Source organism: Aeromonas sp. 97A, assembly GCF_051919185.1.
GTDB lineage: Bacteria > Pseudomonadota > Gammaproteobacteria > Enterobacterales > Aeromonadaceae > Aeromonas > Aeromonas veronii.
This window is the reverse complement of record NZ_JBQBFF010000001.1, coordinates 3,307,501-3,363,556: the sequence shown is the minus strand read 5'-3', so window position 1 is coordinate 3,363,556 and position 56,056 is coordinate 3,307,501. Positions and strand designations below refer to the sequence as shown.

At 59.0% G+C, this 56,056-nt stretch carries 53 protein-coding genes, 3 tRNA genes and 2 pseudogenes (2 of these 58 running past the window's edge); 44 read left to right on the top strand and 14 right to left on the bottom strand.

Annotated elements, in window-relative coordinates:
* Positions 1-265: the end of a CoA-disulfide reductase gene (locus ACTG27_RS15240; RefSeq protein WP_439979911.1), read on the top strand. It extends 1,064 nt beyond the left edge of the window; only the last 265 of its 1,329 coding nucleotides appear in the window; the start codon falls outside the window, past its left edge; the stop codon is at positions 263-265.
* Positions 266-399: 134 nt separating this feature from the next.
* On the opposite strand, the gene ACTG27_RS15235 is transcribed toward ACTG27_RS15240, so the two are convergent.
* Complete coding sequence (locus ACTG27_RS15235; protein WP_019446583.1) at positions 400-1,155, bottom strand: outer membrane protein assembly factor BamD; 756 nt, start codon at positions 1,153-1,155, stop codon at positions 400-402.
* A 117-nt stretch (positions 1,156-1,272) separates the two neighbouring features.
* Between ACTG27_RS15235 and rluD the strand changes: the two genes are divergently transcribed.
* From rluD to clpB, 3 genes are all read left to right on the top strand, one after another.
* A complete protein-coding gene (gene rluD, locus ACTG27_RS15230) occupies positions 1,273-2,253 on the top strand; it encodes a 23S rRNA pseudouridine(1911/1915/1917) synthase RluD (RefSeq protein WP_005339771.1) in 981 nt (326 codons plus the stop codon).
* 112 nt (positions 2,254-2,365) lie between these two features.
* Positions 2,366-3,103 (top strand): peptidoglycan editing factor PgeF, encoded by a 738-nt coding sequence (gene pgeF, locus ACTG27_RS15225; RefSeq protein ID WP_213388073.1) that lies wholly within the window; start codon positions 2,366-2,368, stop codon positions 3,101-3,103.
* A 202-nt stretch (positions 3,104-3,305) separates the two neighbouring features.
* Entirely contained in the window at positions 3,306-5,879 is a 2,574-nt protein-coding gene (gene clpB / locus ACTG27_RS15220) for an ATP-dependent chaperone ClpB (protein ID WP_439979910.1), read from the top strand.
* A gap of 280 nt (positions 5,880-6,159) precedes the next feature.
* Here clpB and asnA read toward each other — a convergent pair whose 3' ends face one another.
* The gene (gene asnA / locus ACTG27_RS15215; protein ID WP_058056217.1) at positions 6,160-7,152 is read right to left on the bottom strand and encodes an aspartate--ammonia ligase; all 993 of its coding nucleotides are present in this window, start codon (positions 7,150-7,152) and stop codon (positions 6,160-6,162) included.
* A 154-nt stretch (positions 7,153-7,306) separates the two neighbouring features.
* Here asnA and asnC point away from each other — a divergent pair, with 154 nt between their 5' ends.
* A complete protein-coding gene (gene asnC, locus ACTG27_RS15210; protein WP_005339783.1) occupies positions 7,307-7,768 on the top strand; it encodes a transcriptional regulator AsnC in 462 nt (153 codons plus the stop codon).
* 63 nt (positions 7,769-7,831) lie between these two features.
* On the opposite strand, the gene ACTG27_RS15205 is transcribed toward asnC, so the two are convergent.
* Positions 7,832-8,596: a substrate-binding periplasmic protein gene (locus tag ACTG27_RS15205; RefSeq protein WP_115521577.1), complete on the bottom strand. Its 765-nt coding sequence runs from the start codon at positions 8,594-8,596 to the stop codon at positions 7,832-7,834.
* Between the two features lie 87 nt (positions 8,597-8,683).
* Here ACTG27_RS15205 and ACTG27_RS15200 point away from each other — a divergent pair, with 87 nt between their 5' ends.
* On the top strand, positions 8,684-9,220 hold the full coding sequence (locus ACTG27_RS15200; protein ID WP_005357578.1) for a DUF2301 domain-containing membrane protein: 537 nt from the start codon (positions 8,684-8,686) through the stop codon (positions 9,218-9,220).
* On the opposite strand, the gene ACTG27_RS15195 is transcribed toward ACTG27_RS15200, so the two are convergent.
* The gene (locus tag ACTG27_RS15195; protein WP_005356342.1) at positions 9,217-9,621 is read right to left on the bottom strand and encodes a CBS domain-containing protein; all 405 of its coding nucleotides are present in this window, start codon (positions 9,619-9,621) and stop codon (positions 9,217-9,219) included. The two genes, ACTG27_RS15200 and ACTG27_RS15195, sit on opposite strands and share 4 nt — an antisense overlap.
* Before the next feature lie 162 nt (positions 9,622-9,783).
* On the opposite strand from ACTG27_RS15195, the gene ACTG27_RS15190 reads away from it, so the two are divergent.
* Positions 9,784-10,488, top strand: a complete 705-nt coding sequence (locus tag ACTG27_RS15190) for an SDR family oxidoreductase (protein ID WP_088870349.1) — start codon at positions 9,784-9,786, stop codon at positions 10,486-10,488.
* Here the strand turns inward: ACTG27_RS15190 and ACTG27_RS15185 are convergent.
* On the bottom strand, positions 10,414-10,989 hold the full coding sequence (locus tag ACTG27_RS15185; RefSeq protein ID WP_106844279.1) for a 2-amino-4-hydroxy-6-hydroxymethyldihydropteridine diphosphokinase: 576 nt from the start codon (positions 10,987-10,989) through the stop codon (positions 10,414-10,416). The genes ACTG27_RS15190 and ACTG27_RS15185 overlap by 75 nt on opposite strands.
* 124 nt (positions 10,990-11,113) lie before the next feature.
* Between ACTG27_RS15185 and cydH the strand changes: the two genes are divergently transcribed.
* The 4 genes from cydH (at position 11,114) to ACTG27_RS15165 (ending at position 14,511) form a co-directional block, all read left to right on the top strand.
* On the top strand, positions 11,114-11,206 hold the full coding sequence (gene cydH / locus ACTG27_RS15180; protein ID WP_005339800.1) for a cytochrome bd-I oxidase subunit CydH: 93 nt from the start codon (positions 11,114-11,116) through the stop codon (positions 11,204-11,206).
* Positions 11,207-11,309: 103 nt separating this feature from the next.
* Positions 11,310-12,710 carry a sensor histidine kinase gene (locus ACTG27_RS15175; protein WP_047440386.1) on the top strand — a complete coding sequence of 467 codons (1,401 nt, stop codon included), beginning with the start codon at positions 11,310-11,312 and terminating at the stop codon, positions 12,708-12,710.
* Entirely contained in the window at positions 12,707-13,234 is a 528-nt protein-coding gene (locus ACTG27_RS15170) for a hypothetical protein (RefSeq protein WP_439979909.1), read from the top strand. Before ACTG27_RS15175 ends, ACTG27_RS15170 begins: the two co-directional genes overlap by 4 nt.
* Positions 13,231-14,511 (top strand): sigma 54-interacting transcriptional regulator, encoded by a 1,281-nt coding sequence (locus tag ACTG27_RS15165; RefSeq protein WP_129504896.1) that lies wholly within the window; start codon positions 13,231-13,233, stop codon positions 14,509-14,511. The genes ACTG27_RS15170 and ACTG27_RS15165 overlap by 4 nt, the downstream gene beginning before the upstream one ends.
* Position 14,512: 1 nt before the next feature.
* Here ACTG27_RS15165 and ACTG27_RS15160 read toward each other — a convergent pair whose 3' ends face one another.
* A complete protein-coding gene (locus ACTG27_RS15160; RefSeq protein ID WP_005339809.1) occupies positions 14,513-14,995 on the bottom strand; it encodes a DUF1097 domain-containing protein in 483 nt (160 codons plus the stop codon).
* Between the two features lie 368 nt (positions 14,996-15,363).
* Between ACTG27_RS15160 and msrP the strand changes: the two genes are divergently transcribed.
* Complete coding sequence (gene msrP, locus ACTG27_RS15155; protein ID WP_376868889.1) at positions 15,364-16,365, top strand: protein-methionine-sulfoxide reductase catalytic subunit MsrP; 1,002 nt, start codon at positions 15,364-15,366, stop codon at positions 16,363-16,365.
* Complete coding sequence (msrQ, locus tag ACTG27_RS15150; RefSeq protein ID WP_213388079.1) at positions 16,356-16,982, top strand: protein-methionine-sulfoxide reductase heme-binding subunit MsrQ; 627 nt, start codon at positions 16,356-16,358, stop codon at positions 16,980-16,982. The genes msrP and msrQ overlap by 10 nt, the downstream gene beginning before the upstream one ends.
* On the opposite strand, the gene ACTG27_RS15145 is transcribed toward msrQ, so the two are convergent.
* Positions 16,979-17,227 carry a PepSY domain-containing protein gene (locus ACTG27_RS15145; protein WP_013724184.1) on the bottom strand — a complete coding sequence of 83 codons (249 nt, stop codon included), beginning with the start codon at positions 17,225-17,227 and terminating at the stop codon, positions 16,979-16,981. The genes msrQ and ACTG27_RS15145 overlap by 4 nt on opposite strands.
* 63 nt (positions 17,228-17,290) lie before the next feature.
* Here ACTG27_RS15145 and ACTG27_RS15140 point away from each other — a divergent pair, with 63 nt between their 5' ends.
* From ACTG27_RS15140 to ACTG27_RS15125, 4 genes and pseudogenes are all read left to right on the top strand, one after another.
* Complete coding sequence (locus ACTG27_RS15140; RefSeq protein ID WP_005339825.1) at positions 17,291-17,629, top strand: PepSY domain-containing protein; 339 nt, start codon at positions 17,291-17,293, stop codon at positions 17,627-17,629.
* 21 nt (positions 17,630-17,650) lie between these two features.
* Positions 17,651-18,306 (top strand): annotated as a pseudogene (locus ACTG27_RS15135) (response regulator transcription factor).
* The gene (locus ACTG27_RS15130) at positions 18,303-19,652 is read left to right on the top strand and encodes a sensor histidine kinase (protein WP_005339828.1); all 1,350 of its coding nucleotides are present in this window, start codon (positions 18,303-18,305) and stop codon (positions 19,650-19,652) included. The pseudogene ACTG27_RS15135 and the gene ACTG27_RS15130 overlap by 4 nt, the downstream one beginning before the upstream one ends.
* 41 nt (positions 19,653-19,693) lie before the next feature.
* Positions 19,694-20,155, top strand: a complete 462-nt coding sequence (locus tag ACTG27_RS15125; protein ID WP_005339830.1) for a hypothetical protein — start codon at positions 19,694-19,696, stop codon at positions 20,153-20,155.
* 85 nt (positions 20,156-20,240) lie between these two features.
* On the opposite strand, the gene torA is transcribed toward ACTG27_RS15125, so the two are convergent.
* Together torA and ACTG27_RS15115 are read right to left on the bottom strand one after the other, a co-directional pair.
* Entirely contained in the window at positions 20,241-22,721 is a 2,481-nt protein-coding gene (gene torA / locus ACTG27_RS15120) for a trimethylamine-N-oxide reductase TorA (protein ID WP_439979908.1), read from the bottom strand.
* Positions 22,722-22,744: 23 nt separating this feature from the next.
* Positions 22,745-23,875 carry a NapC/NirT family cytochrome c gene (locus ACTG27_RS15115; RefSeq protein ID WP_005339847.1) on the bottom strand — a complete coding sequence of 377 codons (1,131 nt, stop codon included), beginning with the start codon at positions 23,873-23,875 and terminating at the stop codon, positions 22,745-22,747.
* Between the two features lie 276 nt (positions 23,876-24,151).
* Here ACTG27_RS15115 and ACTG27_RS15110 point away from each other — a divergent pair, with 276 nt between their 5' ends.
* The 3 genes from ACTG27_RS15110 (at position 24,152) to ACTG27_RS15100 (ending at position 28,713) form a co-directional block, all read left to right on the top strand.
* Complete coding sequence (locus tag ACTG27_RS15110) at positions 24,152-26,119, top strand: ATP-binding protein (RefSeq protein WP_439979907.1); 1,968 nt, start codon at positions 24,152-24,154, stop codon at positions 26,117-26,119.
* Between the two features lie 55 nt (positions 26,120-26,174).
* Positions 26,175-26,672, top strand: coding sequence for a response regulator (locus tag ACTG27_RS15105; protein WP_013724182.1), 498 nt, complete (start codon positions 26,175-26,177; stop codon positions 26,670-26,672).
* Positions 26,673-26,739: 67 nt separating this feature from the next.
* Positions 26,740-28,713 (top strand): DNA topoisomerase III, encoded by a 1,974-nt coding sequence (locus ACTG27_RS15100; protein WP_439979906.1) that lies wholly within the window; start codon positions 26,740-26,742, stop codon positions 28,711-28,713.
* Positions 28,714-28,753: 40 nt separating this feature from the next.
* Here the strand turns inward: ACTG27_RS15100 and ACTG27_RS15095 are convergent, their stop codons facing one another.
* Both ACTG27_RS15095 and ACTG27_RS15090 read right to left on the bottom strand, forming a co-directional pair.
* Complete coding sequence (locus tag ACTG27_RS15095; protein WP_005341854.1) at positions 28,754-29,194, bottom strand: DUF417 family protein; 441 nt, start codon at positions 29,192-29,194, stop codon at positions 28,754-28,756.
* Positions 29,195-29,208: 14 nt separating this feature from the next.
* Complete coding sequence (locus ACTG27_RS15090; protein WP_439979905.1) at positions 29,209-29,742, bottom strand: carboxymuconolactone decarboxylase family protein; 534 nt, start codon at positions 29,740-29,742, stop codon at positions 29,209-29,211.
* Between the two features lie 101 nt (positions 29,743-29,843).
* Between ACTG27_RS15090 and ACTG27_RS15085 the strand changes: the two genes are divergently transcribed.
* Entirely contained in the window at positions 29,844-30,674 is an 831-nt protein-coding gene (locus ACTG27_RS15085) for a cupin domain-containing protein (RefSeq protein WP_439979904.1), read from the top strand.
* A gap of 40 nt (positions 30,675-30,714) precedes the next feature.
* Here ACTG27_RS15085 and ACTG27_RS15080 read toward each other — a convergent pair whose 3' ends face one another.
* Both ACTG27_RS15080 and ACTG27_RS15075 read right to left on the bottom strand, forming a co-directional pair.
* Positions 30,715-32,070 carry a TrkH family potassium uptake protein gene (locus tag ACTG27_RS15080; protein WP_005341850.1) on the bottom strand — a complete coding sequence of 452 codons (1,356 nt, stop codon included), beginning with the start codon at positions 32,068-32,070 and terminating at the stop codon, positions 30,715-30,717.
* A complete protein-coding gene (locus ACTG27_RS15075) occupies positions 32,067-32,720 on the bottom strand; it encodes a potassium channel family protein (RefSeq protein WP_005339863.1) in 654 nt (217 codons plus the stop codon). Before ACTG27_RS15075 ends, ACTG27_RS15080 begins: the two co-directional genes overlap by 4 nt.
* Before the next feature lie 127 nt (positions 32,721-32,847).
* Between ACTG27_RS15075 and murB the strand changes: the two are divergent.
* Positions 32,848-33,884: pseudogene (murB, locus tag ACTG27_RS15070) on the top strand (UDP-N-acetylmuramate dehydrogenase).
* Positions 33,881-34,846, top strand: coding sequence for a bifunctional biotin--[acetyl-CoA-carboxylase] ligase/biotin operon repressor BirA (gene birA / locus ACTG27_RS15065; protein ID WP_110304106.1), 966 nt, complete (start codon positions 33,881-33,883; stop codon positions 34,844-34,846). Before murB ends, birA begins: the two are co-directional and overlap by 4 nt.
* Before the next feature lie 81 nt (positions 34,847-34,927).
* Here the strand turns inward: birA and coaA are convergent, their stop codons facing one another.
* Positions 34,928-35,866 carry a type I pantothenate kinase gene (gene coaA / locus ACTG27_RS15060; protein ID WP_110304105.1) on the bottom strand — a complete coding sequence of 313 codons (939 nt, stop codon included), beginning with the start codon at positions 35,864-35,866 and terminating at the stop codon, positions 34,928-34,930.
* 263 nt (positions 35,867-36,129) lie between these two features.
* Between coaA and ACTG27_RS15055 the strand changes: the two genes are divergently transcribed.
* From ACTG27_RS15055 to tuf (ACTG27_RS14955), 21 genes are all read left to right on the top strand, one after another.
* Positions 36,130-36,214, top strand: a tRNA-Tyr gene (locus tag ACTG27_RS15055).
* A gap of 38 nt (positions 36,215-36,252) precedes the next feature.
* Positions 36,253-36,327: transfer RNA gene (locus ACTG27_RS15050), tRNA-Gly, on the top strand.
* 168 nt (positions 36,328-36,495) lie between these two features.
* On the top strand, positions 36,496-37,680 hold the full coding sequence (gene tuf, locus ACTG27_RS15045; RefSeq protein ID WP_005339879.1) for an elongation factor Tu: 1,185 nt from the start codon (positions 36,496-36,498) through the stop codon (positions 37,678-37,680).
* Between the two features lie 53 nt (positions 37,681-37,733).
* Positions 37,734-37,810, top strand: a tRNA-Trp gene (locus ACTG27_RS15040).
* A gap of 60 nt (positions 37,811-37,870) precedes the next feature.
* Positions 37,871-38,242, top strand: coding sequence for a preprotein translocase subunit SecE (secE, locus tag ACTG27_RS15035; RefSeq protein WP_005306322.1), 372 nt, complete (start codon positions 37,871-37,873; stop codon positions 38,240-38,242).
* Positions 38,243-38,251: 9 nt separating this feature from the next.
* On the top strand, positions 38,252-38,803 hold the full coding sequence (gene nusG / locus ACTG27_RS15030; RefSeq protein WP_005306318.1) for a transcription termination/antitermination protein NusG: 552 nt from the start codon (positions 38,252-38,254) through the stop codon (positions 38,801-38,803).
* Between the two features lie 134 nt (positions 38,804-38,937).
* On the top strand, positions 38,938-39,366 hold the full coding sequence (rplK, locus tag ACTG27_RS15025; protein ID WP_005339887.1) for a 50S ribosomal protein L11: 429 nt from the start codon (positions 38,938-38,940) through the stop codon (positions 39,364-39,366).
* A 4-nt stretch (positions 39,367-39,370) separates the two neighbouring features.
* Entirely contained in the window at positions 39,371-40,072 is a 702-nt protein-coding gene (gene rplA / locus ACTG27_RS15020) for a 50S ribosomal protein L1 (protein ID WP_005339888.1), read from the top strand.
* Between the two features lie 256 nt (positions 40,073-40,328).
* On the top strand, positions 40,329-40,829 hold the full coding sequence (rplJ, locus tag ACTG27_RS15015) for a 50S ribosomal protein L10 (RefSeq protein WP_005339895.1): 501 nt from the start codon (positions 40,329-40,331) through the stop codon (positions 40,827-40,829).
* Between the two features lie 51 nt (positions 40,830-40,880).
* Positions 40,881-41,246: a 50S ribosomal protein L7/L12 gene (rplL, locus tag ACTG27_RS15010; protein ID WP_005306304.1), complete on the top strand. Its 366-nt coding sequence runs from the start codon at positions 40,881-40,883 to the stop codon at positions 41,244-41,246.
* 224 nt (positions 41,247-41,470) lie between these two features.
* Positions 41,471-45,499, top strand: coding sequence for a DNA-directed RNA polymerase subunit beta (gene rpoB / locus ACTG27_RS15005; RefSeq protein WP_005339897.1), 4,029 nt, complete (start codon positions 41,471-41,473; stop codon positions 45,497-45,499).
* 91 nt (positions 45,500-45,590) lie between these two features.
* Positions 45,591-49,895, top strand: coding sequence for a DNA-directed RNA polymerase subunit beta' (rpoC, locus tag ACTG27_RS15000; RefSeq protein ID WP_005339899.1), 4,305 nt, complete (start codon positions 45,591-45,593; stop codon positions 49,893-49,895).
* Positions 49,896-50,089: 194 nt separating this feature from the next.
* Positions 50,090-50,806, top strand: a complete 717-nt coding sequence (locus tag ACTG27_RS14995) for a helix-turn-helix transcriptional regulator (RefSeq protein WP_005339902.1) — start codon at positions 50,090-50,092, stop codon at positions 50,804-50,806.
* Positions 50,807-50,830: 24 nt separating this feature from the next.
* On the top strand, positions 50,831-51,211 hold the full coding sequence (locus ACTG27_RS14990; protein WP_005339904.1) for a RidA family protein: 381 nt from the start codon (positions 50,831-50,833) through the stop codon (positions 51,209-51,211).
* An 84-nt stretch (positions 51,212-51,295) separates the two neighbouring features.
* Positions 51,296-51,688 (top strand): sulfurtransferase complex subunit TusD, encoded by a 393-nt coding sequence (tusD, locus tag ACTG27_RS14985; RefSeq protein ID WP_107683271.1) that lies wholly within the window; start codon positions 51,296-51,298, stop codon positions 51,686-51,688.
* Positions 51,689-51,696: 8 nt separating this feature from the next.
* Complete coding sequence (tusC, locus tag ACTG27_RS14980) at positions 51,697-52,056, top strand: sulfurtransferase complex subunit TusC (RefSeq protein WP_005341830.1); 360 nt, start codon at positions 51,697-51,699, stop codon at positions 52,054-52,056.
* A gap of 7 nt (positions 52,057-52,063) precedes the next feature.
* Positions 52,064-52,342, top strand: a complete 279-nt coding sequence (gene tusB / locus ACTG27_RS14975) for a sulfurtransferase complex subunit TusB (protein ID WP_005339909.1) — start codon at positions 52,064-52,066, stop codon at positions 52,340-52,342.
* Between the two features lie 182 nt (positions 52,343-52,524).
* Entirely contained in the window at positions 52,525-52,899 is a 375-nt protein-coding gene (gene rpsL, locus ACTG27_RS14970; protein ID WP_005306278.1) for a 30S ribosomal protein S12, read from the top strand.
* 93 nt (positions 52,900-52,992) lie between these two features.
* Entirely contained in the window at positions 52,993-53,463 is a 471-nt protein-coding gene (gene rpsG, locus ACTG27_RS14965; RefSeq protein ID WP_005339911.1) for a 30S ribosomal protein S7, read from the top strand.
* A gap of 75 nt (positions 53,464-53,538) precedes the next feature.
* Positions 53,539-55,644 carry an elongation factor G gene (fusA, locus tag ACTG27_RS14960; protein ID WP_021229318.1) on the top strand — a complete coding sequence of 702 codons (2,106 nt, stop codon included), beginning with the start codon at positions 53,539-53,541 and terminating at the stop codon, positions 55,642-55,644.
* Between the two features lie 54 nt (positions 55,645-55,698).
* Positions 55,699-56,056, top strand: the 5' end (the start) of a protein-coding gene (gene tuf, locus ACTG27_RS14955; protein WP_005339879.1) for an elongation factor Tu. It continues 827 nt past the right edge of the window; 358 of the gene's 1,185 nt are visible here — the first part of the coding sequence; its start codon is at positions 55,699-55,701; its stop codon lies beyond the right edge, outside the window.

The following is a 56,056-nucleotide window of genomic DNA, read 5'->3' as shown; positions in this document are numbered from 1 at the left end:
GGTGATCAAGGACAAGTGCCACACCAACTACTGCCCTGGCCAGTCCGACATCCACGTCAAACTGGTCTACGAGGCGGGCAGCAAGCGGCTGCTGGGTGGTCAGATCCTCGGTCGCAAGGGGGCGGTCCACCGCATCGACGCGCTGGCAGTGGCCATCACCATGGGAGTGACCACCGAGCAGCTCGGCATGCTGGACTTTGCCTACGCGCCGCCCTTCTCCCGCACCTGGGATGCCCTGAACGTGGCGGGTAACGTCGCGAAGTAAGCGTTGCGATGACTGCGTCGTTACGCAGATTCTGCTCTGCAGAGCCTCTGCGGGTAAAATCAGCGGCTAAATTGCAGCGATAAAAAAACCGATGCCAAGGCATCGGTTTTTTGTTACCGGTTTATCCGTATCACTCAGCCACGGCCGAGGCGGTTCTCCGGGTAGTTCTTGGCCAGCACTTCGCGGGCATGCTTGGCCAGCTGTGGCATCTTCAGGGCGTCGTAAGACTCGACCATGATCTCCAGTGCCTTCTCGGTTTCGGCTGTGTCGGGGTAGGTTTCGACGATCAGCTTGGCCCGGTTGGCGGCCGCGACCAGTGCATCACGCTTCACATAATACTCGGCCACGCTCAGGTCATATCGGGCCAGACGATTCTTCAGGCCAATCATGCGGGCGCGGGCATCGGCGGCATAGACGCTGTTGGGGTAGTTTTGCAACAGGGTCTTGAAGTCCTGGAATGCCTGACGGGCATAAGCCGGGTCTTTGTCGTCCCGATCGATACCGAACAGGCTCTGGAAGAAATTGTAATCCGCCGCCATGTTGGTCAGGCCGCGCATGTAGAAGACGTAATCGATATTTTTATGCGCCGGATTGAGGCGGATAAAACGGTCGATATTGGCGATCGCCTGAGCGGTATCATCCTGCTTGTAGTAGGCATAGATGAGGTCAAGCTGCACCTGGTTAGAGTAGGCACCGAACGGGTAGCGAGAGTCCAAAGCCTCCAGCAATTCAGTGGCTTGCACGTAATTGCCAACGTCCAGTTTGAGGCGTGCTTTCTGGTACAGGGTCTCCGGCGGTTCGTCGGGTACCTTGGGTTTGGTGCTGGAACAGCCTGTGATCAAGGTAGCGACCAAGGCGAGCGACATCAGCAGGTGAGACTTCTTTCCCATCAACAACATCCGGTCCATTTCCACGAAATTGGCAAAGTATCCGTTATGCTTGGCTAAAAGAAAAGCTAGAATACCCGGATTATTTCGAATTGATACCCCCCGCTCAAGAGACCATACATGAGCCAGCATATTGAACTGACAGGCGAATTCCAGGATCACCAATTCGGGCAGCGACTCGACCAGGCCCTGGCCGAATTGTTTCCAGACTACTCCCGCACCCGCATCAAGGAGTGGATTTTACAGGACAGAGTGACCCTGGACGGTCAGGTTGCCAACACCCCGCGCGAGAAGATTCTGGCCGGGCAGCAGGTGCATGTGAATGTCGAGCTGGAAGATGATACTCGCTGGGATGCCCAGGATATCGAGCTCAACATCGTTTATGAAGATGAACACATTCTGGTGATCGACAAACCGGCCGGACTGGTGGTTCACCCGGGCGCAGGTACGCCGGATGGCACCATCCTCAACGCCCTGTTGCACCGCTACCCCGGCATTGCCGAGGTACCTCGCGCCGGTATCGTGCACCGTCTGGATAAAGACACCACAGGTCTGATGGTGGTTGCCAAAACCGTACCCGCCCAGACCCATCTGGTGGAAGCGTTGCAGGCGCGCCAGATCACCCGTGAGTACGAAGCGATCGCCATCGGTCATATGACCGCAGGTGGTACGGTTGATGCGCCCATCGGCCGTCACCCGACCCAGCGTACCCATATGGCCGTGGTGCCCAATGGCCGTCCTTCCGTAACTCACTACCGGGTGCACGAGAAGTTCCGTGGCCACACCCGTCTGCGTCTGCGTCTGGAGACCGGCCGTACCCACCAGATCCGTGTCCACATGGCGCACATCAAACACCCGCTGGTGGGCGATCCCGCTTACGGTGGCCGTCTGCGCCCGCTGCGCAACGCGACCCCCGAGCTGACCCAGGCACTGCGTAACTTCAACCGTCAGGCGCTGCATGCCACCATGCTGCAACTGGCTCACCCCATCACGGGTGAAGTGATGCAGTGGCATTCAGCTACACCGCAAGACATGGTGGAGCTGATGGAAGTGCTGCGCGCGGATACTCTCGCCAATCCGGATGATTTAGTCTGGAACTGATGCGATAGGGCCTGCTGCGTCGGTTTCTGGCGTCATCCGGCCCGAATAGATGCCAAACGGGGTTCCCTTGCAGGAGCCCCGTTTTTATATCGGTGAATTGAAGGAGTCACAGATGAAATGGATCGAACCCGACTGGCCAGCTCCGGCCAATGTCAGAGCCCTGTCAACCACTCGGGATGGCGGGGTAAGCGAGGGGGTTTTCGCCGGGCTGAATCTGGGCGCCCATGTGGGGGATGAACCGGCGCGAGTCGAGTCTAACCGCGCCCGCTTGCAGCAGGCGGCCGCCATCCCGGGGCCCCTTAACTGGCTCAATCAGGTGCACGGCACCGTGGTTCATCCGGTCAGCAGCCATTATGAGCTGGCGCCGGATGCCGACGCAGCTTGCGCCCATGAGGCGGAGCTGGCCTGCATCGTGATGACTGCTGACTGTCTGCCGGTGCTGTTCTGCGATCGGGCAGGTACCGTGGTCGCAGCGGCCCACGCAGGCTGGCGTGGACTGAAAGAGGGCGTGCTGGAGGCGAGCATCGCCGCCATGGGCTGCGAGCCGGGCGAGGTCCTGGCCTGGATGGGCCCGGCCATTGGCCCCACTGCATTTGAAGTGGGGGGAGAGGTGCGCGAGGCCTTTATGGCTGAGCAGGCTGAAGCAGAAGCGACGTTCGTCCCTTCGTCCAACGACGGCAAATGGTTGGCGGATATCTACCAGCTGGCTCGGCTGCGCCTTGCCCGTGCCGGCGTTACCGCCGTCTATGGCGGCGAATACTGCACCTTCAGCGATAGCGAGCAGTTCTACTCTTATCGTCGCGATGGCCAGACCGGTCGCATGGCCTCCCTCATCTGGTTGGCCCGCTAAGCAATCACCCGCCAAGTAATACCCCGTCTCTCTCAAGAACAGATCCGTATGAGAGAGGCGGGGATCCTGCCCTCTCCCCGCTTTGCAGAAAAAATAACCAGCCCATGCCCTTGAAATAGCCCGTACGGGCCTCATCTTTCATCTCAGAAAGTTATGTTGTTTGCCGCGCAAGCGGCGTCTGCCTGTTTGAAGGGGGAGTGCAATGCGCCTCGATCGCCTTACCAGCAAATTCCAGATTGCTATTTCCGATGCCCAGTCTTTGGCACTGGGTCGTGACCACCAATTCATCGAACCCGTTCATCTGATGACCGCACTGGTCAATCAGGATGGCGGCTCTATCCGTCCGTTGCTCACCCTGACCGGGATGGATATCAATGCCCTGCGCTCCCGCCTCGGCGAGGAGCTGGATCGCCTGCCGCGTGTCAGTGGTGTGGAAGGGGATGTGCAGCTCTCCAACGGCCTCGGCCGCCTGCTCAACGTCTGCGACAAACTGGCCCAGCAGCGCAAGGATCAGTTCATCTCCTCCGAACTGTTCGTGCTGGCGGCCCTCGACGAGAAGGGCACGCTGGGCGAGCTGCTGCGTGCTCAGGGGCTGACCAAGGAGAAACTGGAAGCGGCCATCGACAAGGTGCGTGGCGGCAAGAAGGTGGAAGATGCCAACGCCGAGGAGAACCGTCAGGCGCTGGAGAAGTACACCATCGATCTGACCGAGCGGGCCGAAATCGGCAAGCTCGACCCGGTGATCGGCCGTGATGACGAGATCCGCCGTACCATTCAGGTGCTGCAACGCCGCACCAAGAACAACCCCGTGTTGATCGGTGCTCCCGGTGTCGGTAAAACCGCCATCGTCGAGGGGCTGGCCCAGCGCATCATCAACGGCGAAGTGCCGGAAGGGCTCAAGAACAAGCGGGTGCTGTCGCTGGACATGGGGGCGCTGGTGGCCGGGGCCAAGTATCGCGGCGAGTTTGAAGAGCGGCTCAAGGCCGTACTGACCGATCTCGCCAAGGAGGAGGGCAACGTCATCCTCTTTATCGACGAGCTGCACACCATGGTCGGCGCCGGCAAGGGCGAAGGGGCCATGGACGCGGGCAACATGCTGAAACCTGCGCTGGCCCGTGGCGACCTGCACTGCGTCGGCGCCACCACCCTGGATGAGTACCGTCAGTACATCGAAAAAGATGCCGCGCTGGAGCGTCGCTTCCAGAAGGTGCTGGTGGAAGAGCCGACAGTCGAAGACACCATTGCCATCCTGCGCGGTCTGAAGGAGCGTTACGAGCTGCACCACCATGTGCAGATCACCGATCCTGCCATCGTGGCGGCGGCCCAGCTGTCCCACCGCTACATCGCGGATCGCCAGCTGCCGGACAAGGCCATCGACCTTATCGACGAGGCGGCGGCCAGCATCCGGTTGCAGATCGACTCCAAGCCGGAGGCGCTCGATCGCCTCGAGCGACGCATCATCCAGCTCAAGCTGGAGCAGCAGGCGCTGATGAAGGAGGACGACGACGCCAGCCGCAAGCGTCTGGAGCTGATCAATCAGGAGATTGGCGAAAAAGATCGGGAATACAACGAGCTGGACGAGGTATGGAAGGCCGAGAAAGCCGCCCTCGCCGGCACCCAGCATATCAAGGCTGCGCTGGAACAGGCCCGTCAGGATCTCGATGTGGCGCGCCGGGCAGGCGACCTGGGCCGGATGTCCGAGCTGCAGTACGGCCGCATCCCCGAGCTGGAGAAGCAGCTGGATCTCGCCACTCAAGCCGAGATGCAGGAGACCAGTCTGCTGCGCAACCGTGTCACCGATGTGGAGATCGCAGACGTCCTGGCCCGCTGGACCGGTATTCCGGTCGCCCGCATGCTGGAAGGGGAGCGCGACAAGCTGCTGCGGATGGAAGAGCAGCTGCACAGCCGGGTGATTGGTCAGGAAGAGGCGGTCGATGCGGTCTCCAACGCCATTCGCCGCTCCCGCGCCGGACTCTCCGACCCGAATCGCCCCATCGGCTCTTTCCTGTTCCTGGGGCCCACCGGGGTGGGCAAGACCGAGCTGTGCAAGGCGCTGGCGGAGTTCCTGTTCGATACCCAGGATGCCATGGTGCGGATCGATATGTCCGAGTTCATGGAGAAACACAGTGTTGCCCGTCTGGTGGGGGCGCCTCCCGGATACGTGGGTTATGAAGAGGGCGGTTATCTGACCGAGGCGGTACGCCGTCGTCCCTACTCGGTGATCCTGCTGGACGAGGTGGAGAAAGCGCATCCAGATGTGTTCAACATCCTGTTGCAGGTGCTGGACGATGGCCGCCTGACCGATGGTCAGGGTCGCACCGTCGATTTCCGTAACTCGGTGGTCATCATGACCTCCAACCTCGGGTCGGATCTGATTCAGGAACACCACTCCGAGAAGGATTACGACGAGATGAAGGCCATGCTGATGGATGTGCTGACCCGCAGTTTCCGGCCGGAATTTATCAACCGGATCGACGAGACAGTGGTGTTCCACCCCCTCGGCGAGGAGCACATCAAGTCCATCGCCCGCATCCAGCTCAAGAGCCTGATGGGCCGTCTGGAGGCTCAGGGCTACGAGGTGGAGGTGAGCGAAGCGCTGCTCGAGAAGCTGGTTCACGCAGGGTTCGACCCCGTCTACGGGGCACGCCCCCTCAAGCGGGCAATCCAGCAGAAGGTAGAGAACCCGCTGGCGCAGGCGCTGCTCTCCGGCCGCATCGTTCCCGGCAAGAAACTGCTGCTGGGAGCCGACAGCAACGGCCTCACCATGACCCAGTAACCAGTCTCGTATCTATGTTTGCAACGCCAGCCCTCGGGCTGGCGTTGCCATATCTGGGCGATGGAAAATAAAAAAACGGCAATCCGAAGATTGCCGGGAGGAATGTAGTGAAGCGACCTGACGTGGGTTGAGCGGGTCGCAGGGGCAAGCCCCCGATTTCGAAACAAAACCGCTAACGGCCTTGCGTCTTACAGCCTGCCGGGGATGCGCTCGCTCAACCCCGACGGCCACCTGCCTGTTGCCATGCCGGCTGCGATGGCGTCGGCATGGCCTTCATTCGTTACAGCATGCCTTGCACGGCAGCTTTCATCTCGGCCGGCCACACACCAACCTGTACCTGACCGATATGCTCTTTTTGCAGCAACAGCATGGCCAGACGGGATTGGCCGATACCGCCGCCGATGGTTTGCGGCATCCGTGCTGCCAGCAGATCCTGATGCCAGTCGTATTGCAGGCGATCCTCGTCGCCTGTGATAGCCAGCTGGCGGCGCAGCGCCTCGGCATCGACCCGGATCCCCATGGAGGAGATCTCGAAGCTGTCTTGCAGCACCGGGTTCCACACCAGAATGTCACCGTTCAGACCTGCCAGACCCAGCTCGTTGTGGCTGCTCCAGTCGTCGTAGTCCGGGGCGCGGACATCGTGACGCTCACCGTGGGAGAGGGCACCGCCGATGCCGATCAGGAACACGGCCCCCAGCTCTTTGGCGATGGCACGCTCGCGCCCCTTGGCATCGAGGTCCGGGTAACGGGCCAGCAGCTCTTCGCTGTGCAGGAACTGGATCTCGGCCGGCAGGAAGGGGGTCAGCTCATGTTCGGCGCAGACTGCGCGCTCGGTGGCCTTGATGGCGGCCCAGATGCCGCGCACGGTTTCCTGCAGATAGGCCAGATCGCGGCGCTCGCTCGGCATCACCTTCTCCCAGTCCCACTGATCCACGTAGACGGAGTGGATGGGGGTGAGCTTGTCTTCATCCGGACGCAGCGCCTTCATGTGGGTGTAGATCCCTTCGCCCGGGCCGAACCCGAAGCGACCGAGAGTCTGACGCTTCCATTTGGCCAGTGAATGAACCACTTCGTAGCTGTGCTCCGGCAGGGTTTTTACTTTGACCTGCACTGCATTCTCATGGCCAGAGAGGTTGTCCTGAGTGCCATCACCGACCCGGCTCAGAATGGGGGCTTGCACCTCCATCAGACCCAGTTGCTGGGCGAGTTGGCGGGAGAACATCTCTTTGACGAAGCTGATCTGCTGTTGGCTGCGAATGTAGTGCTGTTTCATGCTGAATTCCTGTTTCAAACCCCGTTGGATGTGGTGATTCTTCAACGGAATGCCAACTAAATTCAATATTCGATAATAGAAATAGGCTTTATGTATTTTTTTCTTCAAAATAAGGGTGTTTTTAATGATGTATCGCTAACGGGAGGGCAAAAAAATGCCGGAAAATTACCGGATCGATAATCTCGATCAGGCCATCCTCACCGCCCTGATGGAGAATGCGCGTATTCCTTATGCCGAATTGGCCAAGCAGCTGGCGGTCAGCCCGGGCACCATCCATGTGCGGGTGGAGAAGATGAAGCAGGCGGGGATCATCGAGGGGACGCGGGTGCAGGTTAACCCCAAGAAGCTGGGCTATGACGTCTGTTGCTTTATCGGGATCAATCTGAAGAGCGCCAAGGATTACCCCTCGGCGCTGGCCAAGCTGCAGGCGCTGGACGAGGTGGTGGAGGCTTACTACACCACCGGCCACTACAGCATCTTCATGAAGGTGATGACCCGCTCCATCGACGAGCTGCAAATAGTGCTGATCAACAAGATCCAGACCATCGACGAGATCCAGTCCACTGAAACCCTGATCTCGTTGCAGAATCCGATCCTGCGGGACGTGAAGCCTTGAGGTGGGTTGTATAAGGGGTAGGGTGTAGAGATCCATCTCCCGTGCGAAACCCTGACCCCCTGATCAGGGTTCGATATAGGGGATGGCGTACTTGTCGTAGAGGGCCTTGAGGCTGCCGTTGCGCTTCATGCGCAGCAGTTCGGCATCGTAGGCCGCCATCAGGGCGGGGGTCTGTGCATCCGCTCGTGCGCGGGCCCAGGTGTTGAAGTAGGGGCTGCTCTTGAGCGGTTTGGGCAGGTAATCGACCTTGCCTGTCAGCCCCTCCTCCTTGATTTGGGTGAAGGCGGTGACCAGCGGCATGGGCACGGTATCGATGCGTCCGGCCAGCAGTTTGCGCAGTTGCAGCTGGTTCATGGTGATCTCCTGAAACTGATAGGCCGGGTCAGTCATGGCCGCTGCCAGTTCAGGGGTGTAGGAGAAATCCTTGGTCACGCCGATGCGCCAGGGTTTGAGATCGGCCAGCGTCTCGTAACGGATCTTCAGCAGGTCGGTCTTGCGCACGAAGAAGTGCCAGCTGTGGCGAAGATGGGCCTGCTGGGGATAGATGAGATAACTCTCCCGCTCCGCCTTGTAGGAGTGGGTCATCACCAGGTCACAGGCGCCGGTTTCGGCATTGCGGGTGAGGCGGGCACCGGAGTCGGCCAGCTCGATCCGAAAGGGCGTCTCCAGCTTGTCGAAGATGGCGGTGACTATGTCTATATCGAGTCCGCGGGGTTTCTGATCGGCATCGAGATACTTGAGCGGGGGCTCCATGGTGCCGCAGATCACCAGCTCTTTGGCGGGCAATCCGAGTGGAAACAGCAACCAAAACAGGGGGATCACACGCAAACTACGTCTCCTGAGCCCGTTTGAAGATATTCCAAGACCTGATTCCAGTATATTGGATGGCACCTGATCCGTTAGAAGCGACTGTTTATGGCAAATCCTGAAATCGAGAGCCCGCTGGACGGGATCGACAAGTTGACCGTCTCGCTCTACCGCCTTGGCTTGAGTGCGGCAGCCTTGTTGCTGCTTTGCCGCGGTGCGGCGCTGCTGAGCGGGATGGCACTGCTCCCGTCGGCACAATGGTTGATGTCGCTGGCAGTGGCAAGCGCAATCTGCGGCTTCTCGCTGCATATCTACGACAAGCGGATTCGCCTGATTCTACAGGGATTTGGTTGGGGCGCACTGGCCCTGGCAGCGGTGGGGGCGCCGGATGCGCTGGTGCTGGGGGCGGCGTTGGCGACCCTCTCCGGGCTGGCGTTCAAGGAGCAGTTTTGTTTCGCCATTCCCGGCATCAAGCTGGTGCCCGTATTGCTGCCGGCGTTATGGCTGCTGGAGTGGTTGCGGGTGGAGTGGGCCGCCGCACTGGTGGCGCTGGTATGCGGGGCCCTGTTGACCTTGCTGGCGCTGGCCAAGTGGCGGATGCCCCTGCACTTCGATATCGGTGACAAGGGGCGTTACCAGATCTAGGTCTGCTGGCACACCTTCATCTGCTGGTTGAGGGCCTGCATCACCTGACGGCGGCTGATGATGCCGATCACCTTGCCCTGTTGCAGCACCGGGTAGATCTTGGGTTTGGCATCGGCCATCTGGCGAGCCAGATCCAGAATGCTCTCATCCGGCCCGACCGAGAGGGGCGAGCGGTTCATCAGATCCTCCACCCGGGTGCGGGTATCGCAGTGGTAGCTGCCGGTGAGCAGGCTGGGGATGCAATCTTGTTCGGAAAGAAAGCCGATAAGCCGTTTCTGCTCATCCAGCACCGGCAGGCCGCCAAGACCCGATTGATGCAGGCGATCCAGCGCCTCGGCCAGGCCGAGTCCGGCAGTGAGGGAGTGGGTCAGGCGACCCATGTGGTGGTGTACTTTCAGCATGGTGGTGACTCCGCAAGAGGGGGATGCCGCCACTATGACGCGGGTGGGTGGCCCGCGACCAATGGCTTGTGCCGCAGGGATTGATAGGCACAAGCCATCGGCGGTGATCCGCTGGCAGGCGGGCTTCGTTCATGCAAGACCATGAAAGGGAAAGGAGATCGTATGCGTGCATTGGTTACGGGCTGCGGCCGTCGACTCGGATTTTATCTCTGTGAACAGCTGGTGGCAGCGGGCTGGCAGGTAACGGGCAGTTATCGCAGCGAGCGGCCGGAGCTGGCCACGCTGGCGGCACTGGGGGTCGAGCTCGTGCAGGCGGATTTTGGTCGGGAAGAGGACGTTGGCAAGCTGATCGATGTGCTGGCGACCCATCAGGATCTGACGCTGGTGATCCACAACGCCTCGGCCTTCGAGCCGCAGGCAACTGATCCGGCGGCGCAACTGGCCCAGTTCGAGCAGTTCTACCGGGTACATATGGCGGCTCCCTTCCAGCTAAACCGGGCGCTGGCCCCCCGGCTGGCCAGCAATCCCAACGCCAGCATCATTCACATCACCGATATCTATATCCATGCCCCGGCCCCCCGTTTTGCCAGCTATGTGGCGACCAAGGCAGGGGCCCATTCGCTGGCCATGAGCTTTGCCCGCGAGCTGGCGCCTGCGGTTCGGGTCAACACCATAGAGCCGGGGCCGATCCTGTTTCTCGACGAGCATGACGAGGCATGGCGCCAGCAGGTGTTGGCGAAAACACCGCTGGCGCGGGAGGGGGGACTGGAGCCCATCTGGCAGGCGGTGCAGTTACTGATGGGGAACAGTTATATGACGGGGGCCAGCATCAAGGTAGATGGCGGACGCGCGCTGGCCACTCTCTGAAGATTTGCCAAGCACCAACGGCTCCAGCCCGACCTGCCGTGTCAGCAAGCCTTTGCCGGGTTTGAGCTTGCCCGACGGGGCGGGGAGCGTCACTTGCAGCGCCACCTTGGGGTCATGCACCTCGCCATGGCCATAGAGCTCGGCCAGCAGCTCCGCAAGATAGGAATCGACCTCTGTCGAGGCAAAGTCACCGCTCCTGTTGCTGGCCAGAATATCGATGTCGAGCGGCCGGTCGTGCACCTTGCAGAGCGGATCGCTGCGATCCCGGCCGTGAGCCACTTCGAGGGCGACAAAGTACTGCTTGAGGCGGGCGGCATCGAGCGGGCTCTCCACCACCAGCAGGCAGTTGAGAAAGTCGTGGCTGGAGTGCATTCCCACCGGCTTGGTGCGGATCACCGAACTCAGCCGCAGGGGGCCGACGTTCGCAAGCAGCTCGGCCAGCACCCGGCTGACATGGATATGCGGGTCAAGATTGGAACCAATGCTACACAGATAGAACATGCTCACCTTCCCTGGGTTGGGCTCATCTGAAATGTATACGCAGCTCACGGTTATCGGATTAACTATGGCTTAACATTGTCTTATCTATTGTGATCCGGCACTGATTGGCAGAAAGGAGGTTTGCATGAGTGTGGAGCTGAAATGGGCGCTGTTGACCGCCTCGGGCGCGCTGGCGATGATCATGATTATCTGTCTGGCCTCTGTCGCGTTGGCGTGAATCACCACAATCCAGATAATACAAACCGGCCTGTTGGCCGGTTTTGTTTTTTGGGGCGGTGCGGCTATGCTGGCGCACCGGTGAGAATGCAAGAGAAGAGATGATGACCAAGGTTCGCCCACGCTCCCTGCTGCAGGTGGTATTGATGGGATTTGTGCTGGTATTGATGCCGCTGGGCGGCATGATCTGGCACAACAGCACCTCCCTTGCCCACCTCAGTCAGCTCACCAGCGACGAGATGGAGCGGGCGGTCAAAGATACCCGCCGCGCCACCCTGCTGACGGCGCAAGCCATCGATATCGAACGCACCTTGCGCCGCTTCGCGGTGTTGGGGGATCGCCGCAGTCTCACCAGCTACCAGCAGCAACTCGACGGGTATCGGGTGTTGCTGGCGGAACATCGCAACTCCATCACCGACGGCCAGCTCTACAGCGGGCTCGATCAGGGGCTGGCCTGGCTCGACAGCCTGCAGGATGCCGCGTTGGCCCGGGCGGCGGTAGCGGGAGACAAGCTCGAGCAGTTCAACGATGCCAACAAGCAGCTCGAAATAGTCACCCGCAGCCGGGTTGACGAACACATGGATCGGGTGCAGCTCACCATCGCCGGACTGACCAGCGAGCTCTGGTGGGTGAGTGGAGCGGTGGCGGCGCTCAGCCTGCTGATGGTCTTTATCTTCACCTACCTTATCATCCACCCGGTACGACAGATTGAGTCGCGCATCTTGAGTCTGGGGGCCGGGGTCGAACCCGATCCCAAGCCGGTTGACGGCCCTGCCGAGCTGGTATTGCTGGGGGAGCGGATCGTCTGGCTGCACGACAAACTCAAGGAGCTGGAGCTGCAGAAATACCAGTTCCTGCGCCATGTATCCCACGAGCTCAAGACCCCGCTGGCGGTGCTGCGGGAAGGGACGGATCTGCTCTGCGAGCAGCTGGTCGGGCCTTTGACGCCGGATCAGCTGGAGATCTGCCAGATGCTCGACGAGAACAGTCGGCGTTTGCAGACCCTGATCGAGCGGCTGCTCGACTTCAACCGGCTCAGTCAGCAGGAGGCCTTCGAACTGGAGCCCGTCCCCCTGCTGCCGATGTTGTCGGAACTTTCTGCAGAGTACCGGCTGGCATTGGAGTCCAAGCAGATCCGTGTACACTTGCCGACCGTGCCGGTTACCCTGTGGGCGGAGCCCTACCGGCTACGACTGATCCTCGATAACCTCTTCTCCAACGCCGTCAGTTACGGCGCCAGCGGAGGCAATATCTGGATCAGGGCAGGGCAGGATGAACAGATAAGCTGGCTGGAAGTGGCCAACGAGGGGCCCAAGATCCCCGTGGCCGATCAGCAACGCATTTTTGAACCCTTCGAGCAAGGCAGCACAGTGCGGCAAGGCCTCCTGAAAGGCTCGGGCATGGGCCTCTCCATCGCCCGCGAGTCTGCCAACAGCCTGGGGGGAGAACTGGTTCTGGTAGAGGATGAACAGGCGGATGTCTGTTTCAGGTTGACGTTGAAATGAGGACTATGAAGATACAACGCGTATTTCCAGCTCTGATGGCAGGGCTGCTCGCGGGTTGCTCCTTGCTGCCGCAACAGGCAGAGCGGGAGTCCTCCGATATCGCTTTTGCCAAGCGGATGGAGTTTGCCAACAAGGAGATGCAGGTGCGTCTGCAATACTCCGACTGGCTGCTGGCCAGTCACCCCCAGCAACGGGGGCAGGAGCGTCAGCGTCTGAAAGGGGCCGACGATCTGGAGAGCCGGGTCAGTCTGGCGATGGTGGACTCCCACCCCGCCGAATCTGTGGCCAATCGCACCGCCGGTCTGGCGCGCCTGAAGCAGATGCTGCCCGAACTGGGTCTCGATGCGCAGGCCTTTTTACGTAGCTGGATCGCCCTCGGCGAACAGCTGCTGGCTCGCGACAGCCGTCGCGATGACCAGAGTCAGGAGATCCAGCGGCTGCGCCGCCAGATCGAGCAGCTGACCGCCATCGACGACCAGCTCAACCAGCGCAAGCTGAACGAGAATCGTGAGGTAATACCATGAGCCGGATCCTGTTGGTGGATGACGACGTCAGCCTGCTCAAACTGATGAGCATGCGGCTGCGCAGTCAGGGTTATGAAGTGGATACCGCCGACAGTGCGGAAGGGGCCCTCGACCGGTTGCGTCAGCAACGGGCCGATCTGGTACTGAGCGATCTGCGGATGGCCGGCATGGACGGTCTGGCGCTGTTCGAGCGGATCCAGGCCCAGTGGCTGGGTTTGCCGGTGATCATCATGACCGCCCACGGCACTATCCCGGACGCCATTCAGGCGACCCGCTCCGGGGTCTTCAGCTTCCTGACCAAACCCATCAACAAGGATGAGCTGTTCGCCACCATCGAACATGCTCTCAGCCTGACCCGGCCGAAACAGCAGCAGGAGTGGCAGTCGCTGATCCTGACCCGCAATCCCCAGCTGGAACAGCTGCTGATCCAGGCCCACAGCATTGCGACCATGGAGGTGCCGGTGCTGATCATGGGGCCGTCAGGCTCCGGCAAGGGGGCGATGGCGCAGGCGCTGCATCAGGCCAGCCAGCGGCGCGACAAGCCGCTTCATACCATCAACTGTGCCGCCATTCCGTGGGCGTCACTCGACTTGCAGCTGTTTGGTGAAGATGGCCAGTCAGGGCTGTTCGAGCAGGCCAAGGGGGCAACCCTATTTCTCGACGAGATTGGCAGCCTCTCCGAATCCCTGCAGGCCAAGCTGCTGCAGGTGATGGAGGAGTATGGTCAGGGCACGCCGGAGGTGCGGGTGCTCAGCTCCAGCCATCAGGATCTGGTCAGGGCGATGGAGGAGGGGCGCTTTCGGGAAGATCTCTTCTACCGTCTCAACGTTGCCAATATCACCTTGCCGTCTCTCAGTGCCCGCAGCGAGGATATCCCCCTGCTGGCCCGTCAGGCGCTCGACGATTACCGTAGCCGCCACAGCGACTGCGCCGCCATGGGTTTTTCGCCCGAGTCGCTGGCGATGCTGGCTGCCGCGGCCTGGCCCGGCAACGTGCGCCAGCTCTGCAACGTGGTGGAGCAGCTCGCCAGCCTCTGTTGCAGCCCGGTGATCGGGGTCTCCATGGTGGAGTCCGCCCTGAGCGGTGGTGGCGGCGGCATCCCCTCGTTCAACGAGGCGCGGGCCGAATTCGAGAAGGAGTATCTGATCCGTTTGCTGCGCACCACCGAGGGCAACGTGACCCTGGCGGCCAACATGGCGGGCAGAAACCGTACCGATTTCTACAAGTTATTGAATCGGCACGGTATTGAAGCAGCAAACTTCAAATCGAAGGGATAAATCAGGCGGGATCAACTACTGCCGGAGCGGCGTCAGCTTTCTGGGTTTTATGGGAGAGCCAGAGGCCGCTCGCCTTCATCAGGTAACCGAACAAGGCGCCAATGATGAGGGAGGGCAGGATCAGCCGCCACTCGCCAGCCGCCCCGAAGGTTGCACAGCAACCGGCAAAGGTGCCGGGAATGTAGCCGAGCCACTGCTGCTTGGCCTGTACGCACATCAGGGTGGCGACTACCCCCGTCATCACATAACCCGCCACACCCGCTCCCCACAGACTGTCGCCATGGATCAACAGCAGTGCCCACAGCATGCCGCTGGTGTTGCAGAAGATGGTCTGCAGCAGCGCCTTGTAGCCACCGCTTGACGCGAAATAGCTGGTGCAGCCGAGAAAGCCGACCCAGGAGATAAGGCCGAACGCGACGGCAATCCAGCCCCAGACGGCGGAGAGAATTCCAGTGGTGATGGCGATGGCGATCAGTGGGCTCATGGGGCGACTCTTCAGTTGGCTTCGCAAAATGGGCAGCCTACCCCCGGCAATCGGGGCGGCAAGCGGGGGCCGAATTGTGTGTGATCTTCATCACCCTTTTCAACTCAGGAATACGCTTGCGCTCGCGAAAAAAATTCATTGGTGACCGGCCTGACGGTCGGCCATAGTTAGAGGCCCTGTCCTGCTCATGGAGTGAGTCTGATGGCGCCAAATGTGATCGTTCCCCTGCTGGTGTTCGTAGTCCTGTTTCTGGTCGGCACCATGGCCAAGGCACTGCCCCTGCACCACATGATGTAAATTTGTGTGAAATAAAAATCTGCCGGGGCTGGTCTTATCCATACTGCCTCACTCAGCCCCGGGAGTTTTTCATGTTGATCAAGCGTCGTACCGCCCACCCCCTCACCGAACAGGATGTCACCCCGGAAGCCGTCTATCAGGACCGCCGTCTTATTCTCAAAGGGCTGGGTCTGGGCGCGGCTACTCTGGCGTTTCCCACTCAGGCCGGTGTACTCGATCTGCTGCGCGGTAAAGAGAATGCTCCCCAGTTAGCCACCAAACCGCTCAACAGCAAGCCTGCCGAGCGCCCGGCCAATCTGGTGCTGACACCGGAAGAGAAGGCCACCAGTTACAACAACTTCTATGAGCTGGGTACCGACAAGTCCGACCCGGCTCGCAACGGCCATTACCTCAAGCCCGAACCCTGGACCCTCAAGGTGGAGGGGGAGGTGGCCAAGCCCTTTACCCTCGATGTGTGGGACCTCATCAACAAGAGCGAGCTGGAGGAGCGGATCTACCGGCTGCGCTGCGTTGAAGCCTGGTCCATGGTGCTGCCCTGGAATGGTATCTCGCTGGCAGAGATCATCCGCCGTGCCGAGCCCACCAGTCGCGCCAAGTTTGTTGCCTTCGAGACCCTGTTTGATCCGAAACAGCTGCCGGGTCAGGCTTCCAGTCTGGGGGGCGGTATAGAGTATCCCTACGTTGAGGGGCTGCGTATCGACGAGGCGATGCATCCTCTTTCTTTCCTTGCGATGGGGCTCTATGGCAAGAGCCTGCCCGCCCAGAATGGCGCGCCGATTCGCTTGGTGGTGCCGTGGAAGTACGGCTTCAAGAGCATCAAGAGCATCGTCTCGATCCGGCTGGTGGAGGAGATGCCGCCGACCACCTGGAACCTGCTGGCTCCCAACGAATATGGCTTCTACGCCAACGTCAATCCGCAGGTGGATCACCCGCGCTGGAGTCAGGCCAGCGAGCGCTTTATTGGCGAGGGTGGAGTATTTGGTGCCAAGCGTCAGCCGACCCTGATGTTCAACGGCTATGGTGACGAAGTCGCCTCGCTCTATCAGGGGATGGATCTGCGCCAATGGTACTGAGATTGAAACCGGCCCATATCCGCGGCTTGCGGGCGCTGGTGCATCTGGGCTCCTTGGGTTTCCTGCTCTGGTTGGTTTTTGCCATTCCGGCAGGTCTGCTGGGGGGCGATCCGGTGCCCGAGCTTATTCACTACCTCGGCAAGGGGGCGCTCAACCTGCTGCTGCTCACCCTGCTGGTCTCGCCGCTGGCCAAGCGTTGGCGGCAGGGGCAGCTCATCAAGCTGCGCCGCCCCCTCGGGCTCTGGTGTTTTGTCTGGGCACTGCTCCACTTCATGGCGTGGCTGGGGCTGGATCTGCAGTTTGACTGGGGTCTGATTGGCGGCGAGCTGGTTAAGCGCAGCTATATCGTGGTGGGGATGGTGGCCCTGTTGCTGCTGGCCGCCCTCAGCATCACCTCGCTGCCCGCATTGCAGCGCCGCATGGGCGCCGCATGGCAGAAGCTGCACAACTGGGTCTATGCCATCGCCTTGCTGGTGCCGGTGCATTACTGGTGGTCGCTCAAGAGTGGTTGGGGGGAGCCCCTCATCTATCTGCTGCTGGCCTGCGCCCTGCTCTGGCCGAGACGGGAGAAACTGCTGCGCCCCATGCGGGGACGCTGGAATGCAAAAGAGGCCTAATCGGCCTCTTGTTGTTTGATCTCGCCAGTGTAGGCATCGACGATGAGATGCACCTTCTGATCCTGGCGATTGAGGGTTTTGACCTCGAATTTGTCCCCTTCCAGCTCCACTTCCCGAATGTCGTGATACCCTTGCGCCAGCAGGAGTTTGACCAGCCCGGCCATGTCGAGACGGCTCTGGGCCGCCCAGCTTGTGGCACTCAACAGGCAAAGGATCAGCAGGAAACTGCGCGGGATCATATTCATTCCGGATTCATGGCTGGCAGACTATAAACGCCATTATGTTAGGTTTTTGGAGATGAATCATCCATGAATAGAGCGCTCCCTCTGCTTGGGTTATTGCTGCCGTTGCTGGCACAGGCGGTCACGCCTGATGAAGCCATGCTGCAGCAAGCTGTCCATGAGGGACGGGTTCGGCCCTTCCATGAAATGATGGAGGTGGCGGCCAGATTGCCGGTGCGGGTGTTGCGGGTGGATCTGGGAGAAGAGGATGGTATCTGGCTCTATGAACTGCGAGTCATCGATCGGGAAAACAGCGTGATCAAGGTAGCCTATCGGGCCGACAACCTTGAGCTGGTGTGGGCCAAGGGCCACCATCTGGAGCGGTTGTTCGAACCACCAAAGCCCCCGGTCGAGGATGATGAATAACCCCTGTGTGGAAGCCTGTTCATGCGAATTCTGATTGTTGAAGACGAAAAAATTCTGGCTGGTCAGCTGGCCGAACAGCTGCGCCTTTCCGGCTTTGTCACCGACCTCTGCCACGATGGCAACGAGGCCGGTTTCCTCGGTGAGACTGAACCCTATGACGCCATCATTCTCGACCTCGGCCTGCCGGGGCGTGATGGCCTGAGCGTGCTGAAAGAGTGGCGCAGCAAGGAATCGATACCCCTGTGCTGGTGCTGACCGCCCGTGGTCAGCTGCACGAGAAGATCGAAGGGCTCAACGCCGGTGCCGATGACTACCTGACCAAGCCGTTCCAGGTGGCCGAGCTGGTGGCGCGGGTCCATGCGCTGGTGCGCCGGGCGGCGGGCAACGCCAGCTCCATTCTGGAGATCGGCGGGGTGCGGCTCGACATGGCGGCGTCGCAGGTGTGGTACGAAGGGACTCCCATCAAACTGACCGCCCACGAGTTCCGGGTGCTGGGTTACCTGATGCAGCACAGGGGCAAGGTGGTGTCGCGCAGCGAGCTGATCGACCACATCTATGCTCAGGATTTTGACCGTGACTCCAATACCGTGGAGGTGTTCATCGGCCGGATCCGCAAGAAAACCAACCCCGATCTGATTGAGACAGTGCGCGGCCTCGGGTACCGGATCAACGAATGAGGCTGGTGAGAACCCTGCGGGGGCGACTGGTCGCCATCGCGCTGGTGTGGTGCGGGCTGTTTCTGTTCGCCACCGGTTTCAGCCTGCAGACAATGATGCGCAACTACTGGCAGGAGGCGGAGGCCGACGGCCTTCGCCTGCAGCTTTATGATCTGCTCTCCCGGCTGGAAGTGGCCAAAACCGGCCTGCCGGTGGTCACCGGCTCCCTCTCCGATCCCCGTTTCAATCAACCCTACTCCGGCTACTACTGGCAGCTGGAGTTGGGCCGCGATGTAGTGGGGCGCTCCCGTTCCCTGTGGGATACCAACCTGAAGAGCGATGGCCTCAAGTCGGCGTTTGGCGATCCCGACCTCTTCGTCGGCAAGGGGCCCAACAAGGAGCCGCTGCTGATCATGACCCGTACCGTGCTGCTGCCCGGTTCGGATCGGGTCTTCACTCTGGTGATGGCCAAGGACAGCAGCGCCCTGACCCAGACCCTCAACAAGACCCGCATCAGCCTGTTCCTCGGTCTCGGCTTTGCCGCCGCCGGTCTGGTGCTCGGCTTCATGTTCCAGATCGTCTACGGCTTGCGGCCGCTGCACCTGCTGCGCCGCGAACTGGGGCGGGTTCACGAGGGTCATCAGGAGGGCTTCCGGCTGCGCTATCCGCTGGAGATCCAGCCGCTGGTGGAGGATATCAACCGGCTGCTGCACCACTACGGCGAGCTGCTGCAGCGGGCGCGCTCCCACACCGGCAATCTGGCCCACGCCCTTAAGACGCCGCTCAGCATCATGCGCAATCAGGTGGCTCAATTGCCGCCGGAGGATCAGGCCGCCATCGGCGAGCAGCTCGACCAGATCCAGCGCCATATCGATTACCACCTCGGCAAGGCCCGGGTGACCGGCGCCGCCAAGATCCTCGGGGTCTCGACGCCGGTGCGGGCGCGGGTGGAGTATATCTGCCGCGCCTTCTCCCGCCTCTATCCGGGCAAGACGGTGGATCTGCAAGTGCCCGCCAATCTGGCGGTCGGGGTGGAGGAGCAGGATTTCGATGAGATGGTAGGCAACCTGCTGGAGAACGCCTTCAAGTGGTCAGCCAGCGAACTGCGCATCTCCAGCGCCGAGCTGGGGGGCTGGATCACCCTGCGTATCGAGGATGACGGCCCCGGCATGAGCGAGGATCAGATCGCCAAGGCGGTGCTACGCGGGGTGCGGCTCGACGAGAAGGTGCCGGGCTCGGGCCTCGGTCTCAATATCGTCTCCGATCTGGCGGAAGCCTATCGGGGTAGTTTCATCATGGGCCGCGCCGAACTGGGCGGTCTGGCCGCCTCCCTCTCGTTGCCCAAGGTGGCAAGAGTCGAGAGCTAGGCATAACATATGGCATTTGTTTTAGCCTGAGGAAGAGAAGCATGACCGACGATCCGTGGGCACTGTGTCACCTTGACGATTCGTTTGATGCCTCTGTGCTGGGGGTCAAGGGCGCCCAGATCCAGTGGTTTGAAGACAGGGATGGCCTGATCGCGTTCCTTCTGGAAGATTTTGTCGACTTGCTGGCCGATGTGGGCGAGCTGGACGAGGAGCAGACCGAGCAGGCGCGCGAGCGCTTCACCCTGCTGGTGGAGCAGAGCTTCGACGATCGCACCCTGATGGATGCCATCAACGATCTCGCCTCCGGTCTGCGTCGCATCGCCTGGTTGGGGCCGCTCTCGGAGCTGGCCGAGATCAGCGACGAGTTTGCCTCCGGACTGCGTCGCTATTTCTGGAGCCAGTACGACGGGGATGAAGATGACCCGGACGCCTGGGTGCCGGAAGAGCTGTGGCCGCAGCTGGTTGAATGCGCGCAGGAGTATATGGAGGAAGGGGAGTTCTAAACTCGTTCCGACCATGCCTGCGCTTTGGCAGACGGATAAAGAAACGGCGCCTTGATGGCGCCGTTTTTATTGGGTGGCAATCGCCTTAGCCGTTGGCCGGTACCGCGTGGGCGGTGTTGGCCAGCACAGGGCCTGTGTACTTCTCGATCTGCAGCTGGGCCATGTGGCCGCAGTTGCCCTGTGCCAGACTGGACGAGCCTTCGTCGAAGGTGAGGCAGTTGACGTTGCCGTTCTTGCAGATGCTACCCGCTTCGCCCGGCTTGGCCGGGTCATACCAGGCCCCTTCGCAGATCCGCACCACCCCTTGGCGCACATCCTCGGAGAGCAGGGCGCCCACCAAAATCTGGCCGCGCTCGTTGAAGGCGCGCACCAGATCCCCCTGAGCGATGCCACGGGCCTTGGCGTCGGCGGGATAGATCATGATCGCCTCGCGGTCGGCGATGGCGAACTTGTCCCGCAGCGGGGTGTTGTCGAGCTGGGAGTGCAGCCGCTGGGTCGGGTGGGAGGTGTTGAGGGACAGCGGATAGCGCGCCGCCACCTCGCTCTGCACCCACTCCTTGGGCTCATACCACTTGGGATGGCCGGCACAGTCGGCATAACCCATCCCCGCCACCGTGTTGGAGAAGATCTCGATCTTGCCGGACGGGGTGCCGAGCGGGTTGAGCAGCGGATTCTCGCGAAAATCGGCGTGACGGATCCACTGGCGGTTGGCCTCGGGGATCGGGAAGCGGATGTAGTTGTTGGATTCCCAGAACATGTTGAACGGCGGCAGCGCCACGCGGGCACCACGGGCCTGCGCCGCCATGCCGTCGTACATCTGCTTGAGCCACAGCATCTCGTCTTTGCCTTCGGTGTACTGCTCCTGCACGCCGAGCTTGGCTGCGATGGCGCTGAAGATGTCGAAGTCGTTGCGAGCTTCAAACTGGGGCGGTACGCACTGGTGCATCGGGAACACATAGCGCTGGGAGTAGTCGCCGCCCATCTCCAGATCGTTGCGCTCGTAGCTGGTGGTGACCGGCAGCACGATATCGGCGTGTTTGGCGGTGGCGGTCCAGTAGGGCTCGTGGACGATCACGGTCTGCGGCTTGCGCCACGCCTGCAGCAGGTTGTTGGTGTCCTGATGGTGGTGGAAGGGGTTGCCGCCCGCCACGTAGACCAGCTTGATGTCCGGATAGGTCACCTTGCGGCCGTTGAAGTCGATGGTCTTGCCCGGATTGGCGAGGCAGTCGGCGATGCGGGCCACCGGGATCGGGGCCGGGCTGTTCTTCGGTGCGTTGCCGGCGGAGATCCCCGCCAGAATGCCGCCCTTGGCGGTGGGGCTGCCACCGGAGGAGTAGTGGTAGCTGAAGCCGTAGCCGCCGCCCGGCAGGCCGATCTGGCCCAGCATGGAGGCCAGAGTGACCAGCATCCAGTTCGGCTGTTCGCCATGCTGCTGACGCTGCATGCCCCAACCGGCCATGATCATGGTGCGCTTGGCTGCCATGTCGAGGGCCAGCTGGCGGATCACCTTGGCATCGACGCCGCAGACGCTGCTCGCCCACTCGGCGCTCTTCGGTTGGCCGTCATCCTTGCCGAGCAGGTAGTTCAGGAACTTGTCGAAGCCGACGGTGTAGCGATCAAGGAAGGCTTGATCGTGCTTCTTCTCGCTGTAGAGGGTGTGGGCCACACCCAGCATCATGGCCACGTCGGTGTAGGCGTTCGGGGCAATCCACTCGGCGCCGACCAGCTTGGCGGTCTCGTTGTAGATGGGGTCGATGCTGATGACGCGGGTGCCTTTCTCTTTCAGCGCCTTGAAGCCGGCCTGACCTTCGTGATCCGGCATGTTCCAGCTGTTCTTCAGGGTGACCTGAGCATTGACCCCCCACAGCACCACCAGTTCGGCGTTCTCCACCACGTTGGGCCAGGCGGTCTGCTGTTCGTACACCTCGATGGAGCCCATCACGTGGGACATGATCACCTGAGCCGCACCGGTGGAGTAGTCACCGGCATAACCGGTGAAGCCGCCGGAGAGGTTCATCAGGCGGTGCAGCAGGGTGCGGCTGTTGTGGAACATGCCGACACTCTTCCAGCCGTAGGATCCGGCGTGGATCGCCTGCGGGCCGAAGTCACTCTGCACGCGCTGGATTTCACCGGCCACCAGTTCGATCGCCTTGTCCCAGCTCACTCGCACCCACTCGTCGGCACCGCGCAGCTCGGGTTTGGCGCCCGGGCCGTGCTCCAGCCAGCTCTTGCGCACCATGGGATACTTGATGCGGTTCTTGGCATGCACCTGGAACGGCGCCATATCGATGAGATCGTTCGGCGCCGGATCATCGGCCACCGGCTGGACGCGCACCATGCGGCCATCTTCGACGATCGCCTCGAAAGCCCCCCAGTGGGCGCCGGTCAGAATGCCCTTCTGGGCGGGCACCAGGGTCGGGAACTGGCTCAATGCGGTGCTGATGGCTTGCGCCAGCGCACTCTTGGGAAAAATACCGCCGAGCAGGGGCAGGGCTGCGCAGGCGCCGAGCCCCTTGAGCAGGTTGCGGCGGGACAGATTGGTCTTCTTGTCATTGAAAAAAGTCATAACGGTTTTCCTCTGTGCCAGCCTTAGTGGGCCGCGCTCATGTCACTGGCGTGTTTCTGGACATACTGGGTCAACATGCGAGCCTGTTCCGGGGTCAGGGAGGTACGAGATTCCATCCCCTTGATGACGCCGATCCACTGGTTGGCATTGAAGTGATCCAGCGCGGTGAGGCCGTGGCAGCCGGTACAGTTGTTGGACATCAGGGTGGAAGCGTATTGCCACAGCTTGCCCTGATCGCCGATGAGCTGGCTCTGGTCGACCCAGGCGGTCAGCTTGACCTGATGCCAGGTGAGGTTGGTGGCGCTGTCGGTTTCGCTCTGTCCGGTGACCAGTGCTTTCTTGGCGGCATCGCCGACCAGTACGCTGAGGATCCGTTTGCCCGGTGCGGCGTAGAATACTTCGCTCACACCATCCTGTTGCCAGCCTTCGATCTGCACCTTGGCGCGGCCGTTTTCGTTGGCCAGCACTTCCACCTTGGTTGAAGGCATCAGGGTACCTTCGTCAGTCTTGGCGGCGGCATCGAGGAACAGCGGGGTGGTGGCGATGGCGTAACGGGTAGTGACGTTGGCCGGAGTCTGGGCCGCAGCCTGTGCCAGCTCGCTGGCACCGGCGGCTGCCAGGCCGCTCATGTCAGGCATGATGTGGGCGACACCACGGTGGCAGTCGATACAGGTCTGGCCTTCCTTGATGGCGACCGGGTGCTCGGCGCGGGCATTGGGGCGCTGGGCCAGAATGTCCATCGCCTCGTAGCTGTGGCAGCTGCGGCAGGTGGCGGAGTCGTTGGCTTTCAGCTCGTCCCAGACGGACTGAGCCATCCGCAGCTTGTGGGCTTCATACTTTTCCGGGGTATCCAGCGTGCCGATCGCCTCGTGATAGATATCCTTCACTGCGCGGATCTTGGTCCACAGGTAGGAGGTGGGATCGCCCGGGATGTGGCAGTCGGCGCACTCGGCGCGGATCCCCTTGGTGTTCTGGAAGTGGACACTGCCCTGATACTCGGCGAGCGGAGTCTGCATGGAGTGGCAGGAGACGCAGAATTCGGTGGAGCTGGTCTTGTGCAGCACGGTCACGGTGACACCCAGTGCCGCGACACCCAGCAGGGCCCCGAGCAGCAGGAGCCAGAACCAGGTTTTTCTTATCAGTTTTCCAATCATGGCGGCGTTTTCCTACGGTCAATAATTACCTACATAGTACTAGTCCAATAGTAGTAGTAATGACAGGGATAAGGCGTTGACCTCCATCATGGTTTATATTTTTGATTGTTATCACATTTTGTCTTTTGTTTTGTTATTGGCATAATTATCGAATTAAATTCAATTGTTTTCTGTTTTATCTATTTGTGCACTTTCCGCGACAGCTGTTAGCCCCCTCGCAAAACCCCACAAGATTCGCTGATATAGTGAGCAGTGAGCCTCAACGGAGTGTCGCTGATGAGCCCTTTCTCACTGCTGTGTGTCGCCGCCAACGTGCAACTGCTGGCCGAATTCGAACAGGAGTTGGCTCCGCTGCTCGGCCATTTCGCGCTGGTGGTGGTGGTCGGTCAGGGGTCGGCTGAGCTGGCCTTGGACGAGCTGGATCGCAAGGGGCAGCCACCCGCCGTGGTGGTGTGTGACAGCGAGCTGGGGGATGGGCGAGGGGCCGATTTTCTGATCCGCCTCGGCAGCCGTCACGAGGCGTGCCGCAAGATCCTGCTCGGCAGCCAGCCGGAGATGAAATCGATCATCGAGGCGGTCAACCTCGGTCGTCTCGACTACTACCTGCAACGCCCCTGGCGCGATGGCAGCCTGCGCCGGGCGGTGATCGAGCAGGCGAGCCACTTTGTATTGCAGCGTCCCGAGGCGGATCTGCTGAGCTATGCCGCCGTGCTCGACAACCAGAAGCTGCTGCGAGCCCATGTCGATCGCCAGTTGGCTGCCTATCGGCAGGGCTTTATGGATTACACCCACTGCAGCGATGAAGAACTCTCCCGGGTGGTGATCGACGGCCTCTACCAGTTTTTCGAGGGCAATGACGAGGAGCGGGTCTGCCGCCACTACAGTCCGGGCCATGTGCTGACCCGCGAGGGGGAGCCCAACAGCTTCCTCTGGTTTATCGCCAAGGGGGAGGTGGTGCTGCGCAAGCGGGACGAGCAGGGGATCGATCAAGAGGTGGTGCACTACCGCACCGGCTCGCTGGTGGGGGGCATGTCCTTCGTAACCGGCGAACCCGCCTTCACCACCGGCGTGACCCTGACCGGTGCCGAGGTGATCAAGCTCGACAAGCTGCAATTCTCCCGGGTGATGCAGGCGCGCAGCGAACTGCTCCCCTCCTTTACCAACCTGCTGCTGCGCCACTTCAACCGCCGTCTGCAAAACAGCATCCGTACCGAGATGCGGCTGCAACAGACCCTCAACTCCCTCGATGCCGCTCACGCCCAGCTGGTGGAGAGCGAAAAGATGGCGATGCTGGGTCAGCTGGTAGCCGGTGTCGCCCACGAGCTGAACAACCCGGTGGCGGCCATTATCCGTGGCAGCGAGACCCTGCGGGCCGCCATCCCCGATCTGGTCAATCTCGAGCTGCCAGCACCCATCAAGGGGCTGGGCAACCAGACCCTCTGTCAGGCGCTGACCGCCCAGCCGGTCTCGACCAGCGAGATCCGTGACAAGACCCGACAGGCGGAGGGGCGCTTTGGTGATCGCCAGCAGGCGCGGCTGGCGGTGCAGATGAATCTGGATGACGAGCTGAACTGGCAGCGCTGGTTTGCCAGCCGCACTGCCGACGAGCGGGAGGCGCTGCTCTCCCGGCTGGAGCTGTTCCAGCAGACCGGCAGCTTCCTGCGCAACATCGAGGTGTGTGCCCGTCGCATCGGCGATCTGGTCAAGAGCCTCAAGCAGTATGCCCGGCAGGATCGGGACGAGCCCTCGCTGGTTGACCTGCACGAGGGGCTGGAAGATACCCTGATGATTTTCGAAAACCGCCTCAAGCATCATGAGCTCTGCAAGGAGTACCAGCCGTTGCCGCTGGTGCGCTGTCACCCTATTGCCCTGCAACAGGTGTGGACCAACCTGATCGCCAACAGTCTGGATGCCATGAGCGGCTCGGGGCGACTCACCATTCGCACCGGGTTGCTGGATCCCGAGTGGGTCATGGTAGAGATCGAGGATAGCGGTTGCGGCATCGAGCCCGAGCTGTGGCAGCGGATCTTCGATCTCAACTTCACCACCAAGCGGGAGGGCCATTTTGGCCTCGGTATCGGTCTGAGCGTTTCGCTGCAGATAGTGCAACAGTACCACGGCCGGATTGAGGTGGCCTCCGAACCGGGCCGTTACACCCGGATGCGGGTCTGTCTGCCGCTGGACGGCATGGGTCAGGCCGGTTACGGGGGCGAACCTCATCACAACAAGGAGCATGCGGCCTGAGCCGTGGTCAGCATCAATCGCGCGGCGTGCCAAACCATGTCGCCAAGGAGGAGCAATGAACAAACACTATCTGATCCTGTGTGTGGACGATGAGCGTGAGGTGCTGGATGCGGTGATCCACGATCTCGCCCCGTTTCGTTCCCACTTCGAACTGGAAGCCGCCGAGAGCGTCGATGAGGCGCGTGCGGTGGTGGAGGAGTGGGAGAGCGATGGCAACAAGCTGGCGCTGATCCTCTGTGACCACATCATGCCGGGAACCCTGGGGGTCGATTTTCTGGTGGAGCTGAACCGGCGTGCCACCACTCGGGCCAGCCGCAAATTGCTGCTGACCGGACAAGCGGGGCTGGAGGCCACCGTCGAAGCGGTCAATCGTGGCGGGTTGCACTACTACCTTGCCAAGCCGTGGAAGCTGGAGACCCTGCAAGAGGCGGTGCGCGAACAGCTGACCGACTACCTGCTGGCGGAAGATGGCGAGAATGCCTTCCACTATGCGCCGCTGCTCAATCAGGCGCGGCTGTTTGCCGCCATCCACGATCACCCGTTCGACGAGTAGGGGAAGTTGGGCTTTCGCGGTGGCAGTTGTATACTGTCTGCATATACAGTATTGCAGGTAGCCACCGATGCGACTCTTTATCGCCGAGAAGCCCACGCTGGGCCGCGCCATTGCCGATGCCCTGCCCAAGCCCCACAAGAAGGGCGACGGTTTTATCGAAACAGCCCAGGGGGATGTCGTCACCTGGTGTATCGGCCATCTGCTGGAGCAGGCCGAGCCCGATGCCTATGACGCCGCCTTCAAGCTGTGGCGGATGGAGCATCTCCCTATCATCCCTGCCCAGTGGCAGCTGGTGGCCAAGCCCAAGACCAAAACCCAGCTCACCGTCATCAAGCGGCTGATCAAGCAGGCCGACTGCGTGGTCAACGCCGGTGACCCGGACCGGGAAGGGCAGTTGCTGGTCGACGAGGTGATCGACTTTCTCGGCTACCCGAAAACCAAGCCGGTGCAGCGCTGCCTCATCAGCGATCTCAACCCGCCTGCGGTGCGCCGCGCCCTCGACAAACTGAGGGACAACAAGGAATTCGTACCGCTGGCGGTCTCGGCGCTGGCCCGCAGTCGGGCCGACTGGCTCTACGGCATCAACATGACCCGCGCCTATACCCTGCTCGGGCGCAAGGCGGGTTGCAGCGAGCTGCTCTCGGTTGGCCGGGTGCAGACCCCGCTGCTGGGGCTGGTGGTGCGGCGGGATCTCGAGATCGAGGCCTTCGTGCCCAAACCCTTCTACGAGGTGCTGGCCCATCTGCTGACCGATAGCAACGAGCGCTTCACCGCCAAGTGGCTGCCATCGGAAGCCTGCCTGCCGTGGCAGGATGAGGAGGGGCGGGTGCTCAATCGGGCGCTGGCCGACAAGGTGGTGAGCCGGATCAATGGCCAACCCGCACAGGTTGAATCGGTGGAGGAGCAGGCCCGCAAGCAGGCGGCGCCGCTGCCCTATAACCTCTCCAGCCTGCAGATCGATGCCGCCAAGCGCTTCGGCATGGATGCCAAGCGAGTGCTCGATATCTGCCAGAGCCTCTACGAACGTCACAAGCTCATCACCTACCCGCGCTCCGACAGCCGTTATCTGCCGACCGACCACTTCAAGCGGGCCGAGCAGGTGCGCAGTGCCATCGCCGCCACAGCGCCCGCGCTGGCCAAGGCAGCTGCCGAGGCGGACGGCAAGATCCGCAGCAAGGCGTGGAACGACAGCAAGGTGGATGCCCACCACGCCATCATCCCCACCGAGAAGCAGGGCAACCCCGCCACGCTGGGGGCCGACGAGGCGAAGCTCTATGGCCTGATTGCCCGCCAGTATCTGCTGCAGTTCTATCCCCCGTTCGAATACAACGACAGCAAGGTGCTGCTGCGCATCGCCGGTGGCCTGTTTCAGGCCAAGGCGCGGCGCATCCTCAAGGCAGGCTGGAAGGCACTGCTCGGGGTGGAAGAGGATGACGACGAAGAGAAAGCGGGCACATTGCCGGCTCTCAAAGAGGGGGAGCAACTGCTCTGCGAGCGGGGCGAACTGCTGGAAAAGATGACCCAGCCCCCCAAATCGTTCACCGATGCCACTCTGCTGGCGGCCATGACCGGCATCGCCCGCTATGTGCAGGATCCCGAGATCCGCAAGACCCTGCGCGACACCGATGGCCTCGGCACAGAAGCGACCCGAGCAGGCATTATCGACCTGCTGTTCAAGCGACGCTTTCTGGTGCGTCAGGGCAAGAGCATCAAGGCGACCCCGACCGGGCGGGCGCTGGTTCAGGCGTTGCCAGCCACCGCTACCACGCCGGATATGACTGCGCTGTGGGAGCAGAGTCTTGGCCAGATCGCCGAGCGCCACGGCAGCTACCAGCAGTTTATGGGGCCGCTCACCGAGCAGCTTAACGGCCTTATTGAAGGGGCGCGGCAGGACTCCGGCGCCAGCTTCAGCGCCCTGCCCAAGGAGGCGCCGGGTGCCGGCAAGCGGCGTTTTACCAGGCGCAAGAGTCCGGCGGCCAGCACGACTGGCGGGCCCCGACCGCGCAAGACGGCCAGCAAGCGCCAGGCCAGGGTGGCATAACGAAAAAAGGCGCCCATCCTGGGCGCCAAAGGCATTGTTGTCAGGCTGCCTGAGTGGACAAGCTGGCACGGATCCTGTGCTGGTAGTGCAGAACCACACCGAGAAACACCAGATCCTTGAACAGGAAGAACTCGGTGACTGGCACGCCATCAACCACTTTCCAGACACCTGTCAGGGTCAGCAGGAAGCTCAGCGTCGCCAGGAAGGTGACGATAGCCCCCATGCTGCACCAGTAACCGATGCGAGGTTGCCACAGACCCACGACCAGCCCGATAGCGATCACTATCTCGACCACCCCGATCAGGTTCGATACGCTCTGTTCCGACAGGGGGCCATAGAGCCAGCTCATCAAGGGGTGGCTGGCTACCAGTGGTTTGATGGCGGCTGCCTCTGTCGGGGTAAACTTGAAGACGCCGATCCAGAGCAGGGTCAATACCACGCCCGCCAGGGCGACCAGAAAGCCTTTGTCATGTTGCTGCATGGGGGGCTCCTTGTTTAAGGGGTCAGAGTGACGGGCGGGAAGTCGATCTCGGTCGCCGCCAGGTGGTTGCCATAGTTGGTCAGGGTATTGACCACCACCTGGCCGAGCACCTCCAGCAGCAGCTCGTCATCTACGCCTGCGGCACGGGCGCTAGCAAGCTGCTCGTCACTGATCACCCCGTGCTGGTTGACCAGTGCCGTTGCCAGTTGCAGCAGGGCGTGATCAAGGGGAGCCGAGGCTTGGCCGAGCCGGGCTGCCCGGATCTCCTGGGCCGAGAATCCGGCCTTGCCCGCCAGTAGTGTGTGGGCAGACAAACAGTATTGGCAGGCGTTGGCTTGACCTATGGCCAGTGCCAGCAACTCCCGTTGTGGGGCAGTGAGGCGCCCCTTGCCAAGCGCCTCGGCAAAGCCCAGGAAGCCATTGAGCAGGGCTGGCGAGTGGGCCAGGGTGGCGTAGAGGTTGGGCACCATGCCCAGATTGCGTTGCAGGGTGGCCAGGGTCTGGGCGGCTGCGGGTTGCGGTTGGGATACGGGTTGGATACGGCTCATGATCTTCTCCTGTGGTAGTGAAGGTACGGGAGACAGTGTGCCGTCATTCGTGATACGGTTTATCACTCATCGTCTGCAAATAAATACTATTCGTCTCAAATATGGATCCGCTCTCTGCCCTGTTGGTTCATGCCTCCCCCGAAGCCAAGATCTTCTTCGCCGGCAACCTGTGTCAGAACTCCTCCAGTGATGATTACCCGAGTGGCGGACATCTTCATCTGCTGCGCAGTGGCGCCGTCATGTTGCGTGAAGAGGGGGGCGCCAGCTTGCTGCTTGAGGAGCCGACCCTGATCCTGTTCCCTCGGGGACGTCCTCACAAGCTTGAACCCAGAACGTTGGGGGGTTGCGATCTGGTGTGTGCCAATGTCGCATTCGGCAAGGGGGGAGCATCGCCGTTGCAACTGGCATTACCGGGCTCGCTGGTGCTGCCACTACGTGAGCTGCCTGCCCTGACGCCGGTGCTGAACCAGCTGTTTGACGAGGCGTTTCACCCCCGCTACGGGCAGGATCCGCTGATCTCCCGCTTGCTGGAGGTACTGTTGATCCTGCTGCTGCGTCATCTGGTCGAGCAAGGGGGGTGTCAGCAGGGGATGTTGGCAGGTATTTCCGATCCCCAGTTGGCCAAGGCGATCTCGGTGATGCATCAGCGTGGGGATGAACCCTGGACGGTGGCCACGCTGGCGCGGGAGGCCGGCATGTCGCGGGCCCGCTTTGCCGCGAGGTTTCAGGAGCGGGTTGGTCAAGCGCCGCTGGGTTATCTGACCCGCTGGCGCATGGCGCGAGCCTGCCAGCAACTGCTGGCGGGGGAGCCCATGGTACAGGTGGCGCTGGGGGCGGGGTACAGCAGCAGTGTTGCCTTTGGTCGGGCATTCGAGCGGGAGCTGGGGGTGAGCCCGGGGCGCTGGCTCAAGGCGCAGCAACAAGCCGAATAAAAAACGGGGCAGCCAGTGGCTGCCCCGTTTTCATAACCGGTCAGCCGGTATAGACGTTCTCTTCCGGATAACGGATGCGGGTCTCGACCGGGCGGGCCAGCATAAAGGCCAGGGTCAGAGGGCCGAGACGGCCGCAGATCATCACCAGTACCAGGATCAGCTTGCCCGGCTCGCTCAGGGAGGCGGTGATGCCGGTGGAGAGGCCGACGGTGGCAAATGCCGAGATGGTCTCGAACATGATTTTGTCGAACGGCAGATCCTCGGTCACCATCAGCAGGAACATCGCCAGCATCAGCACCATGGTGCTGACGATGATGATGGCCAGCGATCGGGTCACGATCTGGGGCGACAGGGTGCGGCCAAAAGCGGTGACATGGGGCCGTTTGGTCAGAAACGCCTTGGTCGCCAGCAGCACGACCGCGAAGGTGGTCACCTTGATACCGCCACCGGTCGAGGTGGCACCGGCACCGATAAACATCAGCATCATCAGGAACAGCAACGCCGCCGGGGTCATCAGCCCGATATCTATGGTATTGAAACCGGCGGTACGGGCACTGGCAGACTGGAAGAAGGCAGCCAGCAGCTGGCCACCGATACCGGCCTTGCCGAGGGTGCCCGGGTTGTTGTGTTCCAGCAGCCAGAACATCAAGGTACCGGCCAGCAGCAGCGCCGGGGTCATCAGCAACATCAGCTTGCTGTGCAGCTTCAGCTTGCGCCAGCGGCGGTTGCGCACCAGATCGACGATGACGGTAAAGCCGATCCCCCCCAGGATCAGCAGACCGGCGATGGTCAGGCTGATGATGGGGTCGTCCCTATAGTCGATGAGGTTGTTGGCAAACAGCGAAAACCCGGCGTTGTTGAAGGCTGATACCGCGTGGAAGAAGCTGACATAGAGGCCGTGCACCCACCCCATCTCGGGCACCCAGCGGATCGCCATGATGCCGGTACCGATCAGTTGGGCGATAAAGGCGAACAGCACGATACGTTTGACCAGCTGAATGATGTTGACCGAGCCTTCCTGTCCCAGCGCCTCCTTGGCCAGCACTTGTTGGCGCAGACCGACCCGCTTGCTGAAGATGGCGATCAGCAGCAGGGTCATGGTCATCTGGCCCAGACCGCCGATCTCCATCAGCATCAACAGGAAAATTTGCCCCTGCAGGGTGAAGGCGGTGCCGGTATCCACCACGCCAAGACCTGTCACGCTGATGGCCGAGGTGGCGGTAAACAGGGCGTTGACGAAGGTAACCTCGCCATTGTGGCTGGAGGGTTGCACCAGAAAGATGGTGCCAATCAGCAGAATGATCAGAAAGCTGCCGAGGATCAGCCGGGCTTCGCTCCAGCGAGAGTCCTGCTCCCGATGGAGGGCGAAGGCGTAGCTGCTGCGCCAGTTGATCATAGGGTTTCGAGCCAGTGGTCGATGGCGTGCTTGTTGCCCGCCAGGATCAGGATGTCGCCCAGTTGCAGCTCCATCTTGCCGGTCAGCACGTTGTGCAGCACGTCACCACGCTTGATGGCGAGCAGCTGGAAATCGCTCTGTTGCAGCAGATGGAAGTCGCCCAGTTCCCGGCCGTTCTGTTGCAGGCCAATCACGAACTCGGTCAGCACCATGTCGTGGCCCAGCTCCAGATAGTCGAACAGCCGGTTGTCCAGCATGCTCTGGGCGACCCGACGGCCCATGTCCCACTCCGGGTTGATCACCTTGTCGGCGCCCACTTTCTGCAGGATCTTGGCGTGGAACTTGTCGCGCGCCTTGACCCACACCTTCTTCACGCCTGCCTCTTTCAAGACGAGGGTGGTGAGGATGCTGGTCTCCAGGTTGTCACCGATGGCAACGAAGACGATATCGAAATTGGCCAGTCCCAGCTCGGCCACGGTGGCCTCATCGGTGGCATCCGCCACGATAACGTGATTGCAGAGGGCGGCGATTTGCCGGGTCTTGCTCTCGTCGATATCGATGGCCAGTACTTCGGCATCTTGCCGTTGCAGCTCTTCGCACAGCGCGCTGCCAAACAGGCCCAGGCCGATGACGGCAAACTGGTTGTTCATGAGTTATTCCTCAGCAGTTGAAGTCGCCTACTCTAAACCACTGCTATTCCCCCGAAAAGGGCTCGGGTTTTTCGTCATGGGGCAACTTGAGGTAGACTGCGCCCTTGCACCAAGCCGGGATAGACCGATGAAACTGAATGCCAACGCCTCCTTGTTGAAGCTCAACACCCTTGCCCTCGATGCGTACTGCCTCTGGCTGGCCGAGGTAGAGCAGGTTGCCGATCTGGCAACCCTGCGTGCCGATCCGCAGCTCAACCAGTTGCCTCGCCTCAATCTGGGCGGCGGCAGCAACATGCTCTTCACCACCGATTTTCTCGGTCTGGTGGTGCTCAACCGGCTCAAGGGGATTACCGCTGAAGATGGTGGTGATCACTGGTTGCTCCATGTGGCGGCTGGTGAAGATTGGCATCAGCTGGTGCGCCATACCTTGCAACAGGGCTGGTTCGGGCTGGAGAATCTGGCGCTCATTCCCGGCACGGTCGGTGCGGCGCCGGTGCAGAACATCGGTGCCTATGGCGTTGAGCTGGCCGACTTCTGTTCCTATGTCGAGGCGTTCAACTGGCAGAGTGGCGAGATTGAACGGATCGCGGCGGCAGAGTGCCGCTTCGGTTATCGCGACAGCATCTTCAAACACGATATCAGGACTCCCACCTGATCACCGCAGTCGGGCTCACACTGCCCAAGGCGTGGCAACCGGTGCTGGGCTATGGCCCGCTGGCGGCGCTCGGTGACGCGCCTTCGGCGCAGGCCATCTTCGATACCGTCTGTGCCACCCGCATGGCCAAGCTGCCGGATCCCGCCGTACTCGGCAATGCCGGCAGCTTCTTCAAAAATCCGGTGGTGCCTGCCGCGCTGGCGGAGAATCTCAAGGCGCGCTATCCGCAGATGCCCTGCTATCCGGCCGGAGAAGGGCAGGCCAAGCTGGCGGCGGGCTGGCTCATCGATCAGTGTGGTCTGAAAGGTTTCGCCATCGGTCGCGCCGCTGTTCATCAGGAGCAGGCGCTGGTGCTGGTCAATCTGGGGGGCGCCAGTGCCATGGAGCTGATCGCGCTGGCGGCTCATGTCCGTGACAGCGTGGAGCAGACGTTTGGCGTGGTGCTGGAGCACGAGGTGCGTTTTATGGGTGCGCACGGTGAAACCTGGCTCGACGAGGTGCTCTCATGACCCTTACTCCCATCAGACAGACCCTGATCACTCTGCTTAGCGACGGCCAGTTTCACTCCGGCGAACAGCTGGGTGAGCAGCTCGGCATCAGCCGGGCGGCGGTAAGCAAACACATGGCGGCGCTCAAGGAGCTGGGGCTGGATCTCTTTAGCCTGACCGGCAAAGGCTACCGGTTGGCGGTACCGATGGCGCTCTATGATCAGGCTACCTTGCAGGTACTGGCCCCGATGGCGCCGGTGCACTGTTTTCCGGTCATCGGCTCGACCAACCAACACCTGCTGGATCGGGTCAATGAGCTGCGCTCCGGCGAGAGTTGTCTGGCCGAGTGTCAGACAGCTGGGCGCGGTCGTCGTGGCAAACCCTGGATTTCTCCGTTTGGTTGCCAGCTGATCCTCAGCATGTACTGGCGACTCGAACAAGGCATGGCGGCGGCCATGGGGCTCAGTCTGGCGGTCGGCGTGGCAGTGGTTGAAGCGCTGGAGTCCCTTGGTTATCTGGGGGTCGAGCTCAAGTGGCCGAACGACCTCTACTATCAGGGCCGCAAACTGGCGGGAATACTGGTGGAGATGAGCGGTAGCGCCGGGGCCAGTTGTCATCTGGTGATCGGCATCGGTCTCAATCTGGCGATGCCGGCCCGCGAAGGTGAGAAGATTGATCAGGCCTGGGCCGAGCTGCGCCACATCAATCCCGAGCTGGTCGATCGCAATCAGTTGGCGGCCCGGATGATCGTCCATCTGCAGCGGGCGTTGCATACCTTTGAGCAGCAGGGGTTGGCAAGCTTTGTCGATGAGTGGAACCGGCTCGATCACTTTGCCGGTCGCTCGGTGCGCCTGCTGATGGGGGATCAGGAGATCCGCGGCATCGCTCGTGGCATCGACGATCGCGGCGCCCTGCGACTGGAGACAGGCGAAGGGATCAAATTCTATCTGGGGGGCGAGCTCTCCCTGCGCCGGGGCGACTGAGGGTCAGTAAGGCCGCTCATGATACCAAACAAGAAGAGGGGGCCCGCGGGCCCCCTCTTCGTTATCCGGCAACCGACGTCATCATTTGCGCAGTTTGATCTGTTCGATGGCGTGCTCATGGCCCTTGGTCATGATCAGGTTGGCTCGCTCACGCGTTGGCAGGATATTTTCTTGCAAATTCAGATAGTTGATATCTTGCCAGATGTTGCTCGCGATCTGGGTCGCCTCACTCTCCGCCAGTTTGGCGTAGTTATGGAAGTAGGAGTCGGGATCCGAGAAGGCGCCGCTGCGGAATTTCAGGAAGCGTTCGATATACCAGGTGCGCAGCAGTTCGGCATCGGCATCCACATAGATGGAGAAGTCGACGAAGTCCGACACGAAGACCCGATGGGGCTCCTGAGGGTAATCCATGCCGCTTTGCAGCACATTGAGCCCTTCCAGGATCAGGATGTCCGGCTGCTCCACCACCTTCTTCTCATCGGGAATGATGTCGTAGATAAGGTGGGAGTAAACCGGCGCTTCGACCTTCTCGTGACCGGCGCGGATATTGGCGACAAATTCCACCAGATGGCGGATATCGTAGGATTCCGGGAATCCCTTGCGGCGCATCAGGCCGCGATCTTCCAGTACCTTGTTGGGGTAGAGGAAGCCGTCGGTGGTGACCAGCTCCACCCGCGGGTGTTCCGGCCAGCGCTCCAGCAGGGCCTGCAGAATACGGGCCGTGGTGCTTTTGCCCCCGGCCACACTGCCGGCAATGCTGATGATATAGGTGCCCTTGCCGCGGGACTGGCCGAGAAACTGCTCCAGCACCCGGCTGCGACGCTGTTTGGCTTTGACATAGAGATTGAGCAGGCGGGAGAGAGGCAGATAGATCTCTTCCACTTCCCGCAATGACACCTTCTCGTTGATCCCGCGCAGGGTCTGCAGATCGTGTTCGGTCAGGGTCAGGGGGACCGAATCGCGCAATAACGCCCATTGTTCGCGGGTGAATTGCAGATAGGGGTTATGCTCTGTCGTCATGGTGTCATCACTGTTTCTTGGGCACGGCGACCATACACCAAGGGTGGGGGAGCGACAAGGGACGCAGCAGGATTGGCTTGTTTGCCCCCGCTTTTTTGCAAACTTCCCAGCAATAAAGCATATTTTGCCGGGTTCAATGGTTGCATCCCCCAAAACCTTACAATAAAATGCGCGACGCTTGACTGTCTGTCGTCTATTTGCCGTGCAAAAGCGATAAACACAACGGGTGCAAGCAGAATTACCGTTGTGACAATCTGGCGTCTGGAGGGGTTCCCGAGCGGCCAAAGGGATCAGACTGTAAATCTGACGGCTCTGCCTTCGAAGGTTCGAATCCTTCTCCCTCCACCATATTTCTCTGCGGTTTGAGTTCTTTGGGTTAGAGAAATGCGGGCATCGTATAATGGCTATTACCTCAGCCTTCCAAGCTGATGATGCGGGTTCGATTCCCGCTGCCCGCTCCAAGATGCTGATATGGCTCAGGCGTTAGCAGAGCCGCACCCTAGGGTGAGTTCGGCAAGCGAACCAGCCATCAGTACCTCTCTCTTTCCCACCAGATTCAAATCCATCATATAAACTGTTCTGTGGTTAGCTTGCCACCGCGTACTCAGCGTTAGTTTAGAGGGACGATCATGTCTAAAGAAAAATTTGAGCGTAATAAACCGCACGTTAACGTGGGTACCATCGGCCACGTTGACCACGGTAAAACCACCCTGACTGCAGCTATCACCAACGTGCTGGCCAAGCACTTCGGTGGTAAAGCTTTCGCCTTCGACCAGATCGACAAGGCACCGGAAGAGCGTGAGCGTGGTATCACCATCAACACCTCCCACGTAGAATACGACACCGCTACCCGTCACTACGCCCACGTAGATTGCCCGGGTCACGCCGACTACGTTAAAAACATGATCACCGGTGCTGCCCAGATGGACGGCGCGATCCTGGTAGTGGCAGCGACTGACGGCCCGATGCCGCAGACTCGTGAGCACATCCTGCTGGGTCGTCAGGTTGGTATCCCGTACATGATCGTGTTCATGAACAAGTGTGACATGGTTGATGACGAAGAGCTGCTCGAACTGGTTGAAATGGAAGTTCGTGAACTGCTGACCGAGTACGACTTCCCGGGTGATGACCTGCCGGTAGTTCGTGGTTCCGCACTGAAAGCGCTGGAAGGCGACGCTCAGTGGGAAGAGAAGATCATCGAGCTGGCTGGCCACCTGGATACCTACATCCCGGAGCCGGAGCGCGCGATTGACCAGCCGTTCCTGATGCCTATCGAAGACGTATTCTCTATCGCTGGCCGTGGTACCGTAGTTACCGGTCGTGTAGAGCGCGGTATCGTTAAAGTAGGTGAGACCGTAGAAATCGTTGGTATCAAAGATACCGTTTCTACCACCTGTACCGGTGTTGAAATGTTCCGCAAGCTGCTGGACGAAGGTCGTGCAGGCGAGAACATCGGCGCGCTGCTGCGTGGTGTTAAGCGTGAAGACGTAGAGCGTGGTCAGGTACTGGCCAAGCCGGGTTCTATCAAGCCGCACACCAAGTTCGAATCTGAAGTGTACGTGCTGTCCAAAGAGGAAGGTGGTCGTCATACCCCGTTCTTCAAAGGCTACCGTCCGCAGTTCTACTTCCGTACTACCGACGTGACCGGTACCATCGAACTGCCGGAAGGCGTAGAGATGGTAATGCCGGGCGACAACATCAAAATGGTTGTTACCCTGATTGCTCCGATCGCGATGGATGACGGCCTGCGTTTCGCTATCCGTGAAGGTGGCCGTACCGTAGGTGCCGGTGTTGTAGCCAGCGTAATCGCTTAATCTTTGGCTTACATAAATAAAGCAAAGCCCCTATAATAGGGGCTTTCTTGTGTAGGGGCGTAGTTCGAATTGGTAGAACAGCGGTCTCCAAAACCGATGGTTGCGGGTTCGAGTCCTGCCGCCCCTGCCATATACCTCGTCTCGTACGGGGCTTTTGTGTCTTTGGTTACGTCAGATACAGGTGGGTTGTATGAGTGTTAGTTCTGAGAGCCAGGGCGGAAGCAAGGATACCCTGCTTTGGGGCCTGGTTTTCATTATCCTGGCGGCCGCTGTAGTGGGTAATTACCTGCTCAACGATGTTGTCGCTGCCGTCCGCGCCTTGGGTGTGGTCGTTGTCATTGCTGCTGCCGGTGCAGTAGCCCTGCAAACCACCAAGGGAAAGGCAACACTGGCATTCGCCCGTGAGTCTCGCCTGGAAGTCCGCAAGGTCGTATGGCCGACCCGTCAGGAAGCCATTCAGACAACCCTGATTGTGCTGGCGGTGACCGCCGTGATGGGGCTGCTGCTGTTCGTTCTGGACGGTGCCTTGGTCTGGTTGGTCAACCTGATTACCGGTGTGTAAGGATAAGCCATGACTGAACAACGTGAACAACGTATGAGATGGTATGTCGTGCAGGCTTTTTCCGGCTATGAAGGCCGTGTAGCCAAGTCCCTGCGCGAACATATCAAGATGCATGGCATGGAAGACATGTTCGGTGAAGTACTGGTCCCGACCGAAGAAGTGGTCGAGATGCGTGCTGGCCAGAAGCGCAAGAGTGAGCGCAAGTTTTTCCCGGGTTATGTCCTGGTCCAGATGATCATGGATGAAACCACATGGCACCTGGTGCGTAACGTACCGCGTGTAATGGGCTTCATCGGCGGTACTTCCGACCGTCCGGCACCGATCTCCGACAAAGAGGCCGATGCCATCCTGAACCGTCTGCAGGATGCCCACGACAAGCCGCGTCCGAAAACCCTGTTTGAACCGGGTGAAATGGTGCGGGTTGCCGATGGTCCGTTTGCCGACTTCAACGGTACCGTTGAAGAGGTAGATTATGAGAAGAGCCGCGTGAAGGTCTCTGTACTGATCTTCGGTCGTTCTACTCCTGTTGAACTGGATTTTGGTCAGGTCGAAAAAGGCTGATTGAATTCTGTACGTTTAACGGTTGTCAGGGGCAGCGAATATCTCTATAATTCGCTGCCCCTTTATTAGTTGGGGAGCCGTTTGCAGGAGCAAGTCTCCGAGGCGCTAGAACCCATTTTTGAGGTATTTTCCTAATGGCTAAGAAAGTCACAGCTTATATCAAGCTGCAGGTTGCTGCTGGTGCAGCCAACCCGTCTCCTCCCGTTGGTCCTGCACTGGGTCAACACGGTGTTAACATCATGGAATTCTGTAAGGCGTTCAACGCTCGTACAGAGAAGCTGGAAAAAGGTTCACCGACTCCGGTCGTGATCACCGTTTACAGCGACCGTTCCTTCACCTTCGAAACCAAGACTCCGCCTGCTTCCTTCCTGCTGAAGAAAGCTGCTGGCATCAAGTCTGGTTCTTCCAAGCCGAACAAAGACAAGGTTGGTAAGGTGACCGTTGCTCAGCTGCAAGAAATCGCCAAGACCAAAGAGCCGGATATGACTGGTGCCGATCTGGATGCAAAAGTACGTTGCATCGCAGGCTCCGCCCGTTCCATGGGTCTGGTAGTGGAGGATTAAGACAATGGCTAAACTTTCCAAGCGTATGCGCGTTATTCGCGAAAAAGTTGACGGTACCAAAGAGTACTCCATCAACGAAGCCATTGCCCTGCTGAAAGAACTGGCTACCGCCAAGTTCGTTGAAAGCGTTGACGTTGCTGTCAACCTGGGTATCGACGCTCGTAAATCTGACCAGAACGTACGTGGTGCTACTGTACTGCCGCACGGTACCGGTCGTGATGTACGCGTTGCCGTATTTACTCAAGGTGCCAACGCCGAAGCAGCAAAAGCTGCCGGTGCTGACCTGGTAGGTATGGATGACCTGGCCGATCTGGTTAAGAAAGGCGAGATGAACTTCGACGTAGTTATCGCATCCCCGGATGCCATGCGCGTTGTTGGTCAACTGGGTCAAATCCTGGGCCCGCGCGGCCTGATGCCGAACCCGAAAGTTGGTACTGTAACTCCTAACGTTGCCGAAGCTGTCAAGAACGCCAAGGCTGGTCAGGTTCGTTACCGTAACGACAAGAATGGTATCATCCATACCACTCTGGGTAAGGTTTCTTTCAACGAAGTTCAGCTGAAAGAAAACTTGGAAGCTCTGCTGGTTGCCCTGAAAAAAGGCAAGCCCTCTTCCGCCAAAGGTCAATTCATCAAGAAAGTCAGCATCTCCACCACCATGGGTGCCGGTGTTGCCGTAGACCAAGCTTCTCTGGAAGCTCAGGCCTAATTGATGGGTTTTACAAGGCGCAAAATTTAATCTATAATTTTACGCCTTGATTGGTTGGGGGTTTCGACCTCCGTCCAAGACCGCAGGAGGCTGCAAAGCCTTAATGTTTCCTGCGTAGACGGTGCCGGAAACCCAGCGAGAAAGATTCTTTCTCTTCTGGAATCCTGCTACCGCATCGTTCCCCTCTGTTGTAAAGGTAGGGGGGATGTGTCAGTACTGGGTCAATAGACCCGGATTCAATCCAGGAGTTAAGCCAATGGCATTGGGACTCGAAGACAAAAAGGCAATTGTTGCTGAAGTCAACGAAGCTGCCAAAGGCGCTCTTTCTGCAGTTGTTGCCGATTCTCGCGGTGTAACTGTAGACAAGATGACCGTCCTGCGTAAAACCGCTCGTGAAGCCGGTGTGTACATGCGCGTTGTGCGTAACACCCTGCTGCGTCGTGCGGTAGAAGGTACCGAATACGAGTGCCTGAACGACGCATTTACCGGTCCTACCTTGATTGCTTTCTCTAACGAACACCCGGGCGCTGCTGCTCGTCTGTTCAAAGAGTTTGCCAAAGCGAACCAAAAGTTCGAAATCAAGGCTGGCGCTTTTAACGGTGAGTTTATCGCCGCAGCACAAATTGATCGTCTGGCCACGCTGCCGACTTACGAAGAAGCAATTGCGAAGTTGATGGCGACTATGAAAGAAGCCTCTGCTGGCAAGCTGGTTCGTACTATCGCTGCTGTTCGCGACCAGAAACAAGCTGCTGCTTGATTCTCGCCTATTTAGGCTGTTTGAGTTTATTCAACATCAGGAATTTTTGTCATGTCTATCACTAAAGACCAAATCATCGAAGCCGTTGCTTCCATGTCCGTAATGGAAGTTGTTGAGCTGATCGAAGCTATGGAAGAGAAGTTCGGTGTTTCTGCCGCTGCTGCCGTAATGGCTGGCCCGGCTGCTGCTGAAGCAGTAGAAGAGAAGACCGAGTTCGACGTAGTTCTGACTGCTGCTGGCGCCAACAAAGTTGCCGTTATCAAAGCCGTTCGTGGCGCTACCGGTCTGGGCCTGAAAGAAGCCAAAGATCTGGTAGAAGCTGCTCCGGCTAACCTGAAGGAAGGCGTGTCCAAGGACGAAGCTGAAGCTCTGAAGAAAGAGCTGGAAGCTGCCGGTGCTTCTGTTGAGATCAAATAATCTGCATTTATGTAGATTAGCCTGATAAAACAGGCTAGGGCTGGTGAATTTTTGTTCACCAGCCTTTTTGCGCTGTAGACTGAGAGCATTTCACACCGTTTACGACTCTCGGTGCACCAGCAATCCGGACTGTCTTCTTTCGTCCGGGCCAACACAAAACGGTGTTGAGACAGAGCTGTCCCGCGGGACAGAGTGGGTCACTTATCAGCGAGCTGAGGAACCCTATGGTTTACTCTTATACCGAAAAAAAACGCATTCGTAAGGACTTCGGTAAGCGAGACCAGGTACTGGACACGCCTTATCTGTTGTCCATTCAGCTGGACTCCTTCAAGCAGTTCATCGAGGCTGACCCGGAAGGTGAATATGGCCTAGAGGCCGCTTTCCGTAGCGTTTTCCCGATCACCAGTTACTCCGGTAGTGCTGAGCTTCAGTATGTCAGCTATCGCCTGGGTGAGCCGGTATTTGACGTAAAAGAATGCCAGATCCGTGGAGTGACCTACTCCGCGCCGCTGCGTGTCAAGCTTCGTATGGTTCTGTACGACCGTGAAGCAGCTGCCGGCACCGTCAAAGACATCAAGGAACAAGAAGTATACATGGGCGAAATTCCGCTCATGACCGAGAACGGCACCTTTGTTATCAATGGTACCGAGCGGGTTATCGTCTCCCAGCTGCACCGCAGCCCGGGCGTCTTCTTCGACCACGATAAAGGCAAAACTCATTCATCCGGTAAGGTACTGTATAACGCTCGCGTTATCCCCTACCGTGGCTCCTGGCTGGACTTCGAGTTCGATGCGAAAGACAACCTGTTTGTCCGTATCGACCGTCGTCGCAAACTGCCAGCATCCATTATTCTGCGCGCCCTGGACTTCACTTCCGAACAAATCCTGGCCACCTTCTTCGAGACCATCGGTTTTGAAGTAAAAGATGGCAAGTTGATGATGGATCTGGTGCCGGAGCGTCTGCGTGGTGAAACTGCGACCTTTGACATCGTGGCCAATGGCGCCGTGGTGGTTGAGACCGGTCGTCGTGTGACTGCGCGTCACATCCGTCAGTTGGAAAAAGACGCCGTTACCCAGATTGAGGTACCGGTTGAGTATGTTGTTGGCAAAGTTGCTGCCAAGGACTACGCACATCCGCAAACTGGCGAGATGGTCGTGACCGCCAACCAGGCGCTGAGCCTGGAAGCGATCGCCAACCTGTCCCAAGCCGGCTTCAAGCATTTCGAGGTTCTGTTCACCAACGAACTGGATCACGGTGCCTACATGTCCGAGACCCTGCGTGTCGACTCCAGCTCCAACCGTTTGGAAGCGCTGGTCGAGATCTATCGCATGATGCGTCCGGGCGAGCCGCCTACTCGCGAAGCTGCAGAACAGCTGTTCGAAAACCTGTTCTTCTCCGCCGAGCGTTACGACCTGTCTACCGTAGGTCGGATGAAGTTCAACCGCCGTCTGGGTCGTGAAGACGAGACTGGCGCTGGTGTACTGACCAAAGACGACATCGTCGATGTGATGAAGCGCCTGATCGACATCCGTAACGGTAACGACGAAGTGGATGATATCGACCACTTGGGTAACCGTCGTATCCGTTCTGTCGGTGAAATGGCTGAAAACCAGTTCCGCGTCGGTCTGGTGCGTGTCGAGCGTGCGGTCAAGGAGCGTCTCTCCCTGGGCGACCTGGACACCCTGATGCCGCAGGATCTGATCAATGCCAAGCCGATCTCCGCCGCAGTCAAAGAGTTCTTTGGTTCCAGCCAGCTGTCCCAGTTTATGGACCAGAACAACCCTCTCTCCGAAGTGACCCACAAGCGTCGTATTTCCGCGCTGGGCCCGGGCGGTTTGACTCGTGAGCGTGCCGGCTTTGAAGTCCGAGACGTACACCCGACCCACTACGGTCGTCTGTGCCCTATCGAGACTCCTGAAGGTCCGAACATCGGTCTGATCAACTCTCTGTCCGTGTACTCTCGTACCAACGAGTACGGTTTCCTCGAGACCCCGTACCGCAAGGTCATTGACGGTGTGATCACCGACGAAGTGGACTACCTGTCTGCTATTGAAGAAGGCAAGTACGTGATCGCACAGGCTAACGCCGCGACCACCGAAGATGGCCGTCTGAAAGATGAATTGATCCCGTGCCGTCACAAAGGTGAATCCACCTTTATGAACGCCGACCAGATCCAGTATATGGACGTGAGCCCGCAGCAGATCGTATCTGTGGCTGCGGCTCTGATCCCGTTCCTGGAACACGATGACGCGAACCGCGCATTGATGGGTTCAAACATGCAACGTCAGGCTGTACCGACTCTGCGTGCTGACAAGCCGCTGGTAGGTACCGGTATGGAACGCGCTGTGGCCGTTGACTCCGGTGTAACCGTAGTGGCCAAGCGTGGTGGCGTAATCGACTATGTCGATGCCTCCCGTATCGTCCTGAAGGTCAATGAAGATGAGCTGATGCCAGGCGAAGCCGGTATCGACATCTACAACCTGACCAAATACACCCGTTCCAACCAGAACACCTGTATCAACCAGCGTCCTTGCGTGATGTTGGGTGAGCCGGTCATGGCTGGCGACGTACTGGCTGACGGCCCGTCCACCGACCTGGGTGAACTGGCGCTGGGTCAGAACATGCGCGTCGCGTTCATGCCGTGGAACGGTTACAACTTCGAAGACTCGATCCTGGTGAACGAGCGTGTTGTTCAGGAAGATCGCCTGACCACCATCCATATCCAGGAACTGGCCTGTATCTCCCGTGACACCAAGCTGGGTCCGGAAGAGATCACTGCTGACATCCCGAACGTGGGTGAAGCCGCTCTGTCCAAGCTGGACGAGTCCGGTATCGTCTACGTGGGTGCTGAAGTGAAGGGCGGCGACATTCTGGTCGGTAAGGTAACCCCGAAAGGTGAAACCCAGCTGACGCCGGAAGAGAAGCTGCTGCGCGCCATCTTCGGTGAGAAGGCGTCCGATGTGAAGGACTCCTCCCTGCGTGTACCGAACGGTGTGTACGGTACCGTGGTTGACGTGCAAGTCTTTACCCGCGATGGCGTGGAAAAAGACAAGCGCGCCAAAGAAATCGAAGAGATGCAGCTGAAGGAAGCGAAGAAGGACTTGACCGAAGAGTTCAAGATCCTGGAAGACGGCATTTTCGGCCGCTCCCGCAACCTGCTGCTGGCCGCCGGTTACAGCGAAGATCGTCTGAACAAGCTCGATCGCTCCAAGTGGTTTGAACTGGCCATCGAAGACGAAGGCAAGCAGACCGAACTGGAACAGATCGCTGAACAGCACGTTGAGCTGAAAGCCGAGTTCGACAAGAAATTCGAGAACAAGCGTCGCAAGATTATCCAGGGTGATGATCTGGCACCGGGCGTACTGAAAATCGTCAAGGTTTATCTGGCAGTCAAGCGTCGCATCCAGCCGGGTGACAAGATGGCGGGCCGTCACGGTAACAAGGGTGTTATCTCCAAGATCTGTCCGGTCGAGGATATGCCTCATGACGAGTTCGGCCGTCCGGTCGACATCGTACTGAACCCGTTGGGCGTACCATCCCGTATGAACATCGGTCAGATCCTCGAAGTGCACCTGGGCCTTGCGGCCAAAGGTATCGGCGAGAAGATCGATCGCATGGTCAAAGAGCAGCGCGAGCTGCACGAGATGCGCAACTTCCTGCAACAGGTCTATGACCTGGGCGAGAAGGACACCCAGCAAGTGAACATCGCCGAACTGTCTGACGACGACGTACGTACCCTGGTGGGTAACCTGCGTAAGGGTCTGCCGGTTGCTACTCCAGTGTTTGATGGTGCCAAAGAGCGCGAAATCAAAGCCCTGCTGAAGCTGGCCGATCTGCCGGAATCCGGTCAGATTGATCTGTTCGATGGCCGTACCGGTAACCGCTTCGAGCGTAAAGTAACCGTTGGTTACATGTACATGCTCAAGCTGAACCACTTGGTCGACGACAAGATGCACGCGCGTTCTACCGGTTCTTACAGCCTGGTTACCCAGCAGCCGCTGGGTGGTAAGGCTCAGTTCGGTGGTCAGCGTTTCGGTGAGATGGAAGTGTGGGCCCTGGAGGCTTACGGTGCGGCATATACCCTGCAGGAAATGCTGACCGTCAAGTCTGACGATGTGAATGGCCGTACCAAGATGTATAAGAACATCGTGGATGGCGACCACCGTATGGAGCCGGGCATGCCCGAATCCTTCAACGTATTGCTGAAGGAAATCCGCTCTCTGGGTATCAACATCGAGCTGGACGAAGAGTAAGAGCTCGCTCTTATTGTTCGAGAATTGACGTGGGCGCCCCGCTGTTTTGGCAGCCGGGGCGCCGAGGTTAGACTCCTGACAGGGGAAACACGTGAAAGACTTACTCAAGTTTTTGAAGGCTCAGACCAAGACCGAAGAGTTTGACAGTATCAAGATCGGTCTGGCCTCTCCTGACATGATCCGCTCCTGGTCATTCGGTGAGGTCAAAAAGCCTGAGACCATCAACTACCGGACTTTCAAGCCGGAGCGTGATGGTCTGTTCTGCGCCCGTATCTTCGGACCGGTGAAGGACTACGAGTGTCTGTGCGGCAAGTACAAGCGCCTGAAACACCGTGGTGTGATCTGTGAGAAGTGCGGCGTTGAAGTGACCCAGACCAAGGTCCGTCGTGAGCGTATGGGCCACATCGAGCTGGCCAGCCCGACTGCCCACATCTGGTTCCTGAAGTCCCTGCCGTCCCGTATCGGTCTGCTGCTGGACATGACCCTGCGCGACATCGAGCGTGTGCTCTACTTCGAATCTTTCGTCGTAATCGAGCCGGGCATGACCAACCTCGAACGCAGCCAGATGCTCTCTGAAGAGCAGTACCTGGATGCGCTGGAAGAGTGGGGCGACGAATTTGACGCCAAGATGGGTGCCGAAGCAATCCTGGCATTGCTGCGCGCTATCGATCTGGAAGGTGAAGTCAAAACCATGCGTGAGGAGCTGGATCAAACCAACTCCGAGACCAAGCGCAAGAAGACCACCAAGCGTCTGAAGCTGATGGAAGCTTTCCTGCAGTCCGGCAACAAGCCGGAGTGGATGATCATGACAGTGCTGCCTGTGCTGCCGCCGGACCTGCGTCCGCTGGTACCGCTGGACGGCGGCCGTTTCGCGACTTCCGATCTGAACGATCTGTACCGTCGCGTGATCAACCGTAACAACCGCTTGAAGCGTCTGCTGGATCTGGCTGCTCCGGACATCATCGTGCGCAACGAAAAGCGTATGCTGCAAGAGTCCGTCGATGCGCTGCTGGATAACGGCCGTCGCGGTCGTGCCATCACCGGTTCCAACAAGCGCCCGCTGAAATCCCTGGCCGACATGATCAAGGGTAAACAGGGTCGTTTCCGTCAGAACTTGCTCGGTAAGCGTGTCGACTACTCCGGTCGTTCCGTTATCACCGTAGGCCCGACTCTGCGTCTGCATCAGTGCGGTCTGCCGAAGAAGATGGCGCTGGAACTGTTCAAGCCGTTCATCTATGGCAAGCTGGAAACCCGCGGTCTGGCGACCACTATCAAGGCCGCCAAGAAGATGGTGGAGCGCGAGGAAGCTGTCGTTTGGGATATCCTGGACGAAGTGATCCGCGAACACCCGGTTCTGCTGAACCGTGCACCGACTCTGCACCGTCTGGGTATCCAGGCATTCGAACCGACTCTGGTCGAAGGCAAGGCAATCCAGCTGCACCCGCTGGTTTGTGCTGCGTATAACGCGGACTTCGATGGTGACCAGATGGCGGTCCACGTACCGCTGACCCTGGAAGCCCAGCTGGAAGCGCGTGCGCTGATGATGTCTACCAACAACATCCTGTCGCCTGCCTCCGGTGAGCCGATCATCGTTCCTTCTCAGGACGTGGTCTTGGGTCTGTACTACATGACCCGTGCCCGTATCAACGCCAAAGGCGAAGGTATGGTGCTGGCCGGCCCGAAAGAAGCCGAGAAAGTATATCGCGCCGGTCTGGCCGATCTGCATGCTCGTGTGAAAGTACGCATTACCGAATACCTGCGTCAGGAAGACGGTTCTCTGCGTGAACACACCGAGATGAAGAACACCACCGTTGGTCGTGCGATCCTGAGCCTGATCCTGCCGAAAGGCATGGAATACGCCCTGATCGATGAGCCGAAGGTGCTGACTGCTGCAGAACAGGCTGATCTGGATGCCAATCCGCAGAACTGGATCAAGTGCGTATCCAACAAGGCGCTGGGCAAAAAGCTCATCTCCCGTCTGCTGAACACCTGCTATCGCAAGCAGGGCCTGAAGGACACCGTTATCTTCGCTGACCAGCTGATGTATACCGGTTTCCACTACGCGGCCCTGTCCGGTGCTTCCGTTGGTATCGATGACATGGTCATCCCGGATGCCAAGAAAGACATCATTGCAGCAGCCGAAGCCGAAGTTGCCGAGATCCAGGACCAGTTCCTGTCTGGTCTGGTAACTGCGGGCGAGCGTTACAACAAGGTTATCGATATCTGGGCCAGCGCCAACGAGCGCGTCTCCAAGGCCATGATGGAGAACTTGTCCAAAGAGCGTAACGTTAACTCGCTGGGTGAAGAAGAAGAGCAGGCCTCGTTCAACAGCATCTTTATGATGGCCGACTCTGGTGCGCGTGGTTCCGCCGCCCAGATCCGTCAGCTGGCCGGTATGCGTGGCCTGATGGCCAAGCCGGATGGCTCCATCATCGAGACCCCGATCATCGCGAACTTCCGCGAAGGTCTGAACGTACTGCAGTACTTTATCTCTACTCACGGTGCTCGTAAGGGTCTGGCGGATACCGCACTGAAGACTGCGAACTCCGGTTACCTGACTCGTCGTCTGGTAGACGTGGCGCAAGACATGGTGATCACCGAGGACGATTGCGGCACTACTGACGGTCTGTGGATGACTCCGCTGATCGAGGGTGGCGACGTGGTCGAGCCGCTGCGTGAGCGCGTGCTGGGTCGTGTGGTGGCAGAAGATGTCATCAAGCCGGGTACCGAGGACGAGATCCTGGTTGCTCGCAACACCCTGCTCGACGAGCAGCTGTGTGACCTGCTGGAGCGTAACTCCGTTGACCGTGTGAAAGTGCGTTCTGCCATCACCTGTGAAACTGACTTCGGTAACTGTGCTCACTGCTACGGCCGTGATCTGGCCCGTGGTCACCTGGTTAACAAGGGTGAGGCTGTCGGTGTTATCGCCGCCCAGTCCATCGGTGAACCGGGTACCCAGCTGACGATGCGTACTTTCCACATCGGTGGTGCTGCATCTCGTGCCGCTGCTGAAAGCAGCATCCAGGTCAAGAACACAGGTACCATCAAGCTGCAGAACGCCAAGTTCGTTCACAACAGCGATGACAAACTGGTTATCACCTCACGTTCTACCGAACTGACCATCATGGACGACATGGGCCGTACCAAGGAAAGCCACAAGCTGCCTTACGGTTCCGTGCTGGAAGTGAAGGACGGCCAGGCCGTGAGTGCTGGCGAGACCGTTGCCAACTGGGATCCGCACACCCACCCGATCATCACCGAAGTGGCAGGTCGCCTGCAGTTCGAACACATGATCGATGGCGTGACCATCACTCGTCAGACCGACGAGCTGACCGGTCTCTCTTCTATCGTTGTTCTGGACGTCAACGAGCGTCCGAGCGCCGGTAAAGAGATGCGTCCGACCGTTAAACTGGTCGACCTGAACGGCAAAGACGTGATGATCCCGGGTACCGATGTAGCCGCCCAGTACTTCCTGCCGGGCAAGGCGATCGTGAACCTGGAAGATGGTGCCAACGTGGGCGTGGGTGACGCGGTAGCGCGTATCCCGCAAGAGTCCGGCGGTACCAAGGACATCACCGGTGGTCTGCCGCGCGTTGCGGATCTGTTCGAAGCACGTCAACCGAAGGAACCGGCAATTCTGGCCGAGATCTCCGGTACCATCTCCTTCGGGAAAGAGACCAAGGGCAAACGCCGTCTGGTCATCACCCCGACCGATGGTGGCAACGTCTACGAAGAGATGATTCCGAAGTGGCGTAACCTGAACGTGTTCGAAGGTGAAAAAGTTGAGAAGGGTGAAGTGCTGGCGGACGGTCCTGAGTCTGCTCACGACATCCTGCGTCTGCGCGGTATCAGCCCGGTCGCCAACTACATCGCCAACGAAGTGCAGGACGTTTACCGTCTGCAAGGCGTTAAGATCAACGACAAGCACATCGAAGTCATCGTTCGTCAGATGCTGCGCAAGTGCGAGATCCTGAGCGCTGGCGATACCGATCTGATCGAAGGCGAACAGGTTGAAGTGGCTCGTGTGAAGATTGCCAACCGTAAGCTGGTTGCCGAGGGCAAGACCCCTGCGACCTACCGTCATGTACTGATGGGTATTACCAAGGCATCTCTGAGCACCGAGTCCTTCATCTCCGCGGCTTCCTTCCAGGAAACCACTCGCGTTCTGACCGAAGCCGCCGTAGGTGGCAAGCGTGATGAACTGCGTGGTCTGAAAGAGAACGTCATCGTGGGTCGTCTGATCCCGGCTGGTACCGGCTTTGCCTACCACCATAGCCGGATCAACCAGCGTGCTGCCGCAGCTCGTGCTGTTGGTACCCCGCAGGTGACCGCTGATGAAGCGGAGCAGAACCTGGCGGATCTGCTGAACGCAGCCGGTAGCTTCGACGAAGAGTAACTCGTCATCCGTGATTGAAAAGGGCTCCTTCAAGGAGCCCTTTTTGTTGGCCAATTCCTCGGCAAAGGTAGACGCAGCGCGGGTTTCAGGATGATCCAGAGCAAAGTTGTAGAGTAAAAAATCAAAAAAAGTTGACTTTACTCCCCTGCAATTTAAAACTCGGGAAAGTTGAATGGTTATTACAGGGGTAGAACATGACTGTCGGTATCGAGGAAGCCATGCTTCCCGAAGAACAGCTGATCAGCCGCACTTTTACAGATGAAGACAGGGAATTGTTGCGCTCATACGATGGGCTCATCGATGGCTTGGCCGAGCTGTTCGGTAAGCATTGTGAAGTAGTACTCCACTCCCTGGAAAATCTGCACGAGTCGGTGATCAAGATCGCCAACGGCTTCAATACCGGACGCACCCTCGGGGCGCCCATCACCGATCTCGCCCTGCGCATGCTCAAGGACATCGAGAGCACTGGCCAGGATTACACCCAGAGCTATTTCGCTCGCAGCCGTACCGGCGCGCTGATGAAGTCGAGCACCATCGCCATTCGCAACAGCGAGCGGCAAGTAGTGGGGCTTATTTGCATCAACCTGCACATCAATGCGCCTTTCCACGAGTTCGTGGCCGAATTTTTCCCGACGCCCCAGCAGGCGGCGCGTCAGTCACCAGAGACCTTCGCCAATAGCGTGGAAGAGCTGGTTGCACAGACGGTGGATAACACCATCGACGAGATCAACCGCGATCCCACCGTGGCCAACAATGCCAAGAACCGCTTCATCGTGACCCAGCTGTTCGAGAAGGGCATTTTCGACATCAAGGATTCGATCAATCTGGTGGCGGACAAACTCAATATTTCAAAACATACCGTTTATCTTTACATCCGACAGCGCAAGCAGGGTGAAGACGAGAACGAGTAACTCATTCCAGAAGGGGATAGATGAATGGCTAAAGAAGTGATTGCAACCGACAAGGCGCCTGCCGCGATTGGTCCGTATGTTCAGGCTACCAAGGTTGGCGAGATGATCTTCACCTCCGGGCAGATCCCGCTCGATCCTGCCACCATGGAGATCGTTGCTGGCGGCATCGAAGAGCAGGCAGAACGGGTGATGAAGAATCTGGTTGCCGTGTTGCACGCTGCGGGTGCCGATGCCAGCAAAGTGGTCAAAACCACCTGCTTCCTGAGCGACATGAACAACTTCGTTGCCTTCAATCAGGTCTATGCCCGCTACTTTGGCGACGCGGCGCCAGCCCGCTCCTGCGTGGAGGTGGCCCGTCTGCCGAAAGATGTGCTGGTCGAGGTCGAGGCGATTGCCCATCTCTGATCAACAGATCGAATCAAGCCCCTCCTGGCAGGGGCTTTTTTGTTTTTGGCGTAAAATGGACCGGGTCAGCACAGGAGTCCTGCTATGAGTCTGAGTTTTGCCATCCTGGTCACGGGGCCTGCCTATGGCACCCAATCGGCCAGCACAGCCTATCGTTTTGCCCGCAACCTGTTGGCACAGGGGCATACCTTGTCCCACCTGTTCTTCTATCAGGATGGGGTCTGCAACGGCAACGGTTTGCATCTGCCTGCATCCGATGAGACGGACCTGGTGCGTCTGTGGCGAGAGCTGGCAGAAGAGCAGGGGATCCGTATCGACGTCTGTGTCGCCGCCGCCATGCGGCGCGGTGTGCTCGATGAGCAGGAGGCCAAGGGGGCAGGGCAGGTGCACTTCAATCTGCAAGCGCCATTTTGCCTGAGCGGTCTGGGCCAGTTGGCCGAGGCTGCGCTCACCGCCGATCGACTGGTTCAGTTCTAGGGGGAGTCATGAGCAAGAAAATCGCCTTTATATGCAGTCGTGGCCCCCATGGCCATGCCGCCGGCCGGGAAGGACTGGATGCCCTGCTGGCCACCTCGGCCATGACCGATGAACTGGCCCTCTTCCTGATTGGGGACGGCGTGCTGCAACTGCTCAAGGAGCAGCAGCCTGCCGCCATTTTGCAGCGCCACTACGCGCCCACCTTCAAAATGCTGGAACTCTACGACATCGAAGAGGTCTATGTTTGTGCTGACTCGCTGGCAGAGCGTGGCGTGACAGTGGATGATCTGCTGATCCCCGTCGAGAGTCTGCCGCGCCAGGAACTGGCTCGGCGCTGGGCACAGTGTTCGACTCACATCAGCTTTTGAGGTCTCCATGTTGCATCTGATATTGAACTCTCCCTTTCAGAGTCAGGCTCTGGCAGAGGCGCTCTCATACCTTCAGCCCGAGGATGAGCTGGTACTGATGCAGGATGCCGTGATTGCGGCATCGGCTCCCCAGTGGAGCGCGCGGCTGGCGGGTATCCCGCTTTATGTGATGCAGGAAGATCTGCAAGCTCGCGGTTTGCAGCATCGGGTGGGTAATGTGCTCGATATGGCGGGTCTGGTGGCACTGATTGCGCAAAAAGGTTCCCCGCGCACCTGGGGTGGCTGAGAAGCACATTTTCAAGATAATTCAATGTGATGTCGTGAAACCAAACGGATCCGAATTGCCCTTTTGTGACGCAAATTGTATAAATCTTGACTCCCCAGACAACAGGGCATAAAATTTCGCGTCCCCGTATCTGCGGGGAGGATTTTCCACACGTTTATGAAGTCATTATCAGGAGCCTTTTGATGGCAACTATTAACCAGTTGGTTCGCAAGCCACGCATCAAGCTCGTTGTGAAAAGCAACGTGCCGGCGCTGGAAGCGTGCCCTCAGAAGCGTGGCGTATGCACTCGTGTATATACCACCACCCCGAAGAAGCCTAACTCTGCACTGCGTAAAGTGTGCCGTGTACGTCTGACCAACGGCTTCGAAGTCACCTCCTACATCGGCGGTGAAGGTCACAACCTGCAAGAGCACTCTGTTGTTCTGATCCGTGGCGGTCGTGTAAAAGACTTGCCAGGTGTTCGTTATCACACCGTTCGTGGTGCGTTGGACTGTGCCGGTGTTAAAGACCGTAAGCAGGCTCGCTCCAAGTATGGCGTGAAGCGTCCTAAAGCTTAATGGTTCTCCGTTAAGTAAGGCCAAACGTTAATTCGTTTCTAGTTAGATAGCTTTCTAGTTTTGGGTAATCCCTGAAGTTACGGAGAATTTGAAATGCCAAGACGTCGTGTTGTTGGTCAGCGTAAAATCCTGCCAGATCCCAAGTTCGGATCAGAGCTGCTGGCTAAATTTGTCAACGTAGTAATGGTTGACGGTAAGAAATCTGTTGCAGAAGCCATTGTTTATGGCGCCCTGGACATCATTGCCACCAAATCTGGCAAAGAGCACCTGGCCGTATTCGAAGAAGCTCTGGATAACATTCGTCCGGCGGTCGAGGTTAAATCTCGTCGCGTCGGTGGTGCAACCTATCAGGTGCCGGTAGAAGTTCGTCCGGTACGTCGCAATGCCCTGGCAATGCGCTGGTTGGTTGATGCCGCTCGTAAACGTGGTGAAAAATCAATGGCTCAGCGTCTGGCTGGCGAGCTGCTGGATGCCGCTGACAATAAGGGTTCGTCTGTCAAGAAACGTGAAGACGTTCACCGTATGGCTGAAGCGAACAAAGCCTTCGCTCACTTCCGCTGGTAATCCGCTTGCGCAGGGTCTTTTGACTCTGCGCACCTTTAATTATCTAGGGACAAGCGCCTTAGTAAGAGGATGACAATGGCTCGTACAACCCCCATTGAGCGTTATCGTAACATCGGTATCTCCGCTCACATTGACGCCGGTAAGACTACTACTACCGAGCGCGTACTGTTTTACACCGGTGTAAGTCACAAGATCGGTGAAGTTCACGATGGCGCTGCCACCATGGACTGGATGGAACAGGAACAAGAGCGTGGTATCACCATCACCTCCGCCGCGACCACCGCTTTCTGGTCCGGTATGGGTAAACAGTTCCAACCGCACCGTATCAACATCATCGATACCCCTGGCCACGTTGACTTTACTATCGAAGTAGAGCGTTCAATGCGTGTTCTGGACGGTGCCGTGATGGTGTACTGTGCCGTAGGTGGCGTACAGCCACAGTCTGAAACCGTATGGCGTCAGGCTAACAAGTACAAGGTTCCCCGTATTGCGTTCGTCAACAAGATGGACCGTACCGGCGCCAACTTCCTGCGTTGCGTTGAGCACATCAAGACCCGTCTGAAAGGTACTCCGGTTCCCCTTCAGCTGAACATCGGCTCTGAAGAAAACTTCAAGGGCGTTGTTGACCTGGTCAAGATGAAAGCCATCAACTGGAATGAAGCTGATCAGGGCGTATCCTTCGATTACGAAGACGTCCCGGCCGAGTTGCTGGAACAGGCGCAAGAAATGCGCATGAATCTGGTTGAAGCCGCTGCAGAAGCGTCTGAAGACCTGATGGAAAAATACTTGGGCGGCGAAGAGCTGACCGAGGAAGAGATCAAAGGTGCTCTGCGTCAGCGCGTGCTGAACAACGAAATCATCCTGGTAACCTGTGGCTCCGCGTTCAAGAACAAGGGCGTACAGGCAATGCTGGATGCCGTGATCGAGTACCTGCCGGCTCCGACCGACGTTGCTGCTATCGACGGCCTGAAAATGGACGGCGAGACCAAAGACGAGCGTCACGCTTCTGATGACGAGCCGTTCTCTGCTCTGGCGTTCAAGATCGCTACCGACCCGTTTGTTGGTAACCTGACCTTCTTCCGTGTCTACTCTGGCGTGATCAACTCCGGTGACACCGTGCTGAACTCCGTCAAGGACAAGCGCGAGCGTTTTGGCCGTATCGTTCAGATGCATGCCAACAAGCGTGAAGAGATCAAAGAAGTACGCGCTGGTGACATCGCTGCTGCCATCGGTCTGAAAGACGTGACCACTGGTGACACCCTGTGTGACCCGAACGCACCGATCATCCTCGAGCGTATGGAATTCCCGGAGCCGGTAATTTCTATCGCGGTTGAGCCGAAAACCAAGGCTGACCAGGAGAAGATGGGGCTGGCTCTGGGCCGTCTGGCTCAGGAAGATCCGTCCTTCCGCGTATGGACTGACGAAGAGTCAGGTCAAACCATCATCGCTGGTATGGGTGAGCTGCACCTGGACATCATCGTTGACCGTATGCGTCGCGAGTTCAAGGTTGAAGCCAACGTAGGTAAGCCGCAGGTTGCCTACCGTGAAACCATCCGTACCACCGTTAAAGACATCGAAGGCAAGCATGCCAAGCAGTCTGGTGGTCGCGGTCAGTACGGTCATGTTGTTATCGACATGTACCCGCTGGAAGAAGGCAAAGCCTACGAATTCGTCAACGACATCAAAGGTGGTGTCATTCCTGGTGAATTCATCCCGGGTGTTGATAAAGGTATCCGTGAGCAGCTCAAATCTGGTCCGCTGGCTGGTTACCCGGTTATGGATCTGGGTGTGCGTCTGCACTTCGGTTCTTACCACGATGTCGACTCTTCCGAACTGGCGTTCAAAATCGCTGCTTCCATGGCCTTTAAGGCTGGCTTCATGAAAGCCAACCCGGTTCTGCTCGAACCGATCATGAAAGTAGAAGTTGAAACTCCGGAAGATTACATGGGCGACGTTATCGGTGACCTGAACCGTCGTCGTGGCCTGATCGAAGGTATGGAAGATGGCCCGTCCGGCAAGATCGTACGTGCTCTGGTGCCGCTGGCCGAAATGTTCGGTTATGCAACTGCACTGCGTTCCGCTACCCAGGGTCGTGCTTCCTACGCCATGGAATTCGCCAAGTATCACGATGCACCGACCAACGTTGCACAAGCTGTGATCGAAGAGCGCAAATCCAAGTAATTTAAGATTCCCCGCCTACGACGGTAGGCGGGTTTAACCTAGAAGGACTACGTCGTGTCTAAAGAAAAATTTGAGCGTAATAAACCGCACGTAAACGTCGGCACCATCGGCCACGTTGACCACGGTAAAACCACCCTGACTGCAGCTATCACCAACGTGCTGGCCAAGCACTTCGGTGGTAAAGCTTTCGCCTTCGACCAGATCGACAAGGCACCGGAAGAGCGTGAGCGTGGTATCACCATCAACACCTCCCACGTAGAATACGACACCGCTACCCGTCACTACGCCCACGTAGATTGCCCGGGTCACGCCGACTACGTTAAAAACATGATCACCGGTGCTGCCCAGATGGACGGCGCGATCCTGGTAGTAGCAGCGACTGACGGCCCGATGCCGCAGACTCGTGAGCACA

Excerpts from the sequence above, each read along its gene's own strand:
- ACTG27_RS15235 (WP_019446583.1), bottom strand. The coding sequence starts at position 1,155 with ATGGGAAAGAAGTCTCACCTGCTGATGTCGCTCGCCTTGGTCGCTACC.
- rluD (WP_005339771.1), top strand. The coding sequence starts at position 1,273 with ATGAGCCAGCATATTGAACTGACAGGCGAATTCCAGGATCACCAATTC.
- pgeF (WP_213388073.1), top strand. The coding sequence starts at position 2,366 with ATGAAATGGATCGAACCCGACTGGCCAGCTCCGGCCAATGTCAGAGCC.
- clpB (WP_439979910.1), top strand. The coding sequence starts at position 3,306 with ATGCGCCTCGATCGCCTTACCAGCAAATTCCAGATTGCTATTTCCGAT.
- asnA (WP_058056217.1), bottom strand. The coding sequence starts at position 7,152 with ATGAAACAGCACTACATTCGCAGCCAACAGCAGATCAGCTTCGTCAAA.
- asnC (WP_005339783.1), top strand. The coding sequence starts at position 7,307 with ATGCCGGAAAATTACCGGATCGATAATCTCGATCAGGCCATCCTCACC.
- ACTG27_RS15200 (WP_005357578.1), top strand. The coding sequence starts at position 8,684 with ATGGCAAATCCTGAAATCGAGAGCCCGCTGGACGGGATCGACAAGTTG.
- ACTG27_RS15195 (WP_005356342.1), bottom strand. The coding sequence starts at position 9,621 with ATGCTGAAAGTACACCACCACATGGGTCGCCTGACCCACTCCCTCACT.
- ACTG27_RS15190 (WP_088870349.1), top strand. The coding sequence starts at position 9,784 with ATGCGTGCATTGGTTACGGGCTGCGGCCGTCGACTCGGATTTTATCTC.
- ACTG27_RS15185 (WP_106844279.1), bottom strand. The coding sequence starts at position 10,989 with ATGTTCTATCTGTGTAGCATTGGTTCCAATCTTGACCCGCATATCCAT.
- cydH (WP_005339800.1), top strand. The coding sequence starts at position 11,114 with ATGAGTGTGGAGCTGAAATGGGCGCTGTTGACCGCCTCGGGCGCGCTG.
- ACTG27_RS15175 (WP_047440386.1), top strand. The coding sequence starts at position 11,310 with ATGACCAAGGTTCGCCCACGCTCCCTGCTGCAGGTGGTATTGATGGGA.
- ACTG27_RS15170 (WP_439979909.1), top strand. The coding sequence starts at position 12,707 with ATGAGGACTATGAAGATACAACGCGTATTTCCAGCTCTGATGGCAGGG.
- ACTG27_RS15165 (WP_129504896.1), top strand. The coding sequence starts at position 13,231 with ATGAGCCGGATCCTGTTGGTGGATGACGACGTCAGCCTGCTCAAACTG.
- ACTG27_RS15160 (WP_005339809.1), bottom strand. The coding sequence starts at position 14,995 with ATGAGCCCACTGATCGCCATCGCCATCACCACTGGAATTCTCTCCGCC.
- msrP (WP_376868889.1), top strand. The coding sequence starts at position 15,364 with ATGTTGATCAAGCGTCGTACCGCCCACCCCCTCACCGAACAGGATGTC.
- msrQ (WP_213388079.1), top strand. The coding sequence starts at position 16,356 with ATGGTACTGAGATTGAAACCGGCCCATATCCGCGGCTTGCGGGCGCTG.
- ACTG27_RS15145 (WP_013724184.1), bottom strand. The coding sequence starts at position 17,227 with ATGAATATGATCCCGCGCAGTTTCCTGCTGATCCTTTGCCTGTTGAGT.
- ACTG27_RS15140 (WP_005339825.1), top strand. The coding sequence starts at position 17,291 with ATGAATAGAGCGCTCCCTCTGCTTGGGTTATTGCTGCCGTTGCTGGCA.
- ACTG27_RS15130 (WP_005339828.1), top strand. The coding sequence starts at position 18,303 with ATGAGGCTGGTGAGAACCCTGCGGGGGCGACTGGTCGCCATCGCGCTG.
- ACTG27_RS15125 (WP_005339830.1), top strand. The coding sequence starts at position 19,694 with ATGACCGACGATCCGTGGGCACTGTGTCACCTTGACGATTCGTTTGAT.
- torA (WP_439979908.1), bottom strand. The coding sequence starts at position 22,721 with ATGACTTTTTTCAATGACAAGAAGACCAATCTGTCCCGCCGCAACCTG.
- ACTG27_RS15115 (WP_005339847.1), bottom strand. The coding sequence starts at position 23,875 with ATGATTGGAAAACTGATAAGAAAAACCTGGTTCTGGCTCCTGCTGCTC.
- ACTG27_RS15110 (WP_439979907.1), top strand. The coding sequence starts at position 24,152 with ATGAGCCCTTTCTCACTGCTGTGTGTCGCCGCCAACGTGCAACTGCTG.
- ACTG27_RS15105 (WP_013724182.1), top strand. The coding sequence starts at position 26,175 with ATGAACAAACACTATCTGATCCTGTGTGTGGACGATGAGCGTGAGGTG.
- ACTG27_RS15100 (WP_439979906.1), top strand. The coding sequence starts at position 26,740 with ATGCGACTCTTTATCGCCGAGAAGCCCACGCTGGGCCGCGCCATTGCC.
- ACTG27_RS15095 (WP_005341854.1), bottom strand. The coding sequence starts at position 29,194 with ATGCAGCAACATGACAAAGGCTTTCTGGTCGCCCTGGCGGGCGTGGTA.
- ACTG27_RS15090 (WP_439979905.1), bottom strand. The coding sequence starts at position 29,742 with ATGAGCCGTATCCAACCCGTATCCCAACCGCAACCCGCAGCCGCCCAG.
- ACTG27_RS15085 (WP_439979904.1), top strand. The coding sequence starts at position 29,844 with ATGGATCCGCTCTCTGCCCTGTTGGTTCATGCCTCCCCCGAAGCCAAG.
- ACTG27_RS15080 (WP_005341850.1), bottom strand. The coding sequence starts at position 32,070 with ATGATCAACTGGCGCAGCAGCTACGCCTTCGCCCTCCATCGGGAGCAG.
- ACTG27_RS15075 (WP_005339863.1), bottom strand. The coding sequence starts at position 32,720 with ATGAACAACCAGTTTGCCGTCATCGGCCTGGGCCTGTTTGGCAGCGCG.
- birA (WP_110304106.1), top strand. The coding sequence starts at position 33,881 with ATGACCCTTACTCCCATCAGACAGACCCTGATCACTCTGCTTAGCGAC.
- coaA (WP_110304105.1), bottom strand. The coding sequence starts at position 35,866 with ATGACGACAGAGCATAACCCCTATCTGCAATTCACCCGCGAACAATGG.
- tuf (WP_005339879.1), top strand. The coding sequence starts at position 36,496 with ATGTCTAAAGAAAAATTTGAGCGTAATAAACCGCACGTTAACGTGGGT.
- secE (WP_005306322.1), top strand. The coding sequence starts at position 37,871 with ATGAGTGTTAGTTCTGAGAGCCAGGGCGGAAGCAAGGATACCCTGCTT.
- nusG (WP_005306318.1), top strand. The coding sequence starts at position 38,252 with ATGACTGAACAACGTGAACAACGTATGAGATGGTATGTCGTGCAGGCT.
- rplK (WP_005339887.1), top strand. The coding sequence starts at position 38,938 with ATGGCTAAGAAAGTCACAGCTTATATCAAGCTGCAGGTTGCTGCTGGT.
- rplA (WP_005339888.1), top strand. The coding sequence starts at position 39,371 with ATGGCTAAACTTTCCAAGCGTATGCGCGTTATTCGCGAAAAAGTTGAC.
- rplJ (WP_005339895.1), top strand. The coding sequence starts at position 40,329 with ATGGCATTGGGACTCGAAGACAAAAAGGCAATTGTTGCTGAAGTCAAC.
- rplL (WP_005306304.1), top strand. The coding sequence starts at position 40,881 with ATGTCTATCACTAAAGACCAAATCATCGAAGCCGTTGCTTCCATGTCC.
- rpoB (WP_005339897.1), top strand. The coding sequence starts at position 41,471 with ATGGTTTACTCTTATACCGAAAAAAAACGCATTCGTAAGGACTTCGGT.
- ACTG27_RS14995 (WP_005339902.1), top strand. The coding sequence starts at position 50,090 with ATGACTGTCGGTATCGAGGAAGCCATGCTTCCCGAAGAACAGCTGATC.
- ACTG27_RS14990 (WP_005339904.1), top strand. The coding sequence starts at position 50,831 with ATGGCTAAAGAAGTGATTGCAACCGACAAGGCGCCTGCCGCGATTGGT.
- tusD (WP_107683271.1), top strand. The coding sequence starts at position 51,296 with ATGAGTCTGAGTTTTGCCATCCTGGTCACGGGGCCTGCCTATGGCACC.
- tusC (WP_005341830.1), top strand. The coding sequence starts at position 51,697 with ATGAGCAAGAAAATCGCCTTTATATGCAGTCGTGGCCCCCATGGCCAT.
- tusB (WP_005339909.1), top strand. The coding sequence starts at position 52,064 with ATGTTGCATCTGATATTGAACTCTCCCTTTCAGAGTCAGGCTCTGGCA.
- rpsL (WP_005306278.1), top strand. The coding sequence starts at position 52,525 with ATGGCAACTATTAACCAGTTGGTTCGCAAGCCACGCATCAAGCTCGTT.
- rpsG (WP_005339911.1), top strand. The coding sequence starts at position 52,993 with ATGCCAAGACGTCGTGTTGTTGGTCAGCGTAAAATCCTGCCAGATCCC.
- fusA (WP_021229318.1), top strand. The coding sequence starts at position 53,539 with ATGGCTCGTACAACCCCCATTGAGCGTTATCGTAACATCGGTATCTCC.